The following is a 57,671-nucleotide window of genomic DNA, read 5'->3' as shown; positions in this document are numbered from 1 at the left end:
ACGGGATGGTCCGGGTCTTGATGCTCGGCCTCGTGCCGGTGGCCGTCGGGGCCACGGTGCTGGCCGACCCCTTGATCGCCCTCCTGCTCGGCCCCGACTACGCCGGGGCGGGGCTTTTGCTGGCCGTCGGCGCCTGGCGGATCCCGCTCTTGACCCTGGCGTTCCTCTACCAGTCGGCCCTGATCGCCCTGAACCGCGAGGCCGCCGGCGTCCGGATGCTGATCGGGGCGGCCGTCCTGATCGGCCCGTTGACGGCGGCCTTCCGCCTCCAGTTCGGCCTGGTCGGCGCGGCCGAGGCGGTCCTGATCGTCGCCTCCTTGCTGACCTGGGCCGGGTATCGCCGCCTGCGGGCCGAGGGGCGGGCGCCGGCCTGGCACCACCACCTCGGCCCCCCGCTGCTGGCCTCGATGCTGATGGCACCCGCCTGCCTGCTGCTGGCCCAATGGCACGTGGTTTTGGGGGTGTTCGGGGGGGCCGCCGTCTACCTCGGAACCCTGGCGATGCTCAACGCCCTCCCCCTGGCCGAGCTGCGCCGCCTGCTCCGCCGCTGAGCGGGCCGAACCGATTTCCTGCCCATGCGTTGTTATGCCGGTTCGTGTGGTGTAAGTTCGTTTTGATGAGAGTCGCTGGTGCCCTGTCACGGCCCCCGCTCCGGGGCCTTGATCTACCGCCTGGGCCGGGCTCGCGTTACCCTGAACCATCCTGAATGCGGTTGAAAATTTCCCTGCGGGCGACACGGCCGACGTGTCGCCCCCGCGAGCCAACAGGAGCGACTCTCGTGGCCCTGACACCTTCGACGATGCTTCCCCTGGGGACCCCCGCCCCGGACTTCGCCCTGACGGACACCGACGGCCAGACGGTCCGACTGGGCGACTTCAAGGACGCCCCCGCCCTGGTCGTGGCGTTCATCTGCAACCACTGCCCGTACGTCAAACATCTCCGAGAATCCCTGCGAGACGTGGCCGAGGAGCTCCAGGCGAAGGGGGCGGCCGTCGTCGGCATCAACTCCAACGACGCCACCTCCTACGCCGACGACTCCCCCGAGATGATGAAGGTCGAGAAGGAAACGGTCGGATACACGTTCCCTTACCTCTATGACGAGTCGCAGGGCGTGGCCAAGGCGTACAGGGCGGCCTGCACGCCGGATTTCTACGTCTTCGACCGCTCGCACACCCTCGTCTATCGCGGCCAGTTCGACGACAGCCGGCCCGGCAACGGCATCCCCCTGACCGGCAAGGACCTGAAGGCCGCGGTCGAGGCCGTCCTCTCCGGCCAAGCCGTCCCGGCCGAGCAGAAGCCGAGCATCGGCTGCAACATCAAGTGGAAGGCCGGCAACGGGCCCGATTACTTCAACGAATGAGCGAGGATCGGCTGGCCCCTCGGCACGGCCGGCCGGATCGCCGGCCGTGCAACCCCGAGGGGCCGAGCCACCCCCTTCTCCTCGTTGGCGAGCCGAGGCCAAAGGGATGAACACGCATGACCTGGTCTGTGGTGATGTTCCTGGCCGTCTTCATCCCCGTGTGGCTTGCGGTGATGGGGAGCTACCTCTTCTTCTACGGGCACGTCGCTCCCGCCGCGCTGGGGCGCTGGGCCGGTGAGGAGGGGTATCGGATCCTCCGGAGACGCAACGCGAACCCGATCGAATGGTTCTCGCTGGCCCGAGGCTCGGGTGACGTGATCTACCGGGTCTGGCTTCAAGACAAGCCCAAGGCCGAGCTGGAGTGCCTGGTCCGGGTGGGGACGGGCTTCTGGTTCAGCCTCTCGGTCCGAGGGTGCCCGGTGCAGGTCGTGCGGTGGGAGGCGGGGAAGGAGCCGCTCCCGCCCCCGCCCCCTTCGGACGCGATGTGGGACAGGGAACTCGATTGAACACTCGTTAAGATAAAATGATCTGAAGATTCGAGGAGTCTTGCAACCATGTCGCATCGAGTGATCGCCGCGCTGGTTCTCGGGATGGTCGGCTGGACGGGATCGGTGGCCGAGGCCGCCGCCGACCGGCCGCCGAACGTGGTCGTGTTCCTGATCGACGACCTGGGCTGGACCGACCTCTCCCGTGCCGGCAGCGACCTGTACGAGACGCCGAACGTCGACCGCCTGGCCCGCGAGGGGATGACCTTCACCGACGCCTACGCCGCCTGCACCGTCTGCTCGCCGACGCGGGCGGCCGTCCTGACGGGCAAGTACCCGGCCCGCTTGCGCCTGACCGACTGGATTCATGGCCACAAACGGCCGTTCGCGAAGCTGGCGATCCCGGAGTGGACGGAGTCCCTGCCGCATGATGAGACGACGATGGCCGAGGCGCTGAAGCCGCTCGGGTATGCCTCGGTGAGCATCGGCAAATGGCACCTCGGCGACGAGCCGGGGCAGTGGCCGACGCATCACGGGTTCGACCACAACGTCGCCGGTTACGGACGGGGTCAGCCTCCGTCGTACTTCTCGCCGTACAACATCCCGACCCTGGAGGATGGACCCGAGGGGGAAGATCTGACCGATCGGCTGGCCGAGGAGGCGGTGCGGTTCATCGAGGAACACAAGGACCGGCCGTTCCTGCTCTACATGCCTCACTACGCGGTCCATACGCCGTTGCAGGCGAAGGGGAAGCTGGTTGAGGCGTACCGCGAGAAGCTTACGCCGGATCTGAGGCATACCAATCCGATTTACGCGGCGATGGTCCGGACGATGGACGAGGCGATCGGCCGGGTGGTGGGGGTCATCGACGAATTGGGCCTGGCCGAGGAGACGCTCATCGTCTTCACGTCCGACAACGGCGGCCTGACCCTGCGCGACATCACCAGCAACGCCCCGCTGCGGGCCGGCAAGGGATCGGCCTATGAGGGGGGCGTCCGCGTGCCCTTGATCGTCCGGTGGCCGGGGACGGTGCCGGCCGAGACCTCCTGCGACGAGCCGGTCATCAGCAACGATCTGTTCGCCACGGCGCTCGACGTGGCCGGGGCCGACGGCGAGGCCGACCTGCCCGATGCCCGGTCGCTGCTCCCTTTGCTCCGAGACCCCGGGGCGACCCTCGGCCGCGATGCCCTGTTCTGGCACTATCCGCACTATCACCCCGGGGGCGCGACCCCGTACTCGGCCATCCGGGCCGGCGGCTGGAAGCTGATCGAGTTCTTCGAAGACGATCGGGTCGAGCTGTACCACCTGGCGGAAGACATCGGCGAATCCACCGACCTTGCCGCGACGATGCCCGAGAAGGCGGCCGAGCTGCGCGACCGGCTGGACGCCTGGCGGGTCGAGGTCGAGGCGCAGTTGCCCCGCCCGAATCCGGATTACGACCCCGACCGGGCCGCCCGGACGAGGTGACGGGCGGTCGGCCGGAGGCGGGGCGGGGGCTGGTGCTCCGCCCGCCCGGATCCGCGGCCCCCGCCCGCGGTCGCCGGCCGGTCACGCCGCCGGGCGTACCGGGTTACGACACCGGTTGCTCGCTGGGGGAGTGGCCGTTGCCGCCGCCGAGGGACGGCTCGGTGCTGATCGAGAATCGGCTGAGGGCCGGGTCGTCGGTCCGGTGGTAGACGGTCCGGTGCGGGAACGGGATCTCGATGCCGAGTTCGTCGAAGCGGTTCTTGATGCGTCGGAGCAGTTCACGCTTGACGGCCCACTGCTGCAGGGGGCGCGTCTTGAGGAAGAACTTGATCATGACGGCCGAGTCGGCGAAGCCGTCGACGCCGAGCATGGTCGGGTCTTCGAGGATCAAGGGGCGGAAGCGGGGGTCCTTGCGCAGCTCCTTGCCCAGGTCCATGACGACCTCCATCACCCGGTCGACGTCTTCCTTGTAGGCGACGCCGATGTCGAACAGGGCCCGCGACCAGCCGTGCGTCATGTTGATGACCGAGGTGATCTGGCCGTTGGGGATGAAGTGGAGGTTCCCCTCGATGTCCCGCAGGGCGGTCATCCGCAGGGTGATGCGCTCGACCTGGCCGGAGTGGTCGTTGATCCGGACCACGTCATTGAGCTTGTACTGATTCTCGAGCAGGATCATGAAGCCGTAGAAGAAGTCGGAGACGAGGTTCTGGGCCCCGAAGCTGATCGCCAGGCCGAGCACCGCGGCACCGCCGAGCAGGGGGCCGATCGGCACGCCGGCGTAGTCGAGCGTCATCAGGATGGCGCCGATCAGGATGGCGGCCGACGAGGCGTTCTCGAAGACGCTCACCAGGGTCTTGGCCCGGTCTTCCCGCTCGGCGATCGACCCCCGGGTGCTCCGCTGGGCCATCAGGGCGGCGATCCGGTTGCCGAAGCGGTTGATGAGCCAGATCAAGACGACCGCGACGCCGATGATGATGACCAGGCCCGGCCCGCGCTCGACGAGCCACCGGGTGAGGTTCTGGACCGAGAAGGGGTTGGTCGTCTTGCGGAGGGCGGCCTGGGCCAGCTCGAGCGCCAGGCGGGCCTCGGCCGCTTCCCGGATGACGGCCTCGCGGGCCTCGCCGATCAGGGCGCGTTCCTCGTGGACTTCCTGGAGCCGGGCGGTGCGGTCGCGGACCTCGGCGGTGGCCTCCCGGACGGCCCTGTCGGCCTCCGTGATGCGGTCGCGGAGCGCCTGGAGTTCCTGGCGAGGGGCGCCGTCGAGGGATTTCTCGCGGAACTCGTCGGCCAGGACGTTCCGGGTCTCTCGGGCGTTGTCGGACTTCTGCTGGGCGGTGGCGAGTTGCTCCCGGATGGAGGCGATCTTGCGCTCGATCAGTTGAAGGCGTTCGTCGAGCGACTGGGATCGGCGTTCGGCCTCGGCGGCGACGTCGGCCCGGGCCTCGACCTCCTGCTGGGCCTTCGCCACCTCCTCCCGCTCGGGGGGGGCGGGGGCCGGCTCGGGCTCGGCGCCGGCCGGCGGGGCGGGGAGGCCGGGGAGGGTCGGCGTGAGGGCCGGCTCGGCCGTCTCGGCGCCGGCCGGCTTGGGCTCGGCGGCGGGGGCCGTGGGTGTGTCGGCCGGGGGGGCGTCGGCCGGGGGGGCCGTCATCGGGGCGGGTTCGGCCGCCGCGGGCTCGTCGGGGGCGGGCTCGGGTTCGTCGCCGAGGAGTTCTCGGAGGCGTGCTTCGTCGGAGGCGATCGCCTTTGAAAGGATCTCGACCTGTTCCCTAGCCGCCTTGTGTTCGCGGACCTCCAGCTCGAAGCGGTCCTTGGCCAGTTGGCGGCGGCGGCCCAGGTCGTCACGCTCGGCCTGGAGCCGGGCCGCCTCCTCCTCGTCGCCGGCCTCGAGGGCGGCCTGCAGGGCCTTCTCGGTCTCGGCGAACTGCTGGTCGAGCTGGTTGAATTCCTGTTCGGCGCGGTGGTAGTCGGAATCGGGGCCGTCGTCGAGCATGGCCTCTTGCTTGGCCAGTTCCTCGCGATTGCTGCGGAGGATGCGCTCCAGCCGCGCGATGATCTCGGCGTCGTCGGCCTGGAATCCGGTCGGCACGGGGGGGGGGACCGCGGCCGGATCGGCCGAGGGGGGGGGGCCGTTCGAGGGGGCGGCCGAGGCCGGGGCATCGGCCGCCGGGGGCTCGTCGACGCCCGCGGGATCCTCGACCACGGTCTGGGATGCGACGGGGAGAGGCGACTGGGCCGCGCCGAGGGGGTCGATCACGGCGTCGATCCCCTCGGCCTGGGTGATGATCAGGCCGGCCATCACGACCACACCGCCGAAGGCCCGGGCCGATCGCGTCGAAGGTCGCGGAGAGTGAGAGGTGTTCGGCATGGGGTCGGTCCTTCGGTGTGCGGGGGAGCTTCGGGAGGGCGAGTGCCCGGCCGGCCTGGGGGATCGGCCGAGGCGAGCGACCGATGGGGGCATCCGGGTTCGGACGTGCTTGCAAACGGGCCTGGCCGGTCCGGATCGCGTCCGAGCGAACGGGACCAAGCCGGACCGGACCAACCGTGCCGAGCCGAGTCGAACGCGGGGCCTCGCCGGGTGAACCGATCCCCAGCGGACTTCCCGGGTCGTGCCCCGGTGGCCGGCGGCGTCCGGCCGGACGGACCGGGCCGGGCCGGGCGATCAGGCCGAGACGTGGGCGACGGCCTCGTCCTCGGAGTCGAAGATGGGGGCGACCTGGGCGATGCCGATGATCCGGGCCCCGATCATGACGTCGGGATCGAGGTTGCAGAGGGCCATCTTGCCCTGGTGCTGCTGGAGCAACCGGCCGAGGTTCAGCAGGGTGGCGAAGGCGGTGCTGCTGAGGTATCGGGTGTCTTGCAGGTCGACGACGATCCGGGTCCGCTGGTGCTGCTCGACCAGCGCCCGGAGCTGGGAACCGAGCTCGACGGCGACCTCGGGATGGCGGATCTCGCGGGCCTTGAGGCGGGCGACCGTGGCCTGGTTCACATCCTCGGCGACGAACTGGGGCTCGAAGGCGTCGGACATGAGCGGGCGGTTCCTGGGCTTCGGGGGGTGGAGGTCCCCGGGTCGTTCGGATTCGGACGGCCGACGCGTCTACTGTAGCCCGCGGCCCGGCAGAACGCAACGGGCGGGGAACCTTGCCGGGGGGCCTTTCATCTGGTAGTCCTGCATCGGGCGATCGATCGGCGGCGGGCATCCCCCGGGCGGCGCCCCGGGGATGCCCGCCGCGGCATCCGGACCGATCGTTTGAGACAGCACGAGAACATCTCTCCAACCTCGAACCGACCCGAGAGCTTCGCCATGACGCATCGAGCGAGCCGGCCCCGATTGCTCGGCCTGGGAGTCCTGATCGCGCTGGCCGTCGGCGGGTCGACCGCCACGGCCGGGGGCATGCCCCGGCCCGGAGGCGATCGGCCGAACATCCTCTGGATCACCTGCGAGGACATCAGCCCGAACCTCGGCTGCTACGGCGACCCCTACGCGGTGACGCCGAACATCGACCGGCTGGCCTCGGAGGGAATCCGGTATCGGCACGCGTTCGCGCCGATCGGCGTGTGTGCCCCGGCGCGGTCGACGATCATCACCGGCATGTTCCCCCCGTCGATCGGCACCCAGCACATGCGGTGCGAGGGGCAACTGCCCGAGGGGGTGCGGTGCTTCTCCGAGTACCTCCGCCGGGCCGGGTATTACTGCACCAACAACGTCAAGACGGATTATAACTTCACCTATCCGCCCGACACCTGGGACGATTCGAGCAACCGGGCCACGTTCCGGGACCGGGGCGAGGGGCAACCGTTTTTCGCGATCTTCAACTTCACGAGCTGCCACGAGAGCCAGATCCGGCTGCCCGAGGCCCAGTACCAGGAGCGCGTGGCCGACTTCTCGCCCGAGGAGCTGCACGACCCGGCCGAGGCCCCCGTCCCCCCCTACCACCCCGACACGCCGGCCGTCCGGCGCGACTGGGCACGCTATGCCGACATGATCACCTTCATGGACAAGCAGGTCGGGGAGGTGCTCCGGCAACTCGAGGACGACGGCCTGGCCGACGACACGATCGTCTTCTTCTACTCCGACCACGGCGCCGGGATGCCCCGGGACAAGCGGTGGCTGTACGACTCGAGCACCCGGGTGCCGTTCATCGTCCGGTTCCCGGAGAAGTACGCCCACCTGGCCCCGGCCGGGGCGGGGGAGGCGACCGACCGGCTGGTCAGCTTCGTCGACCTCGCGCCGACGGTCTTGAGCCTGGCGGGGGTCGAGGTCCCCGATCACATGCAGGGCCTCGCCTTCCTGGGCGAACAGCAGGAAGAGCCGAGAACCTATGTGCATGGCTTCCGCGACCGGATGGACGAGCGTTACGACCTGCTGCGGATGGTCCGGGACGAGAAATATAAGTATATCCGCAACTATTTGTCGCAGATGCCCTATTTCCATCACCAGTTCATCGGGTACATGTACCTGATGCCGACGATGCAGGACTGGCAGACCCTGGCCGATGCCGGGAACCTGGCCGGGCCGGCCGCGAACTGGATGACCCTGTCGAAGCCGGTCGAGGAGCTGTACGACGTCGAGGTCGACCCGTTCGAGGTGAACAACCTGGCGCTCGACCCGGAGTACCGGGAGACGCTCGACCGCCTGCGGGGCGAGCTGCGACGCTGGCAAGCGGAGATCATCGACCTCGGCCTGCTGCACGAGGCCGACATGCGCACCCGGTTCGGCGCCGGCTCGCCCTATGACGGGGCGAGGCGCGATCGGGGGGGCTACCCGATCGACCGCGTGCTCGACGCGGCCGAGCTGGCCGGGAGGGGCGACCCCTCGGACGTGGCGACCCTGGCGGCCCTGCTCGACGACGCCGACCCGGGGGTCCGCTGGTGGGGCGCGACCGGCCTGGCGATCCGGGGGGCGTCGAGCCTGCCGGTGTCGCTCCGCCTGGTGGCGGCGCTGGACGACCCGAGCCCCTGGGTCCGGGTGGCCGCCGCCGATGCGCTCTGCCGCCTCGACCGGACGGATGAGGCCGTGCCGGCCCTGATCCAGGCGCTCGGCGACGCGAACGACTGGGTCCGCCTGGCGGCGATCAACGTGCTCGATCGGCTTGATGACCGGGCGACCGGGGCCGGGCCGTCGCTCCGGGCGGCGCTGGAGGATGCGAATCCTTACGTCGTGCGCGTGGCCGAACACGCGGTCGAGGCGTTCGAGGGGGGCGAGTAGACGCCCCGGAGATCGAAGGGCGTCACGCCGGCCCGCCGAGTTCCTCGGGGTCGACGTACGAGCGGTCGGTCAGCCCGTCGGGCAGGCAGGTCATGGCCCGTCGGGCGGCCGGGTCGTCGTGGACGTATCGGTACCCTTTGCCGTATCCGGCCGAGGCCATCAGGGGGGTGACGGCGTTGCGGAGGTGGAGCGGCACGGGGACATTCGCCGTCTCGGCGGCGTCCCTCGCCGCGGCCTGGTAGGCGCGCTTGATCAGGTTCGACTTGGGGGCTCGGGCGAGGTAGAGCGTGGCCTGCGAGAGGGGGTAGAGCGCCTCGGGCAGGCCGATGAGGCGGGTGATCTCGGCCGCGGCATGGGCCTGGACCATCGCGTTCGGGTCGGCCAGGCCCACGTCCTCGCTCGCGAGGATGCACAGCCGGCGGGCGATGAAGACCGGGTCGGCCCCCCCTTCGATCAACCGGGCGAGCCAGTAGAGGGCGGCGTTCGCATCGGAATTGCGCAGGCTCTTGATGAGGGCCGAGGCCAGGTTGTAGTGGTCTTCTCCCCCCTTGTCATAAGCGAACCGGGAGCGGCCGAGGGCCTCGACGACGGTGGGCTCGTCCACGCGGCGCTTGCCGTCGTTGCCGGGGGCGATCGAGAGCACGGCGGCCTCGAGCGCCGAGAGGGCGACGCGGACGTCGCCGCCGGAGAAGCGGGCGAGGCGGCCCAGCTCGGGCTCGGGCACGTCGGGGTGGAGCGCCGCGAGGCCGCGCTCGGGGTCGTCGAGCGCCCGGCGCAGGAGGGCGACGATCTGCGACTCGTCGAGCGGCTGGAGGATGACGGTCTTGCACCGGGAGAGCAAGGCGGCGTTGACCTCGAACGACGGGTTCTCGGTCGTCGCGCCCAGGAGCGTGACCGTGCCGTCCTCGACGGCGGGCAGGAGGGCGTCTTGCTGCCCCTTGTTGAAGCGGTGGATCTCGTCGATGAACAAGAGCGTGTGCAGGAAATGGCGGCGGGCGTCGCGGGCCTTCGCGATCGCCTCCCGCACCTCCTTCACCCCCGAGAGCACGGCCGAGAGGGGGATGAATCGCGAGCGATCGCGCCGGGCGAGCAGGCGGGCCAGCGTGGTCTTGCCCGTGCCGGGGGGGCCCCAGAGGATCATCGACGGGATGCGCCCGGACCCCTCGACGAGCCGTCGGAGCATCTTGCCGGGGCCGATCAGGTGCTCCTGCCCCGCGAACTCGTCGAGCGACCGGGGGCGCATGCGGTCGGCGAGCGGGGCGTTGGGGTCGACGGCGTCGGACTGAGGGTCGTCGTCCTCGTCGGGCTCGTCGAAGAGGCTCTGGGTCTGCTCGCGGGGCATGGGCGGGGGCCTCGTGGCGAGGGGGAAGAGGCAACGAATGATCAGGGGGTGGCCGCGGGTTCGGCCTCGGCCGCGGGTTCGGCCTCGGCCTCGGCGGGATCGGCGGCGGGGGCGTCGTCTTCGGGTTTTTCAAAGATGATGATGTGCTGCCAGGGGAGGAAGTCGAGCACTTCCTTGAAGCGGAAGCCGTTCGGCTCGACCTCGGCGCGGGCCTGGGCGATCGTCATCTTGTGCTCGGGCTTGATGGGGACGTTCGGGTCCTCGGCGCGGAACTCGACGAGCACCAATCGGCCGCCGGGCTTCAAGGCCGCTCGGAGGCCGCGGAGCGTGGCCTCGGGCTCGGAGACCTCGTGGTAGACATCGACCATCAGGATCAGGTCGACCTCGCCGGGGGGGAGGCCGGGGTCGTCCTGGGTGACGAGCACGGGCTTGACGTTGTCGAGCTTCGCCTGCTTCGCGCGCTGGTTGAGCATCCGGAGCATCTGCGGCTGCACGTCGGTGGCGTAGACGACCCCCTCGGGGCCGACGCGCCGGGCCATCTTCAGGGCGTGATAGCCGACCCCCGCGCCGACGTCGGCCACGGTCATGCCCGGCTCGATCTCGAGGGAGTCGAGCATCTCGTCGGGACGCTCCTCCTGCACCCGGGTGGGCCGCATCAGCCAGTTGGCGCCGAGGTAGCTCATCACCTCGGCAATCACCCGGCCGCGGTAGGTGCCGTCATGGTGGTGGTCGTCGTGGTCGTGGTCGTGCTGCGGGTCCTGCGGTCGGGGTGTGTTGGCGGGCGTCCGGGCCTGCTGCGCGGGGGCGGGACCGGCGAGGAACAGGAGCATCAGAACCAGGCTGAGGCGGATCGGCGATGCGAGGCGGGGCATGATGGTATCCTCTCGGCTCGGGATCGTCGAGGGCCGGCGACCCGGTCCCCCGCCGATCATGGTAGGCGACGACCGCCCCGGGGGCCAGTCGAAGCGAAGAAAGGGAGCGGGACGCATGGCGGCTCGTGGGAAGATCTGGACGGTTGGTTATGGCGCGTGGGCGGCCCCGGTGCGGGCCGACCGGCTGGTCAAGGCGCTGGCCGATCAAGGAATGACGCGGCTGGTGGATGTGAGGCTCGCCCCCTGCTCGGCCGACCTCGACCCGGCCCGGACCTACGGCCCGCGCCCCTGGCACCTGCAGGCGTCCGGCGAAGCGGGGATCGTGGCCCTGCTCGGTCGATCGGGGATTGCGTATGAGTGGATTGTCGAGCTGGGCAATCCGCAACGGCAAGACCCGAGCATGGCCGTCTTACATGCTCATCTGGCCGACCCCTCGGGAGACTGGCCCGTGCATCGCGGCCTGGCCCGCCTGGCCGATCGCGTCCGGGAGCCGAGGGAGGCCGTCTGCCTGCTCTGCGCCTGCGCCGAGGCGAATCGGTGCCATCGGACCGTGATGGCGCAGGCGCTCAATGATCGGTTCTTCGAAGGCGAGCTGGAGATTATTCAGATCGGGAGGCAGTAGGCAGAAAGAGAGGGGGAGGAGAAAGTCAGAGAAGGGGCGTCAGCGGAAGAAGGCGAGGACGATTTCCATGGCGATCAAAAGGATGATGATCAGCTCCAGGAACTCGGCGCGGCGGTGGCCGGCCTGGGAGAGGAGCAGGTCGTAGACGTTCCCCACGGTCTCGAGCTTGCGGCGGATCGAGTTCTGCCACTCCGGGAGGTGGAAGCGGGCGGAGGCGAGGTCGTAGACGCGGACGAGGTACTGATCGCCGATCAGCTTCAGGGCGTTGTCGGCGCGCTCGAACAGGCTGGTGGCCTCGATCTCCAGCTCGCGGACCTGGCGGACGGCGTCGTTGTGCGTCGGCGACCAGACCATCGGCAGGCGGAGGCGGACCCGGGGGCGATCGGGGTGGATCGTGGCGTAGGCGCGCTCGATCCGGTCGTCGAGGCGGTCGTCGATGTGCCGATATTCGAGCAACTGGACATTGGCGAATTCGAGGACCTGGATCGTGTCGTCGCAGTCGCGGTCGGCGACCACGGCGGCGGCCCAGTCGATGACGATCGCGTCGCTCGGCGCATAGGAGAGGGAACGCCGGGTGGCCTCCTGGATCTCCTGCGGCGACATCGGCCCGGTCTCGAGCCGGACCAGCCCGGCGAGCCATTCGCGGCGGGCGTCGAGCCAGCCGGGGGTCGCCTCGCCGAGCTGGAAGATGACGTATTCCTCGCTCAGGTCGCTCACCTCGAACTCGGTGACGACCGGGCGGATGCGGTCGAGCCAGGGGGCGAGCACCAGGCGGGCCGAGGCGGTCAGCTCGGTCGGCTCGGCCAGCTCGCCGGCCAGGGCGAGCAGCTCGTCGGGGGTCATGCTGACCGGGAACCGGAAGACGAGCGAGATGGCGCCGAAGTCGAACAGCGAGAGGTCGGCCCGGGGCGGCTCGATCGATCGGGCCGGGGCCGGCAGGGCCACCCCCGAGGCGTCGAGCGCCAGCCGGAGCGGGGCGGGCCGGTATCGGATCGACTCGGGGGTCCGACGCCTCCGGGTCAGGCCGCCGGCCTCTCCGGAGAGCAACGGCCGGGCCCGCTCCAGGTCGATCTCGTAGCCGAGGTCGAAGGCGAAGGCCAGGTGGATGATCGCGTCGATCGGTGTTTCAGGGTCCATGAGTAGTGCGCTTCTAAATCAAAAGAATAAACGAGGGAAAGAAGAAGCCGCCCGATCAGGATTGCGCCAGGGTTTTCGGCTCGAGCGATCGCCACCAGGACGAGGCGGCGGCCGCGTCCCACTGCCCGACGCAGGAACAGGAGGCCAGGGCCTGCTCGAGGGCCTCGGCCGAGGCGAACCGGCGGAGCGGGTCCTTGGCCAGGCAGCGGAGCACCACCCGCTCCAGGTCCTCCGGGATGCTCTCGCGAACCCGAGACGGGGGCACGACCGGCTCGCTCGCCACGGCGGCCATCACCCGCAAGGGGGTGTCTCCCAGGTGGGGCGGCCGGCCGGTCAGGAGGTAGTAGGCGACGGCGCCGAGGGCGTACAGGTCGCTCCGGAGGTCGAGCCTCGGGTCGCCGGTCGCCTGCTCGGGAGACATGTAGAGCGGCGTGCCGGTGACGACGTCGAGGCGGTCGATGCCCGCGTCGCCCGGCTCGCCGCCGACGGTCTTGACCAGGCCGAAGTCGAGCACCTTGGTCACGTCGCAGCGCCCCCCTCGGATGGCCGCGAACAGGTTCGCCGGCTTCAGGTCGCGGTGGATCATGCCGGCCGAGTGGGCCTCGGCCAGCGAGTCGCACGCCTGGCGGAGCAGGTAGGCGACCCGCCCCGGGTCGAGCGGCCCGTGGCGTTCGACCAAAGCATCGAGGGGCAGGCCCCTGAGATATTCCATCACATAATAGAAGGTGCCGTCCTCGGTCCGGCCGTAGTCGTAGACCTCGATCGTGTTCCAGTGGGTCAGGCGGGCCATGGCGCGGACTTCCCGCTCGAACCGTCGCAGGACGACCGGGTCGCCCGCGCGGTCGGGCCGGATGAGCTTGATGGCGCAGGGACGTTTTAATAGCTTGTGCTCGGCCAGGTGGACCTCCCCCATGCCCCCGCCGCCGATCCGGCCTCGCAGGACATACTGGCCGAGTCGCCTCGCCTCGAACGCCTCGACCCGCAGGGCGTTGATCAGCCGGGTGCCGTAGACGGCGATCAAGGCCGAGAGGAAGAGGACGAGGACGTTGGTCGAGATCTGCTCGAAGGTCGCAAGTTGTTCGACCAGGGACCGCTGGCCGGCGGTCCGGATCATGACCGACATCTGCGCCAGGCCCGTGATCAAGAAGATCAGGCCGACGGCGACGGCGGCCCGACGCCAGGTGTTGGGGATGAACAGGCCGTAAAGAATAATCAAAATCATCACGTAGATGAGCGTCATCTCGACGCTGGCGATCAGCCGGCCGGCGGCCTGGACCAACGCGGCGATGGTCTCCGGGTCGGCCGGGGCCCGGCTGGCCAGCGCGTTGCGGATGACCGTGTCGCCCCGCTCGATCCATTTGGTGGTCGAGGCGAAGTGCAAGGTGCCGAAGAAGGCCAAGGCCGAGCTGAACAGGGCGAACTCGAACTGCCGGAGCCGCCGCATCGACCAGTCGCTCCGCTCCGAGAGCAGGGCGATCAGCCCGCCTTGCGTGACCAGGGCGACGGCGTGGAAGATCCGGACGAACAGGCTGATCCCGGCGGCCTCGGGGTCGAGGAACTGGTTGCGGACGAAGAAGGCGCCGAAGCCGGAGAGCAGGATGATGGCCACGGCCCTGAGCCGCACCCGGAGCAACAGCCGAGTCTCGTCCGACAGGTCGAGCGACCCCTCCACCACCTCGACCGGCCGGCCGTCTGGCGGGGTCGCGCGACCCGACCCGGACTGCGAACCGGATTCCGGGCCGTTGACCGTCGCTTCGCCCCGCTCGATGGCCTCGGCCGTGGCCAGGTCGATGGTCTCGGCCAGGCGGTCGGTCGGGTCCAGGGACTGTCGGGATCGGGGCGATTCCATCGGTGCGGCCCAGTCAGGGGGAGGGTCGATTGAGCGGAGTGAAGGTGTCTTGGAGGGTGGGGGGGACGGGCCGGACCCGGACGCTCCTCGCCCTGACGATCATCCGGACCGAGAGCCCCGGTTGCAACGCCATCGCCTCGGCCGACGCGGCCGGGATCCGGGCCGTCCATCGGACCGCTCCCGAGGCGACGACGACCTCGGTCTCGGCCCCGGTCGGCCGGCAGCGTTCCACCGTGCCGGGGATCAGGTTCCGCGCACTGAGCCCGGCGACCGGGCCGAGGAGCAGGATGATGTCGTCGGCCGGGACCGAGACGACCGCCTCGGCCCCGATCGGGCGATCGAGCCTCGGGACGACCAGCTCCGGCCCGCCGTCGATCGCCAGGCGGGTCGATTGCCCGTCGTGGCCGACGACCACCCCGCGCAGGGTGGTCGCGTGGAGGTCATCCGACGGTTCGTCGTCCCCCTCGCGGCCCGATCGACGGCCCAGCAACGTGCCCGGCGAGCCTTCGGCGGCGATCCGGCCCCCGTCGAGCAACACCAGGCGATCGCCGAGGCGCCTGGCCTCGGCCGGGCTGTGGGTGACGTAGAGCACCGGCACCCCCTCGCGGGCCTGGATGCGGCGGAGGCGGTCGGCCAGGGCGTCTCGGGCGTCCAGGTCGAGGGCGCTGAACGGCTCGTCGCAGAGGAGCAGCTCGGGCCTGGGCGCCAGGGCCCGGGCCAGCGCGACCCGCTGCCGCTCGCCCCCCGAGAGGGTGCCCGGCCGCCGATCGAGCAGGGCGTCGACCCCGCAGAGGCTCGCCACCTCGGCCACCCGGTCTCGGGCCTCGCGGCGAGGCCGCCCGGCCAGGCCGAAGCGGAGGTTGCCGGCGACGCTCAGGTGGGGGAAGAGCCGGTCGTGCTGGAAGATCATGCCGATCCGCCGCGCCCGCAAGGGCATGCAGACGCCCTCGGCGCGATCGAACAGGAGCCGCCCGCCGAGGCTCACCCGGCCCTCGTCCGGCCGATCCAGCCCGGCGATGAGCCGCAGCAACGACGTCTTCCCCGCCCCCGACCTCCCGAAGAGCACCACGATTTCGCGGCCGACGGTCACATCGACTTCGAGGAACAGGCCGGGATGCACCCGATGGCGGACGGACACCTCCAGGATCGGGGGGCGATCGCCCGCGTCGGGCGGCGATCCGGCCGACGGACGGGGCCCCCGGTCGTCCCGCCCCGACGGTGCGGGGGGGCCGGCCCGGGGGGGCCCTTGGTTGGAGAGGGGGAGCGATTGGCTCATGGGTCCGACTTCGACGGCGGGCGCCCCGGCGGGGACGATCCGGGCATGACCCGATTGACCACGATCAGGAGGACGACGGCCACCGAGGCGATCAGGGCCGAGAGCCAGGCCGCGTTGGCCGGCTGGCCGGCCTCGACCGCGTCGTAGATGGCCATGGCGGCGGTCCGCGTCCGCCCGGGGATGTCGCCGGCGACCATCAGGGAGGCACCAAAATCTCCCAGGGCGCGGGCGAAGGCGAGCAAGGCCCCGGCCAGCACGCCCCGCCAGGCGAGCGGGAGCGTCACCCGGAGCAGGACGCTCGACTCGCGGCGGCCGAGCAGGCGGGCCGCGTCTTCCAGGCCCGGGTCGACGGCCTCGATCGCCCCCCGGGCCGGCAGCAGGAACAAGGGAAACGCCGCCACGGTCGCCGCGATCACCAGGCCCGTCCAGTGGAAGACCGGCACCCCGCCGAAGAGGCGCTCCAGGACCTTCCCGACCGGCCCCTGTCGGCCGAGCATGAGCAAGAGCACGTAGCCGAGGACCGTCGGCGGCAGGACCAGGGGGAGGGTCATGATCCCCGTGAGCAACCCCTTGCCCGGGAACCGTCCCCGGGCCAGCAGGATGGCCGTCGGCAGGCCGACGACGACGATCGCCAGGGTCGCCAGCGACGCCACCCGGATCGACAGCAGCAACGGCCCGATCGTCTCGATGCTCACCACCACGCGATTGATCGCCCGCCCGAATCGGAATCGAATCGTTGCTCCCGGGTGACGCCCGACGCGATACTACCCTAACCGCCGGCTCGGGAACGGGAAACCCCCGCCCGAAGTGCCGGACGCCCCGCCTCGCGCTGGACCTCGACCGTCCTCAGACGCGATGATGGCCTTCATGGGGCCGGTTCGATCTCCTCGGGGCCTTGGATCGTCGATCGCGATCCGCGACGCTGCTCCTCGCTTCGAGGACCTTCGCGAAGAAATCGAAGATCCCAGGTTCGGGATGCCCCCGTTGCACCACTCCTTCAGCCCGGAGACCCTCCGTCCATGTCCCGCGAAGCGACCCTCAAGCGCGTGCTGGATTGCGGCATCGTGGCCGTCGTCCGATCCGAATCGGGCGAGCAACTGGCCGACGTGGTCCGGGCGTTGGCCGATGGCGGCGTGACGGCCGCCGAGATCACCTTCACCGTCCCCGACGCCACCGAGGTGATCCGGGTCGTCCGCAAGGCGCTCGGCGACCGGATCGTCCTGGGGGCCGGCACGGTCCTCGACCCCGAGACCGCCCGGGCCGCGCTGCTGGCCGGGGCCGAGTTCCTCGTCTCGCCGACGGTCAACACCGAGGTCATCCGCCTCTGCCGGCGCTATGACAAGGCCATCATGCCCGGCGCCTTCACCCCGACCGAGGTCCTGACCGCCTGGGAGGCCGGGGCCGACATCGTGAAGGTCTTCCCCGCCGACGTCGGCGGCCCTGGTTACCTGAAGGCCCTGCGCGGCCCCCTGCCCCAGGTCCGCGTGATGCCCACCGGCGGCGTCGACCTGACCACCGCCCAGGCCTTCCTGAAGGCCGGCGCCTGCTGCCTCGGCGTCGGCTCCTCGATGGTCGAGCCCGAGGCGATCCGGACCGGCAACCTCGACCGCCTGCGCTCCCTCGCCGAGCAGTACGTCGCCATCGTCCGCAAGTTCCGCGGGCAGTGACCGGGCGCAGAGGGGCGGAGTCGCGGAGAAGAATGAGATCGAAGGGCGTTCGACCGCCTCGTTCTCTGCGGCTCCGGTGCTCTGCGCCCGGTCCCCTCCCCCTGTGCCCGGATCGATCCGATGCTTCCATGACCGTGAGGCTTCTGATAGGCTGATCCATTGATCCTCCGGCGAACCTTCGTGTTCGCAAAGCTGCCGACGCCGAAGGAGGATCGCCCCGTGTTGCCTTGCCGGTCGTCACCCGTTGCGTGCGAATCGAAAGAAGATCGGTCCCGTATCTTCCGCTCCTGCCACGGTGCTGTTCATCATGACTCGGCTCATCGACGCCCGCGTCCTGCTCCTGCTCGGCCTGCTCGTGACCGCCCTGCCCGGGGAACTGCCCGGGCAGGAAACGGCAGAAAGCGAGCCGATGAGCCGACCGACCGCGGCCCAGCTCGAATTCTTCGAGAAGGAGGTCCGGCCGATCCTGGCCAACCGCTGCTACTCGTGCCACTCGGCCGGGGCCGAACGGATTCGGGGCGACCTCGTGCTCGACTCGCGCGCGGGCCTGCTCAAGGGGGGCGGATTCGGGCCGGCCGTCGTGCCCGGCCGGCCCGACGAGAGCCCCTTGATCGAGGCCGTCCGCTACGACGACCCCCTGTTCCGCATGCCGCCCGATGAGCGGCTCTCGGACCGAGAGATCGAGGTGCTGGAAACCTGGGTCGCGGCGGGCGCTCCCGGACCCCCGGATGATCCCGAGGCGGCCAGACCGGGCGGGGCGGCCGAATCCCTGTCTGTCGAGGCGGCCGACTGGTGGTCCTTTCAACCGGTCCAAAACCCCGATCCGCCCGAGGTCCGGGACGAGCACTGGCCGCGCAGCCCGATCGACCGCTTCGTCCTGGCCCAACTCGAAGCCAACGGCATGCGGCCCGCCCCCGAAACCGACCGCCGCACGTTCATCCGACGCCTGAGCTTCGACCTGACGGGCCTGCCGCCGACCCCCGAGGAGGTCGAGGCGTTCCTCCGGGACGAAGGCCCCGACGCCTTCGAACGCCTCGTCGATCGGCTGCTGGCGTCCCCCCAGTACGGCGAGCGCTGGGGCCGTCGGTGGCTCGACCTGGTGCGCTACGCCGACACCTCGGGCTGCAACGGCGACTTCCCGATGCCCGAGGCCTACCGCTATCGCAACTACGTCATCGATCGGTTCAACCGCGACACGCCCTACGACGAGTTCCTCGAAGAGCAGATCGCCGGCGACCTGATGCCGTCCGACTCCGAGGCCCAGCGCCGCGAGCGGGTCATCGCCACCGGCTACCTGGCGATCAGCCGGCGGTTCTCCTCGGTCGCCGAGGAATTCCACCTGACGCTCGACGACACGATCGACAACCTCGGCAAGGCCGTGCTCGGCCTGACGATCAGTTGCGCCCGATGCCACGACCACAAGTTCGACCCCATCCCCCAGGCCGACTACTACGCGCTCTACGGCATCTTCGAGAGCTCGCGATTCGCCTTCCCCGGCACCGAGATCTACCGCCATCCGAAGGACCTCGTCCCCCTGGTCGACGAGGACCGCCTGACGACCGAGCTGCAGCCCTACCTCGATCGCATGGCCGACTTGGACGAGCAGATGTACGCCACCTACCCGCTGGTCGAGATGCTCGACACGGGCAAGGAGCGCGACGCGCAGCGGGCGATCTTCAAGCGACTGCTCGGCGAGCGGGACGAGCTGTTGAAGTCCCTGCCCGAGTTCGGCTGGGCCTACGCCGTCTCCGAAGGGGAGCCGACCGACACCCGGATCCACCTGAAAGGGGATCACGAACGGCTCGGCGCGGTCGCGCCGAGGGGGTTTTTGACGATCCTGGGGGGGCAGCAGGTCCCGGCGGAGGAGCCCGGCAGCGGTCGGCACGCCCTGGCCGGTTGGATCACCGATCCCGAAAACCCGCTGACCGCCCGGGTCCTGGTCAACCGCGTCTGGCAGCACCATTTCGGCGAGGGGATCGTCCGGACGGCCAACGACTTCGGCACCCGGGGCGACCCGCCGACCCACCCCGAATTGCTCGACTGGCTGGCGAGCCGATTCCTCGACCAGGGGTGGTCGATCAAGGCCCTGCACCGCGAGATCGTCCTGTCGGCCTCGTACCGGATGGCCAGCATCGCCGACCCGAGATCGGCCGAGCGCGACCCCGAGAACCGCCTGCTCTGGACCTTCAACCGTCGCCGGCTCGACGCCGAGGAGATCCGGGACGCCGTCCTCCGGATTAGCGGCGCCCTCGACCCCTCCCCGGGAGGCCCCCACCCGTTCCCCCCCGTCTGGGAATGGCGATACTCGCAGCACAAGCCCTTCGTCGACGACTACCCGAGCCCCCGGCGCAGCGTCTACCTGATGCAGCAACGCATCCGGCTCCAGCCATTGCTGGCCATCTTCGACGCGGCCGACACCAACACCTCGACCGACCGGCGCAAGACCAGCACGACGCCGCAGCAGGCCCTGTTCTCGATGAACGACGCGTTCATGCACGAGCAGGCCGCTCGCCTGGCCGATCGCCTCTCGGCCGAAGTCCCCGACCCGGCCTCCCGGATCGACCGGGCCTTCCGCCTGGCCCTCGGCCGGCCCCCTCGCGAGGCCGAAGTCCTGGAGGCGCAGGCGTATCTCGACGCCATCGACCTCGCCTTGCGCGACGCCGGGATCGCCGACGACCGCCGCCCCTCGGCCGCCTGGTCGAGCTACCTGCGGGTCCTCCTGAGCAGCAATGCGTTTCTTTTCATCGATTGATTCTTGCGAGGCGGTCCGATGCACGCGCTCCCCAACCGTCGCCAGGTCGTCGGCTCGCTGGTCGGCGGGTCGCTCCTGCTGCCCGGGATCGTCTCGGAGCTGTTGGCGGCCGACGCCCCGGCCCCTCGCCCTGATGACCCGCTGGCGCCCCGGCCGCCGCACTTCCCCGCCAGGGCCAAGCGGGTCATCTTCCTGTTCATGACCGGGGGCGTCTCGCACCTCGAATCGTTCGACCCGAAGCCCCAGTTGGCCCGAGACGCGGGCCGGACCCACAACGGCCGGACCCTGCTCGGGCCGCAGTTCCGCTTCGCCAGGGCCGGCCGGTCGGGCATGGCGGTCAGCGAATTGTTCCCGGAGATCGCCTCCTGCGCCGACGACCTCTGCGTGATCCGGTCGCTGCACGGCAGCCACTTCGAGCACTTCCAGGCCACGCTCGGCGTGCACACCGGCTCGTTGACGGTCAAGCGGCCGAGCATCGGCTCGTGGGTCAGCTACGGCCTCGGGACCGAGAACCAGAACCTGCCGTCGTTCGTCGTCCTGGCGCCCCACCTGCCCTATGCCGGCACGCAGGTCTGGTCGTCCGACTTCCTGCCGGCCTGCCACCAGGGGATCCGCCTCCTGCCCGGCGACGAACCGATCCGCGACCTGAAGCGAAGGTCTCCCAGCGAGGCGGTGCAGGAGATGGAGCTGGACCTGCTCTCCCGGTTCAACCGACGCCACGGCGAGGCCCGGCCCTCCGACCCGCTGTTGGCCGGCCGGATGCGGTCGTTCGAGACGGCCTTCGGCATGCAGCGCGAGATGCCCGAGGTGCTCGACCTCTCCGGCGAGTCCGACGCCACCCTGGCCCTCTACGGCCTCGAGCGCGGCCAGACCGACGGCTTCGGCTGGCAGTGCCTCGTCGCCCGGCGCATGGCCGAGCGCGGGGTCCGGTTCGTCGAGCTGATCGACTCCGGCTCGTCCAACAACTGGGACTCCCACGGCGCGATGAAGGACCACATCCCCCGCGCCCGCAGCGTCGACCGGCCCATCGCCGGCCTGCTCAAGGACCTCAAGTCCCGCGGCCTGCTCGACGACACCCTGGTCGTCTGGACCACCGAGTTCGGCCGCACCCCCCACACCGACGGCCCGACCGGCCGGAGCCATCACCCCTACGTCTTCTCCTCCTGGCTCGCCGGCGGGGGCGTCAAGGGGGGGACCGTCCACGGATCGAGCGACGACTACGGCTACTTCCCCGCCGAGGACCCCGTCCACCTCCACGACTTCCACGCCACCATCCTCCACCTCCTCGGCTTCGACCACGAGCGCCTCACCTACCGCTACTCCGGCCGCGACTTCCGCCTCACCGACGTCTCCGGCCGGGTCGTCCGGGAGATCCTCGCATAAAGGGAATCCTCCCCGGGCCCCGGCTGCTCGGGGCCGCCATCGCGGAGGTCTTCCTCCCGGTGCGGAAGAGACACCTGGGGCCCGGTTGATCCCGGCCGGCCGGGATCTCGGGGCTTGACCCCAGACCGAAGTGGCAATAGGATGCCATGTGGCAATGAATTGCCACTCGTTCCGAGGTGCTCGCCGCCCGCGGCGGGATTGGGGAGGGGAGTCATGCCCAGGAAACCGCGGCCGGACGCCCTCGGGGCGCGCGAGCGTCAGATCATGGACGCCGTCTACAAGCTCGGCGAGGCGTCGGTCGCCCAGGTCCTCGCCGACCTGCCCGACCCGCCCTCGTACTCGGCGGTCCGCACGATGATCCGGGCGTTGGAGGCCAAGGGGCTGCTCCAGCACCGCCGGGACGGCACCAAATATGTGTATCGCGCCAGGCGATCCCGAGAGTCGGCGGCGCGCTCGGCGATCACGCACCTCATGCAGACCTTCTTCGGCGGCTCGGCCGCCGGCGCCGTGGCGGCCATCCTGGACGTCTCAGCCACGCGACTGACCGACGAGGACCTGGGGCGGATCGAGGGGATCATCGACCGCGCCCGGCGGGAGGGGAAGTGACATGGCTCGCCGATTCCTCGAGGCCATCTCCGACGCCGTCCCGGCCCTCGTTTTGGCGGATGCCGCCGCCAAGGCGACGCTGCTGCTGGCCCTGGCGGCGATCGCGGCCCTCGCGCTCGGCCGGGCCTCGGCCGCGGTGCGGCACCGGGTGTGGGGGCTGTCGCTGCTCGGCCTGGCGGTGCTCGTTCCGCTCTCCTGGGTGGTCCCCGGCGGGAGGTTCCCGATCGTCCCACCCGCTGTGGCGGAGTTCCTCACGGACCGCACACCCGAGGTCGGGAACATCGGGCGGGACGACCGCGATGCCTCGCCCCGCGTCGCCGCGCCGGGCGGGGCCCTCCCGGACCCTGTCGACGCCAATTTTTCCGGGACCACACCCGATCCGGGCGACGCTCCCGCCGATCCGACGCGACCCGCCCCGCCGGACGATCCCCGCGACAGGCCGGACCCCGCCCGGCGGGCGATCGCCGGCCTCGGCCTCATCTGGTCGATGGGGTTCCTGGCGTCCGTCCTGTACGCCGTCATGGGGATCATCGGCAACGCGAGGCGGAGGCGAGGCTCTCCCGAGGTCGTCGATCGAGACTGGATCGCCTTGCTGGGCGGGCTCGCCCGGGAACTCGGGATCCGGCGGCGGGTGGAACTCCGGTCGAGTTCGTCGTGGCCGATCCCGGTCACCTGGGGGGTTGTGCGGCCGGTGATCCTGCTGCCGCGATCGGGCCTCGGCTGGCCGGAAGCGGCCCGACGTGCCGTGCTCCTGCACGAGCTGGCCCACATTGCGCGATCGGATGCGGCGTTCCTGACGGTCGGCCGCCTGGCGACCGCCGCCTTCTGGTTCCACCCGATGGCCTGGTACGCCCTGCACCGCCTGCGCGTCGAGTGCGAGCAGGCGAGCGACGACCTCGTCGTCCGCGCCGGCGTGCGGCCGACCGACTATTCCCGGCAACTCGTCGGGCTCGCCCGATCACTCCGGGGGGCGGGCCCCGCGCTGGCGGTCCCGATGGCCCGGACGACCTCCCTGGAGCATCGCATCATGGCCCTCTTCGACGAGCGGCGGAGCCACCGCCCCCTGGACCCCCGATCCGCAAGTGCGCTTCTGTGCGGCGCGATCGTCGTCATGGCGGGCCTCGCGGCCTGCCGCCTGGGGCCGTCGGCGTCCGGGCAGCAGGCCGATCCCGACCCCCGCCCACCGGCGCCGATCGAGACCGCCCCCTCCCCCACGCCCGACCTCGTCCCCGAGCCGACGCCCGACGAGGACGAGCCCGGCCCCGAGACCCACCCGATCACCGTCTCCGGCCGCGCCCTCGACCCCGACGGCCGGCCCATCGCCGGCGCCGAGATCTTCATGGCCTCGCGGCTGGCCGCCTACCGGCGCATCGCCGAGACGACCACCGACGCCGACGGCCGGTACGAGTTCCTCGACGTGCCGCTGCCCATCGAGCGAGCCGACCCGAACCGCCTCGGCGGCCGCGACACCGGCGCCTTCCAGGTCTTCGGCCAGGCCGAGGGGCTCGGCTTCGCCTGGCGGCCGGTGAAGTGGTTTTTTCCGAAACCATCGAAGATCGCCTACGTACCGGACATGATCGACCCGCCCAGCCGCTTCGAGGCGGGCGAACCGATCGTCCTCGACCTGAACTTCCCCCCCGCGGCCGCCTTCTCCGGCCGGGTCGTCGACGACCGCGGCGATCCCGTCCCCGACGCCCGACTGGAGATCCGCGGTTGCGAGAACCTGGTGCCGATCAACAACGTCGTCCGCGGCTGGTCGTTCGACACGCTCAACGAGCGTGACAGCGCCCCCGCCTCGATGAAGATCCGCACCACCGACGCCGACGGCCGGTTCGCCTTCACCGGCTTGCCCGAGGGCTTCCTGTTCCGGATCGACCTCCGGGCCGAGGGCTTCCCCAGCCGCTGGATTTACGCCGCGACGACCGCCGACCCCGTGCCGGACGAGGACGGCGCTCCCGTGCTCATCGGGGAGGTCGAACTCGTGCTGGAGACGCCGCTCGACGTCCCGATCGTCGCCGTCTACGGCGACACCGGCGAGCCGGCCCCCCGGGTCATGGTGTCCGTCGCCGGTGGGTTCGTGAACACGTTCCAGACCAGCGACGAGGAGGGCCGCGTCACCTTGCGCGTCCCGCCGGGCGACTATCGGCTGTCACTGCTGCCGGAGCGGGGCACGGACTACCTCGTCACCGAGGGCCGGCTCGACGTCGGGGCGACCCCGCCGGCGGAGCCGATCGTCGAGCCCCTCCGCCCGGCCGCGATCCTCGAGGTCACCGTCGTCGACGCGGAGACCGGCGAGGGGTTGCCCGACGTCGACCTCTGGCATCAACCCGGCGAACGAAGCAGCCGTCAGGGGTATTACTTCCGCTCCTGGGAGGTGGCCACGCGGATCGCCCACGTGGATCGCCCCCGCACCGACGCGGGCGGGACGCTCCGCGCCCTGGTCGAGCCCGGCAAGCATCGGTTCGGCATCGCCCACGACTTCAGCCCGCGGTTCTACGTCCCCAACGAGCCCAGGGGCGAGGAGGTGGAATGCCGCGCCGGCGAGACCGTCCGCCTGGAATTCTCGATGCGAAAGGCCCGATGAGCCGATCGGGCCTCGGCATCGCCACGCTGCGCCATCCCGCCCGAACCGTCACGATCGGACAGCCTCGTCACGGCTGATGCCGTGCCGACCGGCGATCGCGGTCCGGGACCGACATGCGATGGGCGGGGCCGGCTATCGCCGAACGCGCTGAGGCTCTCCGCGCCGGCAACCTCGACCGCCCCCGCTCCCTCGCCAGGCAAGACCTCGCCGTCGTCCGCAAGTCCTGTGGGCAAGAACCACAAGGTCCCGGCCGGGCGGAGGGATCGAAGCTCCTTGCAAGCGCCGAGGGCCGGGGCTACGATCCGTCTCGATCCCGAGGTCAGGCAGCAAGGCGGCCCGCCGACGCCCTCGGCACGCCAGACGGTTCCCCGCCCCCGACGAGTACACCCGGAGGATTCATGTTCGCGATTCAGGCCGGATCAGGTCGCAAGCCGACCACCACGCGGCATTTGTCGAGTCAACGGCGACGCGCCGGGCGTCGGGCGTTCGGGCTGGCGCTGCTGGTGGCGCTGGTCGGTTTCGTCGGCAACGCAACGGCCCAGGAGGCCCCCGAGGCGACGCATCGGATCGAGGACGGGATGGCGAAAGACGTGCCGGCCTTCAGCGACCCGGACCTCTGGGTCCGGCACGACCTGTGGGTCGAGACGGAGTTCGACTCCGACGACGACGGGAAGCCGGACCGGATGCACGTCGGCGTCACCCGGCCGAAGCAGACCGAGACAGAGGGCCTGAAGGTGCCGGCCATCTACGTCTCCAGCCCCTACTTCGCCGGCACGGCGGGCTCGGCCCAGTCGCTCATGTGGGACGTCCGGCACGAGCTGGGGGCCGAGCCCCCGGCGCGTCCGGAGCCGCCCGAGATCCGCCGGCGCGAGAACCGGCCGATCATCTCCAACGACGAGGTCCGGACGTGGCTCCCGCGCGGGTTCGCGGTCGTGCACTCGTCGTCGCCGGGGACGGGGCTCTCGCAGGGGTGCGTGACGATCGGCGGCGACAACGAGTCGCTCGCGCCCAAGGCGGTCATCGACTGGCTCAACGGCCGGGCCAGGGGGTTCACCTCGCCCGACGGCGACGAGGAAGTCGTGGCCGATTGGTGCACGGGGAAGGTCGGCATGACCGGCACGTCCTACAACGGCACGCTCGCCCTGGCCGCGGCGACGACCGGCGTCGACGGCCTGGAGGCGATTGTCCCGATCGCGCCGAACACGTCGTACTACCACTACTACCGGTCCCACGGCCTGGTCCGATCGCCGGGCGGATACCTCGGCGAGGACATCGACGTCCTCTACGACTTCGTCCGCAGCGGCAACCCCGAGCGCCGCCCCCACTGCGACTGCGCCGTCCGAGACACCGAGATGGCCGGGCAGATGGACCGCCTGACCGGCGACTTCAACGACTTCTGGGCCGGCCGCGACTACCTCCACGACCTCGGCCCGCTGAAGGCCGCGACCCTGATGTCGCACGGCTTCAACGACTGGAACGTGATGCCCGAGCACAGCATCCGGATCTACCAGGCGATCAAGGCCAAAGGGATCCCGGCGCAGCTCTTCGTCCATCAAGGGGGGCACGGCGGCGGCCCTCCGCCGGAGCAGGTCAACCGCTGGTTCACCCGGTACCTGCTCGACGTCGAGAACGGCGTGGAGGGAGAGCCCCGGGCCTGGATCGTCCGCGAGCAGGACGACCGCTCGACGCCGACCGCCTATCCCGACTATCCCCACCCGGACGCCGAGCCGGTCGCCTTGCACCCGACCCCCGGCGCGCCGAAGGCCGGGGGGCTCGCGCTCGACGCCCCCGAGGCCGCCCGGGGGACGGAGACCCTCGTCGACAACGTCTCGTTCGACGGCGCCACGCTCGCGAAGGCCGAATGGACCGACCACCGGCTGCTCTACGCCTCGCCGACGCTGAGCAGGGAGGTCCACCTCTCGGGCACCCCTCGGCTGACGATCCGATTGGCCGCGAGCAAGCCGGCGGCGAACCTCTCCGTCTGGCTCGTCTCCCTGCCCTGGGAGTCCGGCCCCCGCTCGTCGATCACCGACAACATCATCACCCGGGGCTGGGCCGACCCGCAGAACTCCCGATCCTTGACCGAGAGCCGGCCCTTGACGCCGGGCGAGTTCGTCGAGCTGAGCTTCGACCTCCAGCCCGACGACCAGGTCATCCCCGCCGGGCAGCGAATCGCCCTGATGATCTTCTCCAGCGACCGCGACTTCACGCTCTGGCCCGAGCCGGGGACGGAGCTGACGGTCGACCTCGACGCGACCTCGCTGGAACTGCCGGTGGTCGGCGGCGGCGATCGGCTGGCCGAGGCCTTCCTCGATTCGGAGGAAGAAGGCCCGAGGCCGACCACCCCCGATTGATCGGCCCGGGCGCGTCGCGGACGGGCGAAGGGACCGGTCGGGCCGATCGCGGGCCGCCCCGATCGGGAACCCTCGCGACGGATCACGACGACCCGCCCGCCGGCCTCGGGCCGCGACCGAAAGCCGGCGGATGGGCCCGGCTTCCGCCGAGCGGCCCGAGATCATCTCAAGCCGTCTAACCGGCCGCGACGATAAACCCGTTGAAACCGGACCTCGGGACGACCGACCGGCTTCCCTGCGCGGCGAACTCGTGCGCCCCGGGGAGCCCCCGAGGGGACCGAATCAAGAGCGATCCGAAGCAGACACCGCAACACAAGAGCCGGCCAGGGAAGGCCGGGCTCCGCGGCTCGGCTCGGCCAGGGAGGGCGAAAGGTGGCAGCATCGGCCGCGAATCGAGCGTGCCGGAGGGTCGTGAGGCTGGGGATCGCCCTTGCCGCGATCTTGCTCGCGCCCGATGCTGCGCCGTTCGCCAGGGCCGCGCCGATGGCCCAGAACGCCGAGCCGCGGATCACCTACTCCGACAATCCGTCGTTCCGCATCCCGTTCAACATCCAGGACCCCGCGATGCTGGAGCAGATCGCGGAGGTCCACCTGTACGTCTCGTCCGATCGCGGCCTGTCGTGGGAATACGCCGGCAACACCGCCCCCGACCAGCTCGCCTTCCCCTACCGGGCGTCGCGGGACGGCGAGTACTGGTTCGCCGTCCGGACGAGGGACCGCCAGAACCGGCTCTACCCGCCCGACATGGAGCAGGTCCGGCCGAAGCTCCGGGTGGTCGTCGACACGACGGCCCCCTCGGTCGTCGTGCGGTCCCTGCCGCGCCGGGCGGGGGTGGTCGGGATCGTCTGGGAGGTGCAGGACGAGCACCTCGACCTCTCGACGTTCATGCTCGAATACCAGGTCCAGGGGGCCCCGGCGAACGCCTGGCGGCAGGTGAGGACCTCGCCGAGGATCGTCGGCGAGGCCCGCTGGGAGGTCGGCACGGGCCTGCCCGTCACCGTCCGCGTGACCGTGGCCGACCACTCCGGCAACCGGGGGTCGGCCGAGCAGCTCCTGCCCGACGGCCTGGCCGAGGCCCCCGGCGCGGGCTCCGCCCCCTCGGCCGGGGCCGCCCCGCCGCCGATCCTGGCCCGGCGCGCCTCGGACCCCTCGCCCGGCCGCTCGGGGGTCTCCGACGACCCGTTCGCCGGGATCGACGACCGGCCCCCGCCCTCCGCCGCCCCCCGGACCGTCACCTCGGCCCCGGCCCGGCCGCAGGCGGCATCCCCGCCGGCGCGACCGTCCCCGGGGCCGGGTCCTGCCCCCGCCGCCCCGTCCCAGCCCCCGGCCGATCCGGGCGGGACGCGGATCATCGCGAGCCCCCGCTTCCCGCTCAGTTACGGCGTGGAAGACGCCTCGGTCGAGTCGCTGGAAGTGGTCGAGATGTGGGTCACTCGGGACGGCGGCCAGACCTGGGAGTCGCTCGGCACCGACCCCGACCGCCGCTCCCCCTTCCACGTCGACCTCGGCGGCGACGGCCGCCACGGGCTCCGGATCGTCGTCCAGTCGCAGAACGGCCTGGGAGACCCGAGGCCCACCGCGGGGACCCCCCCGGAGTTCGAAGTGATCGTCGATACCACCCCGCCCCGCGTCTCGCTCGACTCCGCCGGCATCGGCAGCGGGGACGAGGCCGGGTCGCTCGTCGTCGAGTGGCGGACCGAGGAGCCGCACCCGGCCGAGACCCCGGTCGTCATCTCGATCCGCCCCGACGCCCCCGACGCCATCTGGCAGCAGATCACCCCCGCCCTGCCCGACTCCGGCCGGTTCGCCTGGCCCTTGCCCCCGAACGTCCCCGCCCGCTTCCACGTCCGGCTCGACGTCTTCGACGCCGTCGGCAACCAGAACGCCGTCGAGACGACCGACCCGATCGTCCTCGACATCCCCCGACCCCGAGGGCGCATCCTCGGCCTCGACCCCAGCGCCCGGGTCCGGTCCTCCCCCCTCCGCTGAGCAACCCCCTGGGGCCTCGCCGTTTTCGGCGATACGATGGACTGCGTCGAACCACTCCGGAAACCTTCCGGATTGCTGACTCCCGCCCCGCCGATTCGCACCTTGCTTGAGCCGAGGCATGCCATGAACCTCCGGAACCTCCCCCTCCGCCGATGGTTTCCTCGCCGCCCCGGACGTGCCGTTGCCCTGGCGGCCCTGCTCGGCCTCCTGGCCCCCGGTCGGGCCATGGCGCAGGGGTTCGAGCCGGGCGATCGCGTCGTGCTGGCCTCGGTCGACGACGTCCTGAAGATCGTGTCCCGGATCGTCGCGTCGGGGGCGGTCCATCGCGTCTACACCGTGGGCAAGGTCAACGGCCCGTGGCTCTGGCTCGAGGCCGAGGACCTCGCCGGCTGGATCAAGGGGGACCGCGTCCTGCCCTTCGACCAGGCGCTGGAACGCGCCTCTGAGCGGATCGCCTCCGGCGATGTGTCGGCCAACGATTACCTCACCCGGGGCCTCCTCTGGGCCGATCGCGGCCGGCCCGACCTGGCCGAGGCCGACTTCGACGAGGCCATCCGGCTCGAGCCCGAATGGCGGACCCCCTGGCTCAATCGGGGCAACCTCCGCCGGGCCGCAGGACGGCCGGACGAGGCCCTCGACGACCTGGACCGGGCCGCGCAGCTCGCCCCGCTCGACCCCTTGCCCTATTACAACCGAGGGCTCACCTGGCTCGACCTGCAGGACCCGAGGCGGGCCTACGACCAGTTCGGCCTCGCCCTCCGGGTCGACCCGAACCACGCCGCCGCCCGGTTCAATCGCGCCGCGTTGGGCGTCGCCCTCGGGCTCGAAGGGGGGGCGGCCGACGCCGAGGCCTATCTCGTGCTCGTCGGCTGGTACGAGGCCCTCTCCCCCTACGCCGCCCTGCTCGCGAGCCTCGAGCACCGCCGCGAGGGGCGATCGGCCCAGGCCGACGGCCTGCTCGCCGCCGCGGCCGAGGACCGCGACCTCTCCGCCTGGCCCGGCCCGATCCTCGACCACCTGCTCGGCAACCTGCCGCTCGACGAGCTGCTCGCCCTGGCCAGGACCCCCGACCAGCAGGCCGAGGCCCGGGCCTACGCCGGCGTCACCCTCCTGATCGACGGCCAGGCCGACGAGGCCCGCCCCTTGCTCCAGTGGGTCGTCGAGTCGGCCGACCCGGCCCGCATCCCCCACCTGCTCGCCCGATCGACGCTCGACCCCCCGGCCGTCGCCGAGCCGGGCCCCGGAGCGGCATCGGCTCCCGCCTCGGAACCAGAATCCGGAGCCGCCGTTTCCCCTTGAACCGCCTGTCTCACCTTGGGTTACGTCTCGACGCCTTCGGGGGCCATCCGAGAAAAATCGCGAAATTTGGCCGTCCCGTTGTACGGGGTTGGCGATTCGTCGCGTATTGAGGATACTGACGGCCCGAACTGGCCCGATGACTGGGCACACGCCCCCGTCCGGATCGACCGGGGCCTTGATTGGACTCCCTGCGACCCGAGGAGCGGAGATGGTCAGCCAGGACACCATTATCAACAAGCTGCGAGAACTGGCCCGCAACCTCTGGTGGACGTGGCAGCCGCACGTCGTCGAGCTGTTCCGGGAACTCGACCCGGTGCTCTGGAGGGAGACCGACCACAACCCCGTCGTCTTCCTCGACCGGATCCCCCCCGAGCAGCTCGTCCAGCGCGCCTCGGAGATGGCCCTGATCTCCCGGATCGACTACGCCTTCCGCCGCCTCAACGAGTACCTCGAAAATCGCGACAGCTGGGGGGCGATCCACGCCTCGACCCTCCGCGCCCGGCCGGTCGCCTACTTCTCGATGGAATTCGGCCTGCACGAGAGCCTGCCGATCTACTCCGGCGGCCTCGGCGTCCTGGCCGGCGACCACCTCAAGAGCGCCAGCGACCTGGGCATCCCGCTCGTCGCCGTCGGCATCCTCTACGCCGAGGGCTACTTCCGCCAGTCGCTCGACGGCGAAGGCTGGCAGCACGAGAGCTACCCCTACAACGACCCCGCCCGCCTGCCGATCGAGGAGGCCCTCACCCCCGGCGGCGACCCCGTCCGCGTGGCCGTCGAGAGCCGGTCCGGCACCCTGCACGCCAAGGTCTGGCGCGTCGAGGTCGGCCGCACGACCCTGCTCCTGCTCGACAGCAACGTGCCCGAGAACGACGAGGAAGACCGCTCGCTCACCGGCCGGCTCTACGGCGGCGACGCCCGGATCCGGATCCGCCAGGAGCTGCTGCTCGGCGTCGGCGGCGTCCGCGCCCTGTTCGCCTCCGGCATCGACCCCTCCGTCATCCACCTCAACGAGGGGCACAGCGCCTTCGCCGGCCTCGAGCTGACCCGGACCGTCATGGAGGCCGAGGGCCGCCCCTTCGGCGAGGCCGTCCGAGACGTCGCCGGCATGACCGTCTTCACCACCCACACCCCCGTCGCCGCCGGCCACGACCGCTTCGGCGCCGACCTGGTCGAGGACGCCCTCGGCCCGCTCCGCGAGCAGCTCCACCTGCCCCCCGACGACTTCCTCGGCCTCGGCCGCGTCCACCCGGGCGACCACAACGAGCCCTTCTGCATGACCGTGCTCGCCCTGAAGCTCTCGCGGCACGCCAACGGCGTGTCCGCGCTGCACGGCAAGGTCTCGCGCCAGATGTGGCACCCGCTCTACCCGAACCGCAACGAGGAAGAGGTCCCGATCGGCCACATCACCAACGGCGTCCACACCCTGAGCTGGCTCGCCCCGCAGATGAAGGCCATCTACGACCGGCACCTCGGCGCCAACTGGGAATCGCGGATGCGCTACCCCGAGGTCTGGGACACCGCCTCGGAGATCGACGACGGCGAGTTCTGGGAGACCCACCAGGTCCTCAAGGCCCGCCTGCTCGAATTCGTCCGCCAGCGGCTCGCCCGCCAGGCCCAGGCCCGGGGGGCCGCCGGCGACGACCTGGAACGCTACCACCGGATGTTCGACCTCGACACCCTGACCATCGGCTTCGCCCGCCGCTTCGCCACCTACAAGCGGGCCACCCTGGTCATGAAGGACGCCGAGCGCCTGGCCGAGATCGTCAACGCCTCGGACCGCCCCGTGCAACTGATCTTCGCCGGCAAGGCCCACCCCGAGGACCGCTACGGCAAGGAATTCATCCAGCAGATCGTCAAGATCAGCCACTCCCCCCAGTTCCGCGGCCGGCTCGCGTTCATCGAGGACTACGACATGAACGTCGCCCGGTTCCTCGTCCAGGGGGTCGACGTCTGGCTGAACAACCCGAGGCGCCCCCAGGAGGCCAGCGGCACGTCCGGCCAGAAGGTCGCCATGAACGGCGGCCTGAACTGCTCGATCCTCGACGGCTGGTGGGCCGAGGGGTACGACGGCCGCAACGGCTTCGCCATCGGCTCGGGCCGGACCCACGCCGTCCCCTCGGTCCAGGACGACCGCGACTACCTCGACCTGATGAGCACCCTCACCCACCAGGTCATCCCCCTCTACTACGACCGCGGCGCCGACGGCCTCCCCCGCCGCTGGATCGCCCGCGTCAAGGACAACCTCCGCACCCTCGGCTGGCGCTTCAACTCCGACCGCCAGGTCATGGACTACGCCCTGCACGCCTACCTCCCCGCCGGCGGCGGCCAGCCCTGCGCCATGCCGAGCTTCTGAGGGACTCTGTGGGATCGTCGATGCAAGTCCCTGGATGCCCCGCCGCGTGCCCCGGGTTCCGCGCCGCGGACCCCGGGATCCTCAGGCCCGGCCGACGTCCCTCCCGGGGATCGCTCCCATGCCTGAATGCCTGATCTCCCAGAACTGGGTGCCCCGGGTTCCGCGCCGCGGACCCCGGGATCCTCAGGCCCGGCGTCTCCCCGAGCGGTTTCGGCGGGGTGCCCCGGGTTCCGCACCGCGGACCCCGGGATCCTCAGGCCACGCGCCTCACCCGGGATCGGCCGACGCTTTTCATGTTGATCGGAAAAGCGGATGATCGTTGGAGCGAGGGTGCCCCGGGTTCCGCGCCAGCGGACCCCGGGATCCTCAGGCCCGGCGTCTTCCCGAGCGGTTTCGAGGGACAAAGCCGATCCGCCCACTCATCACTTTTCGCATCACTCGTAAACCCGAGGCAGTGTTCGGTCCATCTCCAGCCGCACCGGCCGGACCCCGGCATACCACCCGGCGCTCGACCACTCCCAGCGTTCCGGCCGATCAACCAGCCCGCGCCGAACGGGATTCAGATGCACATAGTCGATCATGTGCTGTAGCGTTGTCGGCTCGATGATGTTCCTGTCGTACCCTCCCCCTGCCTGCCAGAAGTGGAATGTTCTCGACCCGTCCGGGCGGCGTCTCGCCAGCCGCTCCAGCCATTCCGGGGCATTCGCCCCGAGAAAAGCGATCGCCTTCCGGGCCACCGGCCTCTTGATCTGCCAGAGCATCCGGGAAACCTCGTACTCCGGTTCATTCGGACGGACGATCAAATGGACATGCTCGGGCATAATCACGTAGGCCCACACGTCGAACCGGAGGGCTTGCCTCGCCACCTCGATCGACTCGATCAGCCAGCCCCTCGTCCGGTCTTTCGACAGCAGCGGGAGCCGTCGGAAACACGAGAAGGTCAGCCCGTGCGCATCTCCCGGATGGTTGATCCGCCGGCGCCGAGGCCCCGAGCTTCTGCCAGGCATCGGACCCCTCTCATTCAATCAAGAACCTCTGCGATTGGCCGGGCCAACCGCCCCTCCGTTCGCTCGCTCTCCCTGGCTTCCACGCTCGGATGGCCCGGGTTCCGCGCAGCGGACCCCGGGTGAAACGCCGGGCCCGAGGATCCCGGGGTCCGCTGGGGCGGAACCCGGGGCACCCTTGCTCGGACGATCATCCCCTCTTCCGATCATCATGAAAAGTGTCTACGGATCCCGGGTGGCCCGGGTTCCGCGCCAGCGGACCCCGGGTGAGGCGCCGGGCCCGAGGATCCCGGGGTCCGCTGGGGCGGAACCCGGGGCACCCTTGCTCGGACGATCATCCCCTTTGCCTCCCCTCATGAGAAGCGTCGTCCGATCCCGGGGCACCCTTTGTCTCGGGGAGAGTCTTGGTGTTCCGAACCCGACGAGGCCGAAGGGAACGCCCGGCGGGGCCGTCGGCGACCGTGAGCCCCCGCCCCGGAAGGCGGGGGCGGGGCTTGCTTCGATCAGAAACCGAGCGCGAATAACACCCCCAAGGCGAGGCCGAGTATCCCGAAGAGGATGGTCAGGAGCCCGGTGACCAGGCCGCAGATCGACCACCCGTCGCGCAGGCGGGCGAAGGCGGCCAGGACCACCGCGGTGCCCCCCGCGCACAACCCCACGAAGCCGAACCCGAAGAAACCGGCGAACAGGATCAACCTGGAGCCGAAAAGCTCTGCGACCGGTAAGCTCAGGACCGTACCGAGGGCCGTGACCACTAATGCCACGATGCCGACAATCCCGCTCGCCTGGCCCGATCGTCGCGCCTGAATGGGCCTGGGAGGCACCCTCATCCCGGTCGGTCCCGAAACGACCGGGCCGGCCTCGCCGTCCTCGGGCAGGTAGGCCTCGGGAGGGTCGAGGCGGCCGAGCACGGCGAGCACCTCGTCCCGGCCGATCCCGTCGGGGGCCTGGCCGGCGAGCTGGTCGAAGATCTGGGCCTCCACCTCCCGGGCGATCGCCAGCCGGTCGGCGCGGGGGACCCGGCCCACGAGCATCCGGTCGATCGTGTCCAGCCGGGCGTCGATCAGGCCCTGCAGCGAGGCGTCGAGCGTCAGCGGTCCCGCGTCGTCAAGGGTCATCATTCCAAGGGCTCCTTCCCCCCCGGTTCCAGGAGGAGGTTGAGGGACTCGGTCAGCGATCGCCAGGAGTCCGCCATCCGTCCGAGCCGGCCTCGGCCGTCGTCCGTCAGGCGGTAGTAGCGCCTCGGGGGGCCGGCGGGGGACGGCTCGACCCGGACCGCGAGCAGCCCCTCACGGGCGAGCCTCGTCAGGGCCGGATAGACCGTGCTCTCGGTCAGCGCCAGGCCCGGCAGGCTCCCGAGCTGCTCGACCACGCGATACCCGTAGGTCTCCCCCCGGGCCGCCGCCGCCAGCACGGCCAGCTCCACCAACCCCCGCCGGACCTGCGTCTCCCACCGATCCATCCCCATCCCCTCCCTGTTCGCTACTACGCACCACAGAGTACCGGCCCGGCCCGCCCTGTCAAGGCCCGTGGGAAACCCGAAACCCGCGATCCGAGCTTGTCCCCTCCTCCGACGCCTTCCTCCAGGGCGTCCGCGGGGGCGAAGCCGAGTGATCCCGAATTGCCCGGATCGATGGCCATCGGGGCCATCGTTCGGGGGCCGCGGGTTCGTCTTCGAACCCGTGCCGGGGCCGAGGCTGGCGGCACGGGTCTCCTCCAGGTACACCGTGATGGAACCTCTGACCGTTCCACGCAACGAGAATCACCGATGCAATCCCGTCCACCAGGCCCTGACCGGGCCAACCCGTTCGAGGCGCCCGAGACCTCGATCCGGGCCGATCGCTCGCAATCGCGATCGCGAGTACGATGGCCCGGGCCGCTCGGCTGCTTCGCCCTGATCTGGGTGGGCATGGCCGTGGGAGTGCTATTCACGATCGACGGCAACCTCGGCAAGGAGGACGCCGCCATCTATGGCTTCCCCTTCGAGTACCGGAGCGTGCCCCGCGTGATGGCCCCGCCGGGAAGCCCTCCCGGGTGGTTCTCCCCCGTGGCCCTGGCCGCCGACCTGGCGATCATCGCGGCGATGCTCGCCGCGTCGGTCGCCGTCGCGCAACGCCTGTCCGAACCCCTCGGCCTGCCCCCCCGCCTCTCGATCGGGTCGCTCTGCGGGGTGGTCGCCGCCGCGGCCTTCATCCTGGCGAGCCTCCGCTTCGCCCTCATCCTGGCCTGGCTGATCCTGACCGCCGGCCTCGTCTTCGGCGCACTCAGCCCCGTCGTCTGGCTGGTCCTCGTCGTCCGAGACGCCGGCCGACGCACCGACGCGGACTCAGGTCCACGGGAGACGCCGCGCTGAACGCCCCCCCGCCCCCCTTTCTCGCCGACGGCCCCCTCCCCCCTCATCGTTTTCCCAATTCAAAGTGACTGCCGATCGGCGATTTCCCGATGATCTTGTCGAGGCAGTTTTCCGCCCGACCTGGCTTCCCTTTCGTCAAACATTCTTGCATTCATGTTTGCAAGAAGTCGTTCGTCTCTCGGCCGCCGACGATTCGAGTCCGAAGCGCCTGGATCTCCGACCTGATTCCCGAAACGAAACGGCTTTATTGACGTAACTTCTTCCCATGAATCAACCTTCGCGATTTGGCCCAGGCGCACCGGACCGCGCACGCCCCGCGCACCGGCCGGCTCACCCGGTCCGCGCCTTCCTGTGCCCTTCGTCCGATCGGTGGCTCCTCCTCAGACGGCGACTCCTCGCGCCCCCTTGGTGCGCACGATTCCCGAAACGAACGTCCCATTCGGCTCGAAGTCAAGCATGGCGAAGGGGTTCCGCGATTGCCTCTCGGCGCACCGGTCCCTCTAAGGGCCGGCGCACCGTTCCCAGCATCTCGGCTCCTCCTGGCTCGCCTGCCGGTACGCGGACCGCCGACCTTCGGCCGTCGAGATTGCGGATCGACCCGCCGCGGTCGATTCCCGAAACGAACGGCCGAATCGGACGTAAGTCGTGCTCCGAAGACCACCTCCGCAATTGCCTTCAGGCGCACCGAAGGGCGCACGAGGCCGCGCACCGAACCGCGCACCCGGCCCGGATCAAGGGGGATCGGCCCCTGGACGCTCGTGCTGACGACGCCCGGCGAGCGGTGGCCGGAGATGCCGAACCGGGACCGGTCGGCCTTCCGAGCGGTCCTGAAGCCTCCGTCCCGCCGATCCCGAGCGCCCTCGTCCGGGAAATTCTCGGCCCAGGGTGTCGCTCCCGGGCTCGATTTCCCGTTATACTGAGTCCTGACGACATTCGGGGAATCGTGCGCGCAGGGAAGCGACCCGGAGGTCTTCGCCGTCCGACCCTCGCTTCGATCGCGACAGGTCTCGTTTCCATGATCGGCCAGCGGCTCGGCTCGTTCCAGATCGAGAGCAAGATTGGTGCCGGGGCGATGGGGGAGGTCTTCAAGGCCACCCGTCACCTCAAGGACGGCCGCACGCGCACCGCGGCGGTGAAGGTCATCTCGGCCGAGTATCTCGCCCGGGACAACGCCCTGAAGCGGTTCCAGCGCGAGTCGGAGCTGCTGGCCCAGCTGCGGCACCCGAACATCGTCCGCTACTACGCCCACGGCAAGGCCCAGGGCATCTACTACTACGCGATGGAGTTCGTCGAGGGGGAGCCGCTCGACTCGGTCATCGAGCGGCGCGGGTTCCTGCCCTGGGACGAGGTGGTCGAGCTGGGCATCCAGCTCTGCCAGGCGCTGCAGTTCGCCCACGAGCATCAGGTCGTCCACCGCGACCTGAAGCCGTCGAACCTGATGCTGACGAAGGACGGGCAGATCAAGCTGACCGACTTCGGGATCGCCAAGGACCTCGACGCCACGACCGACCTGACCAAGACCGGCCGGACGCTCGGCACCGTGGCCTACATGGCCCCCGAGCAGATCCACGGCAAGATGCCGATCAGCCACTGGACCGACCTCTACGCCCTCGGCTGCCTGCTCTATCAGATGCTCACCGGCCAGACGCCGTTCGCCGGCAACTCGCCCGTCATCCTGATGCAGGCCCACCTGAACACCCCTCCCCCCCGGCCGAGCGAGAAGAACCCGGAGATCCCCCGGGCCCTCGACGACCTGGTCGTCCGCCTGATGTCCAAGACCCCGAGCGACCGGGCCTGGGACGCCGCGCAGGTGGCCTACCAGCTCGAAGAACTCCGTGAGCGGCACCGCCGGGGCGATCGGGTCGAGATGGTCTTCGATCGCGCCCGGGCCAGGGTGGCCAATGAGGGCGGCACCGTCCTGCTCTCGAACAACGGCGACAGCTCGGCCCCCACCGGGAACGATCCTCGCCCTCGGAGTGTCTCGAAGCCCAAGGCCAGGGCCAAGGCAAAAGCCAGGGCCCGGGCCGCCGCCGAGGAGGTGGATCCGGACACGAGGCGCCGACGGCTGCTCGAGACCGGCGGCCTCGCCCTGGCCCTCGTCGCCCTGATCGGCCTGGTCACGTACTTGATGTGGCCGCCGAGCATGGAGACGCTCTACGCCCGGGCCGAGACCTTGATGCAGTCCGACAGCCGCCCCGACTGGAAACGGGCCTTCAGCGAGGCGGTCGAGCCGATCGAGCGGCGCTTCCCCGACCACCCCTACGGCGATCAATTCGCCGATTGGCGCGACCGGATCGCCCTGGACGAGGCCGAGGGCCGCGCCGTGCAGCTCGCCAGCCCGACCCCCCTGGGCCGCCCCCGCGCCGACCGCCCGGTCGAGGCCCTTTATAAGACCGTGTTGTCGGACATCGTCCCGTTCGAACGCCTGGAGCAGCACGCCCTGATCGCGGCCCGCTGGCAGCGGTTCACCCAGGAACTGGCGCGCCGCAACGACCCGGAAGAACGGGGTTGGTTCCTGCTCGGCCAGCGGCGCTGGCAGGAGCAGATCGACGCGCTCCGCGAGCAGAAACAAATCGCCCTGAACTTGTATCAGCAGGCACTCATCAACGAACGCAACGGCCTGCTCGATCCGGCCCGCGCCCAGCTTCATCAATTGATCACGTCTTACGCGACGCCGGCCCAGGGGGACCGCGAATTCCTCCAGCTCATCGCCAACGCCCAGGTGGCACTCGACCAACTGGGCGAGGCCGAGGATGAGGACGGGCCGGCCGCCGCCGACGCTTCGGACCCCGCCGACGATCCCCCCCCGCCCCCGGGCGATCCGGAATCTCGATCCGAGCCGGGGACGGAGGCATCTGATTTGCCCATCTCGCCCGACGCACCGGACACGACGCGCGAGGGTCGCGACCCCGATCGCGATCGGGGGGACGAACCCCCCGACGCTCCCCGTGCCCGGCCTTGAAGCGATCAATTTCCGAGAAAGTCTCGAAACTTCGCCCCAGACTCGATTGACGCCCCGGGGGGCGTTCGATACGATTCAACTCGCATATCGCGAGGTCGAAGGAGCGTCCACTCCGCTCTTACGCGGACGTTCCGCCCCTGGCCGTCTCATGGCCACTTAACGGCAACAGAGGAAGACATGCCCCAATCCCGCGTTCGTTTCATCGGCAGCCGCGAGCTGCACCGAGACCTGCCGAAGGTCCTCGAAACCCTCGAAGACAATGACAGTCGCTACGTCCTGACCATCCACAGCAAGCCCAAGGCGGTGATCATCGGGGCCGAGGCGTTCCTCGAACTGCTCCGCTGCCAGACCCCTTCGGATCGCTTGCTCGCGCTCCAACTGGGCGCCCTGGTCCAGGGCCTCGGCAAGGGAGACTCGGACGACGAGACGCCCGGAAGCGAGACGGTGGCCGCCGAGCAGGAGGCCGAACTGGTTTCGGTCTGATCGCTCCTGTTGCAATTCCGGTCGACCCGTGGCGTGGCTCCGGCCACGCCCGGCCCGACCGCGACGCGGCGCGGCGCGACCAGCCTCGCCCGACCCGACACCGCCGATCGACCAACGCAGCTCGCCAGGGGCCATGCATGACCTGGCCGGCGTCCGCCCCACTCTGCCTGGCTGACACGCCCAGAACCCCCGATTCGCCGCCTTGGGGCTGACCTCGGCCCGCGGAGCGGCCTGCCTTCCCCGCCCGCCCCGCCGGATCGCCCGCCCTCCCAGGCCCGCGCGATCCTCCCCCATCGCGATGATCCGCACCCCTCGCCGCGAGCTTCCCGAAGCTGGCCGGGCCGACGAGCCGATACCGAGTACGATGGGACTGGACGGGCGTGCCCGCGACACGTCCGTGCGCCTGGCCGGGCCTCGGATTTTTCGGTACACTCTTGTGTGTTCGTCGGTACAGTAGATTGGGGCCGACGTGCCGTCGATCGGCCCGCGTTGCCCCCCTGCCCGACCGAGCCGAGGGCCTGCCCGTCCGCCCGCCCGCCCGGCCCCCCGAAGTCCGAGACCGCGATCCGCCCGAGGAGAGCGAGATGCCCAGCGCCCCGCCCTTCGTCCACCTGCACTGCCACAGCCACTACAGCCTGCTCGACGGCGGCTCCCGACTGCCCGAGCTGACCCGTCGGGCCAAGGCCCTGGGCATGGAGTCGCTCGCGCTGACCGACCACGGCAACCTGTACGGGGCCGTCGAGTTCCTCCGCGAGTCGAAGGCCGCCGGCATCAAGCCGATCGTCGGCATGGAGGCGTACGTCGCCCCCCGCCACCGGACCGACCGCACCGCCGGCGGGGTCCAGAAGAAGAAGCACTACTTCCACCTGACCCTGCTCGCCCGCACCGGCGAGGGGTTCCGCAACCTGATCCGCCTCTCGTCGCTCGCCTTCCTGGAGGGGTATTACTACAAGCCCCGGATCGACCACGAGATCCTCGAACGTCACGCCGAGGGGCTCACCTGCCTGACCGGCTGCGTCTCCTCCGAGTATTCCGACCTGATCCTCAACGACCGCGTCGAGGAGGCCGAGAAGCTCGTCGCCTGGTATCAACGCATCTTCGGCCCCGAGCACGTCTTCGTCGAGATCCAGAACAACGGCTATCACGTCCAGGCCGAGCACCTGGACCGGTCGGTCGACTTCTCCCGCCGCCGGGGCTTCCCCTTGGTCGCGACGAGCGACGCCCACTACCTGACCCGCGAGGACGCCGAGTCGCACGACGTGTTGCTCTGCGTCAGCTCGGGCAAGACCTTCGACGACCCGACCCGCCTGAAGTTCGACTCGCAGGAGTACTTCGTCCGCTCCCCCGAGGAGATGAGCGCGGCCATGCCGGGGCTGGACGAGGCCCTGACCCTGACGCAGCGGATCGCCGAGTCGGTCGAGCCGAACTACGAGAGTTTCGGCCTGGGCAAGCGCTGCTTCCCCGCCTTCGACCCGCCGCAAGGGAAGACGCCCGACGAGTACCTCCGCGAGGTCTGCGAGGACGGGCTCCGCGAACGCTTCGGCGACACGATCCCGCCCGAGGCGCAGGAACGGCTCGATCACGAGCTGGGGATCATCGCCCGGATGGGCTTCTCGGCCTACTTCCTGATCGTCTGGGACTTCGTCCGCTACGCCCACGAGCAGGGGATCCCGACCACCGCCCGAGGATCGGCCTGCGGGGCGTTGGTGGCGTATGCCCTGAAGCTCAGCCACGTCGACCCGTTGACGTATGATCTGCTGTTCGAGCGGTTCCTCGACCCGAACCGATCGGAGGCGCCTGATATCGATATTGACCTCTGCCAGGAGCGGCGCTACGAGGTCATCGAGTACGTCCGCAAGAAGTACGGCGGCGACAACGTCGCCCAGATCGGCACCTTCGGCACGCTCAAGGCCAAGGCGGCGATGACCGACGTCGGCCGGGCGCTCGGGATCCCCCTGGCGAAGGTCGAGACGGTCAAGAAGCTGGTGCCGAACGTCCTGAACATCACGCTCGACGAGGCGCTGAAGAAGGAGCCGGCCCTGCGGGCCGAGGCCGATCGCGACCCCGACATCGGCCGGATGATCGAGTTCTCCCGCCGGCTCGAAGGCACGGTCCGCAACGTCGGCACGCACGCGGCGGGCGTGGTGATCGCCGACCGCCCCCTGCGCGACCTCTGCCCCTTGCAGAAGATCCCGAACAAGGACAAGAGCAAGGAGGTCGTCTCGACCCAGTGGGACATGGGGGACGTCGAGAAGGCGGGCCTCCTGAAGGTCGACTTCCTCGGCCTGCGGAACCTGACCAGCCTGGCCGCCGCCATCAAGATGATCAACGAGCGGCACCCGGACAACCCGGTCGACCTCGACGCCTTGCCGCTGGACGACCCCGAGACGTTCGCCCTGCTCCAGCGCGGCGAGACGAAGGGGGTCTTCCAGCTCGAATCGGCGGGCATCCGCGACCTCCTGATCAAGATGAAGCCCGACCGCTTCGCGGACATCATCGCCACGAACGCCCTGTACCGCCCCGGCCCGCTCAACGGCGGCATGGTCGACAGCTACGTCAATCGCAAGCACGGCCGGGAGGCGGCCGACTACCCGCACCCGGTCATGAAGGACGTCCTGGAAGAGACCTACGGGATCATGGTCTACCAGGAGCAGGTCATGCGGATCTTGAACCGCCTGGGCGGCATCGAGCTGAGCAAAGCCTACGCGACCATCAAGGCGATCTCGAAGAAGAAGACCGACGTGATCGCGGCCGGTCGCGAAGCCTTCATGAACGGGGCGGTCGAGCGGGGCCTGGAGAAGGCCAAGGCCAAGGAGATCTTCGACCTGATCGAGTTCTTCGGCGGCTACGGCTTCAACAAGAGCCACTCGACCGCCTATGCCCTGGTCGCCTATCAGACGGCTTATCTGAAGACCCACTACCCGACCGAGTACATGGCCGCCGTGCTCACGTCCGAGATGGACGGCTCGGAGCGGGAGAAGTTCTTCGTCGAGCATATCGACGACTGCCGTCGGATGGGCCTGGCCGTCCTGCCGCCGAACGTCAACGAGGGGGTCGTCGGCTTCCGCCCGGCCGATGAGGCCAAGACGATCCACTTCGGCCTCGGGTCGATCAAGGGGGTCGGCTTCAAGGCGGTCGAGACGATCATCGAGGCCCGACACACCGGCGGCCCGTTCACCAGCCTCGACGACTTCTGCGAGCGGGTGCCGTCGAAGGAGGTCGGCCAGGGCGTCACCGAAATCCTCATCAAGGCCGGGGCGTTCGATACGCTGGGGGCGCGCCGGAGCCAGTTGCTCGCCGTGCTCCCGAGGGCCGTCCAGGGGGGGCAGGCCCGGCAGGAAGACCGCAAGCGGGGCCAGAAGAGTCTGTTCGACGCGTTTGATGCCGCCGTGGCGGTGGCCGAGCCGGAGACGATCGTCACCAGCCTGCCCGACGTCCCCGAGCTGTCCGACGCCGAGCGCCTGGCCGAGGAGAAGAAGGTCTTGGGCTTTTATATGTCGAGCCATCCCCTGGCGCGGCACGAGGCCCTGATCGAGGCCTTCCGCACCCACACGGTCGCGCAACTGGGCGAGCTGCCGGACAAGGTCGAGGTGGTGCTCGGCGGCATTCTGGCCGGGGTGAAGGTCCGGAACGTCCAGAAGAGCCGGTCGGGCCTGACCCGGATGGCCAAGCTCTCGGTCGAGGACCTGACCGGCTCGACCCCGGCGATGCTCTGGCCCGAGGAGTTCGCCAAGCAGCAGGACCTGGTGCGGGACGACCTGATCTGCTTCGTCCGCGGCCAGCTCAGCCGACAGCGCGAGCCGGCCGAGCTGATCGTCAGCCGGATCATCCCCATCGAGCGGGCCGGGGCCGAGCTCTGCCGGGGCCTGGTCGTCCGCCTGAACAAGGGGGCGCACGGGGCGCAGGAGCTCGACCGGCTGGGCCGGGTGCTCGGGCAGTACCAGGGGAACCTGGAGGTCTACTTCGAGGTCTTCGGCCTGCCGAACGCGCACCGGGCGATCTTCCGCGCCGGGGCGGCGTGGCGGGTGAGGCACGACGACGCGTTGATCGCCGCCCTGGAGTCGACCGTCGGTGCCGGCAACGTCTTCCTGCTCGGCAACCGGGGGGCGGCGGCCCCGCCCTCGATGGGATGAGGTCCGGAAGGGGCTGCTGGTGACGGCGCCTTGTCCGAGCTTCGCGGAGAGAAGCAAGCGGAGGACGGGGCCGGGCCCCTGAGCGGGCCCGCGGACCCCCTCACCCGGCCTGACGGCCACCCTCTCCCCCGCAAGCGGGGGCGAGGGGTGGGTCTGCCGCCCTCTCCCCGAGGGCGGGGAGAGGGGTCCCTGTCGAGGACTCACTGCGTGTCGTTCGTGCCAGCAGCCCTCCTCAACAGCCCGGCCTGACGGCCTCCCTCTCCCCTTACTCGGCGAGGGAGAGAGGGTTATGAGGGGCTTACTTGCTCTTGATGAGCTTCTTGGCGTCGTGGAAGGTGCGGCGGACCCATCGGCTCATCTTCTCGGCGGGCATGAGGACCTTCCCCTTGAGGACCTCGTTGGGGCGGGCCTTGAAGATGGTCGAGTGGATGGTGCCGTCCCAGCCCTCGGGGGCCTGCTCGGTGTAGTAGTAGCCGGCGAACGACTTGCGGGTGTTCCCCGGGGGGCACTTGACCGCGGTGACGCCGTGGTAGCTGATCGGGCTGGTGGCGAAGATCACGCAGCGGTTGAAGATCGGCGAGAAGGAGTGGTGGCAGACCTTGACCTTCTTGTCCCAGAGCTCGACGTTGCCGCCCCACTCGGGCTGCCAGTCCTTGTTGAAGTAGACGAGGATGTTCAGGCGGCGGTGGAGCTTCCGGTCGCGGAGGTAGTTGAAGTCGACGTGGACGTCGAGGTGCCCCTGGGGGCCGGTCTGGTGCATGCCGCCGCCGATGAGCTTCGGGTCGTCGAGCAGGTCGGGGATGTCGAAGATGTGCGACAGGTCGTCGCGGAATTCGGGGGAGGCGAGCAGGCGGTTCAGCTCGGCGATCGGCTCGGGGAACTTCGAGGAGTCGGTGAGCTGGACCTTGCCCCGCTCGTTCAAGGCGGCGAACTCGCGGCCCATGGTCGAGGCCTGCTCGTAGGTCGGGAAGGCGGCGAGCACCCGATCGGCGAAGTCTTCCTCAAGGAAGCCATCGATGCAGAGGCTTGGGAAGGGGGTCGCGTTGCGGACGCGATCGCGGAGGGCGTCGCGGTCGAACGGCTTGATGCTCATGGATGTGAGGGCTCAGTGGTGCCGGAGGTCGGGGGATGGTTCGGGTCTGGAGAGGATGGGGGACGGGACCGATCTCCCGCATCTTCCATTTGATCAGGGATACGGCGCCGCCCCGCCGTTGGTGACGGCCGCCACCAAGCCTAATTCGCGGCGTCGGCGGTTGTCAAAGCGATTCAAAAGCCGGTTGCGCAGGAAGCAAACGCGGTTCCAAGGGGGATCGCCGGCCGGACAACTCCATCCGCCGGGGGACCGGGGGCTGATCCTCCCCGGGGCTTTCCGGTAAGATAGGCGATCCGCCCAAGCACCATTGCCTGGACCATTGATGAGGGGGTGCCTCGATGTCGGTGTCTGTGTTCGCGACGGGGTCCTTCCGGCCGATTGCGGCGGGACGGGTCGCCATGCTCGGGGTCGTGCTCGCCCTCTGCGGGGCCGAGCCGGCGGGGGCGAATGGTCCGAAGCCGATCCAACTGGCGGAATCCCCGGCGCTGTCCCCGGACGGCACGACCCTGGCGTTCTCCTGGGCGGGCGACCTCTGGACCGTGAGCACCGAGGGGGGGACCGCACGCCGGCTGACCGTCCACCCGGGGCGCGACTCGGAGCCGAGCTTCTCCCCCGACGGCGCGACGATCGCCTTCGTCTCCGATCGCGAGGACGGGAGGCAGGTGTACCGGATGCCCGCCGAGGGGGGCGTGCCGGTCCCGTTGACGGCCCACAGCGAGGGCTACCGGCTGGAAGGGTGGTCGCCCGAGGGGGGGCAATTGCTGGTCAACGCCTCGCGGGACCATTTCTGGAGGCATGCCGAGCGGTTCTTCCTGATCGACGCCGAGGGGCGATCGGCCGAGCGCCCGGTGTTTGACGCCTATGGCTCCGAGGGCTCGCTCTCGCCCGACGGATCGACCTTGCTGTTCGTCCGGGAAGGGGTGGCCTGGTGGCGCAAGGGGTATCGCGGTTCGCAGGACGCCCAGATCTGGAGCTATGATCGGGAGTCGGGCGCATTCGAGAAGGTGCTCGCCCCCGAGGGGGGGGCCCGGTGGCCGCTCTGGAGGCCCGACGGCGAGGGGTTCTACTACGTGGCCGAGCACAACGGGGCCTTGAACCTGAGGGAGCACGCGCTCGGATCGGGCGAGGATCGGGCGTTGACGAGCTTCGAGGACGACTCGGTCGTCTTCCCGACCCTCTCGGCCGACGGCTCGACCCTGGTCTTCCGGCACCTGTTCGACCTCTACCGGATCGACCCGACCGCCGATCGGCCGACGCCGACGAAGATCGAGATCGAGCACGAGGCCTCGGCGATGGTGCCCGAGGCGAGCCGGGTGAGCCTCGATCGGGCCTCGGACGTGGCCTTCTCCGACGACGGGCTGGAAATCGCCTTCATCGCCGGGGGGGACCTGTGGGTCATGGATACGGTGCTCAGGGAGCCGGTCCGGGTCACGAGCACGCCGGAGGAGGAACGGTCGCCGGTCTTCGCGCCCGATGGCGAGTCGATCCTGTTCGCGAGCGACGCGGAGGGCCAGAGCGACCTCTGGCGGGCGACCCGGGCCGACGAGGACCGCTTCTGGTGGCAGAACACCGCGTTCGAGCTGGAGCGGGTGACACAAGACGCCGCCGTCGAGTCGCGCGTGCAGTGGAGCCCCGAGGGGTCGAAGGTCGCCTTCGTGAAGGGCAACGGCGACCTCTGGATCATGGACGGCGACGGGGAGAATCCGAGGCGGATCCTGGAAGGCTGGGGCGCCCCCGAGTTCTGCTGGTCGCCCGACGGCCGCTGGATCGCCTTCGCCCGGGACGACGACGAGTTCAACGCCGACGTCTGGATCATGCCGATCGACGGCGATCGCGAGCCGTTCAACGTCTCGAAGCACCCGAGCAACGACGGCAACCCGGCCTGGTCGCCCGACGGCTCGATGCTGGCCTTCACCGGCAGGAGAGGGGTCGATGGCGAGGTCGACGTCCATTTCGTCTTCCTCCGCCGCGAGGATGACGAACTGGGCCGCCGCGACCGGACGATCGAGGAGGCGATCGAGAAGATCCGCAAGGCCCGCAAGGAGATCGAGAAGGGGAAGGACGACGGCCCCCGCGACGGCAAGGCCGGCCAGCCCGATGCCGACGAGGACGGGCCGGAGGAGGAGCGGGAGGACGCCGATCCGGAGGAGGACGAGGAGGACGAGGACTCGGGCGAATCGGACGAGGACGCCGAAACCCCGGAGGTCGTGATCGACTTCGACGACATCCACGAGCGCATCCGCCGCGTCTCGATCCCGAGCTCGTCGGAAGGGGGCTTGTTCTGGTCCCCGGATTCGAAGCGGCTGGCCTTCCGGGCGAACATCGACGGCCAGTCGGGGACGTACACGATCGAGCCGACCGGGAGCCTGGAGCCGAAGCGATTGTCGGGCGAGACGCTGGGCGATCCTCGATGGCTGGACCGGGGCAATCAAATCGTCGGGAATTCGGGGGGAGTGCCGACGAGCCTGGCGGGGTCGGGCAATTCGGCGGAGAAGTACACGTTTGCGGCCCTCCAGGAACTCGACCGATCGGCCAAATACGGCGCGGGCTTCGACATGGCCTGGCGGACGATGCGCGATCGCTGGTACGACGAGAACCTGAACAACCGCAACTGGGACGCGATCCGACGCAAGTATGCCGACCTGGCGGCGTCGAGCGTCGATCGATCGATGTTCGCCGAGGTCGTCCGCCTGATGCTCGGCGAGCTGAACGGCTCGCACCTGGGCTTCTCGCCGAGGGGCAGCGATACGATCGAGCCGGTCCGGGGGGACTGGAGCGTCTCGACCGCCCACCTGGGCGTCCGGTTCGACCCCGAGCACCAGGGGCCGGGGCTGAAGGTCCGCGACGTCTTGCCGGGGGGGCCGGCAGATCGGGCCCGATCGACGATCGAGCCGGGAGAGATCATCCTGGCGATCGACGGCGAGACGGTCGACCCGGACATGGATCTGACGCCGCTGCTCAACGGCCCGCTCGCCCGGGACATTGTCCTGACGGTCCGGGACGACGAGGGTCAGGAGCGGGCCGTCGTCATCCGGCCGATCTCCTTCGGCGCGGCCCGATCGCTCCTCTACGACGCCTGGGTGAAGGGCAATCGCCGGGCGGTGGAGGACGCGAGCGACGGGACGCTCGGCTACCTGCACATCCGGGCGATGAACGGGGCGAGCTTCTCGAAGTTCCAGGAAGAACTGTACTCGGCCGCCGCGGGCAAGGAGGGGCTCGTCATCGACGTCCGCGAGAACGGCGGCGGCTCGACGGCGGATCTGTTGCTGACGAGCCTCACGCAGCCGTCCCACGCGATCACGGTCCCCCGGGGGGGGAACCCCGGTTATCCGCAGGATCGCAAGGTGTTCGCCTCCTGGTCCCGGCCGATCGTGGTGCTCTGCAACCAGAACAGCTTCAGCAATGCCGAGATCTTCAGCCACGCGATCAAGACCCTCGGCCGGGGGCAGCTGGTCGGCGTGCCGACGGCCGGGGGGGTGGTCAGCACCGGGGCGACCTCGATCATGGACCTCGGCACCTTGCGATTGCCGTTCCGGGGCTGGTACGTCGCCGGGACCGGCGAGGACATGGAGCTCAACGGCGCGGTGCCCGACGTGATCGTCTGGCCCGAGCCGGGCGAATGGCCCCGAGGCGACGACCGCCAGCTTTCCGAGGCGATCGACCGACTCAAGCAAGATGTCTCGGAAGCGAAGAACCAGCCGCAGCCCGAGCTGCGCAAGGCGAGCGAACGCTGAGTTTCGCCCGGCGACGTTCCGTCTTCCCAATCGTTCCCGGTTTCTCCGATTCTTTGGTTCTGTTCCGTTCCGTTCCGTTCTGCCCAAGACCTTACGAGAAAGGTTTTCACGTCGATGACTCGAACTTACGGCCCTTCCCTGCCCCGCCTGCTGTCGCTTGGGCTGCTGGTCGCGGTGGCCTCTCCCGCCATCGGGCAGGACGACGCCTTGCCCAAGGCTGAGGAAATTCTGGCGAAATCGATCGAGGCGACCGGCGGCGAGGCGGCCTACAAGGCGCTCAGCACCCGCAAGGTCGCGGGGACGATCGAGTTCGTCGGTGCCGGTCTGAAGGGTGAGCTGACCCTTGAGCAAGAGGCACCGAACAAGATGAAGACGACTCTGGAACTGGAAAATGTCGGCACGTTCCTGCAGGGGACCGACGGCACAATCGCCTACGAGATCAACCCGGTCAGCGGGGAGCGGGTGCTCGAAGGCCCCGAGAAGGCTGCCTTCCTGCGGGAGGCGGCGTTCTATTCCGACGTCGATTGGCAGGACTACTACGCCGAGGCCGAGACCAAGGAGGTGATGGAGGTCGACGGGACGAAGTGCTACGTCGTGGCCATGACCCCGAAGGAAGGCCGGGTCGAAACGCGGTTCTATGCCGTGGACACGGGCCTGCTGGTCAAGTCGCGCCGGATCGTCGAGTCGCCGATGGGGGAGATCCCGGTCGAGTCGTTCGTGAGCGACTACCGCGAGGTCGATGGGCTGAAGATCCCGTTCGTCAGCACCGAGATGCTGCTCGGCCAGGAGGTCAAGACGACGATCCAGTCCGTCGAGCACGGCGTGTCGTTCCCCGAGGGCACGTTCGCCGTCCCCGAGGCGATCAAGAACCGAGCGGGGGGGCGGTGATCGCGATCGAGGATCGCCGGGGCGAGCAGGCTCGGACGCTCCTGTCACAAGCGGCCGGGGAACCCAGGCGGTTCCCCGGCCGTTCTTCGTTTGGGGGCGGGTCGCCGACGCGAGAAGGTCCCCGGCGGATCGGGCCGCGAATCGGCGGCAGGATGGTTCTTCCGGGGCGTGGGGCGGTCCCCGGCGCGGCATTTGCGTTCAAATTCTTTGCGTTCAAAAGTCGATCGGGCTTCCCGGGTGATCGAGCACGAAGCGAGCTTTCCGTCGGACCGGGACCGTCTTCTGGTCCAAGGCAGGAGTGTCGTCCCATGACCTTCCGAGAATCGTTGGAGGAGCATCTCCGAGCGCTCAAGATGCGAGACCTGCCCGCCCTGATGGCGACATTGCCGGAGGGTGAGCTGACGCTGATCCGCCCTGACGGCCGGCACCTTCGCTCGGCGGACGAGTTCGTCTCGCTGTATCGCGACTGGTTCGCGTCGCCGTCCTGGACGATCGAGACGCGCCTCGAAGAACTGACCGAGTGTGAGGCCCTGGGTTTGGCGGTCGTGCATGTGACGTACCGGGACGAGCCCCCCGACCGCGACCGCGTGGTCGAGCGGTCGTTTCACACCTTCGCCTTCGCCCGGCAGGGGAGCCGTTGGGTCTTGATCCACGACCAGGCGACCCCCATCCAGCCGATCCCGTGAGGGGCGCCGGCGAGCCTGGGGCGAGGCGACCTGCGGCGATCCTCGGTCGGCTGCTCTGGACGACTCGAGGGGTGAAGGGGCAAGATAGGGTCTTCGTTCCGCCTCGCGATTCCCCGAAGCCCGGCGACCGACGACTCGTCTGCGACCGCCCCGCGCCGAAGTCTCGGTGAGCCGGTTCCGGCACCCCAGGGCACCACCGAGATGCAATCGAGACTCACCTCCTTGACCGTGCTGGCGATCGCCGCTGCGGCCTTGATCCCGCCTCCCTCGCGCCTGAGTGCGGCTCAGGACGAGCCGAGGACCCCGCAGATCCCCGACCTGAAGGTCGAGACGTACACCTTGCCCAACGGCCTGGAGGTCATCCTCCACGAGGATCACACGACCCCGGTCGTCGCCGTGAACGTCTGGTACAAGGTCGGCTCGAAGAACGAGGCCGAAGGCCGGACCGGCTTCGCCCACCTGTTCGAGCACCTGATGTTCCAGGGGTCGGAGAACCACCAGGCCGAGTACTTCGCCCCGCTCGAGCCGCTCGGCGCCGAGATCAACGGCAGCACGAACACCGACCGCACGAACTACTTCGAGACGGTGCCGAGCAATGCGCTGGGTCTGGCCCTCTGGCTCGAGGCCGACCGCATGGGCTTCCTGCTGCCCGCCCTGACCCAGGACGCGCTCGACAACCAGCGCGACGTGGTCAAGAACGAGCGCCGGCAGCGGGTCGACAATGTCCCGTACGGCCAGGTCTCGGAGCGGATGCTCGCGGCCCTGTACCCCGAAGGGCACCCGTACCACCACAGCGTGATCGGCTCGATGGAGGACCTGTCGGCCGCCTCGCTCGAGGACGTGAAGAACTTCTTCCGGACCTACTACAACCCGAACAACGCCAGCCTGTGCATCGCCGGCGACTTCGACCCGAGCGAGGCGAAGCGGCTCGTCGAGCTCTACTTCGGCGCGATCCCGAAGGGGCCGGAGGTGGAGCGGACCCCGCACCAGGTCCCCGAGCTGGACGGGCCGGTCGACCTGGCCATCACCGACCGCGTCTCCCTGCCCCGCGTCTATCTGACCTGGCCGACCGTGCCCGAAGGCCACCCGGACGAGGAGGCGCTCGACGTGCTCTCGGCCGTGCTCGGCCAGCTCGACAAGGAAAGCCGCCTGGAAAAGGCATTGATTTATGATGAGTCGATTGCCAGCCAGGTCTTCGCCTATCAGAGCACCGGGGCCGTCTCGGGGACGTTCAACGTGATCGCCACCGGCAAGCCCGACGGCGACCTCGACGACCTGGCCGCCCGGATCGAGGCCGAAATCGAGCGCCTCCAGCAAGACGGGCCGACCGAAGACGAGGTGATCAAGGCCCAGAACACGACCGAGAGCAGCCTGGTCTTCGGGCTCCAGGCCGTCGGCACCCGGGCCGATTACTTCAACGCCAACAACGTCGCCTTCGGCGACCCATTGGCGTACCGGGAACAGTTGCAGAAGCTTTTTGACGTGCGGGCCGAGGACGTTCGCCGGGTGGCTCGGGAGTACCTGACCCCCAACCGCGTCCGGATGGACGTGACCCCCGGCGCCCCGACCGAGCGGGCCCCGGAGGTCGTCGTCAACGCCGCGCCGGTCGAGATCGTGCCGGACGACGAGCCGATCGTCGAGGAGCTCGACCGATCGATCATGCCGACCCTGGGCGACGCCTCCGAGTTCTCGCCGCCCCCCGTCGAGCGCCGGACGCTCGACAACGGCCTGGAACTGCTGGTCGTCAACCGCCCCGAGCTGCCGATCCTCACCCTGCAACTGGTCGTCAAGGGGGGGGCCACCCTCGCTCCCGAGGGGCAGGACGGCGTGGCCGAGCTGACGGCGAACCTGCTGACCGAGGGGACCGAGACGCGCGATGCCCAGGACCTGGCCGGCGCGCTGTCTCGCCTCGGGGCGTCGATCAGCGCCTCGGCGGGCATGGAGCAGATGACCGTCTCGCTCTCGACCCTGACGAAGCACACCGACGCGGCCCTGGAGCTGTTCGCCGACGTGGTGCTGAATCCGGCCTTCCGGGAAGGCGACCTGGAACGCCAGCGGGCCTTGCTCCTGTCCGGCCTGCTTCGTCGCCGGGACAGTGCCGAGGGGATCGCGTCGCTCGTCTTCCCGGGCCTGCTGTATGGGGTCGATCACCCGTACGGCCGCCAGGTGTCGGGCACCCCGGAGACGGTGCCGACGATCACCCGTGATGACATCGTTACCTTCCACTCCCGCCTGTTCCGGCCGAACAACGCGGCCCTGATCGTGGTGGGAGACACGACGGCCGATGCGATCGTCGAGCGGCTCGGCCGGGCGGCCATCGGCGACTGGGAGGCCGGCGACGCCCCTTCGCACTCGCTGCCCAGTCCGGAGCCGGCGCCGAAGGACACGCTCTACCTCGTCGACCGGCCCGAGTCGGCCCAGTCGGTCCTGGCCCTGGGCCAGATCGGCCTGTCGCGCGACACCCCCGACTACTTCCCGGTGACCTTGATGAACGCCGTGCTCGGCGGCCAGTTCTCCAGCCGGATCAACCTGAACCTGCGCGAGGAGAAGGGCTACACCTACGGCGCCCGGTCGTCGTTCTCGTTCCGGAGAGGCCCCGGTCCCTTCTCGGCCAGCACCTCGGTGCAGACGGCCGTGACGGCCCCCGCCCTGGTCGAGCTGTACAAGGAGCTGACCGAGATCCGAGGGGACCGCCCCGTGACCGAGCAGGAACTGGCCGACGCGAAGGGCCGGCTGATCCTCGGCTTCCCCGGCGACTTCGAGACGACCGGCGGCGTGGCCTCTCAGGTGGTGGACCTGGTCCTGTACAACCTGCCCGACGACTACTTCACGACCTATCAGGACAAGGTCGAGGCCGTCACCCCCGAGCAGGTCCAGCAGGCCGCCCGGGAGCACCTGCACCCCGACCGCATGACCCTGCTGGTCGTCGGCGACCGCGACGCCATCGCCTCCTCGCTGGAGGAACTCCCCTTCGTCCCCTCCCTCACGCAGCTCGACCCCGACGGCAACCCCGTCGATCCTGCCGCCACCGGGGCGGGCGAGGGGCGCTGATCCCTCGGATGCCCCCGGGAGCCGGGCCGGTCGATCCGGCTCCCGGGGGTTCATCGAGCAGGCCTTGTGCTTCGATCAATTGTTCATCATTACATTGCTCCCGTCGACCGTCAACCGGCTGTGGACGTCCGCCGCCGGGGGCCGATCCGATCGGGAATCGACCGTCTCGGGGGGCGGGGATGAGGGGGGCGCTCAGAGGATCAACATCGCATCGCCATAGCTATAAAAGCGATAGCGTTGGCGGACCGCCTCGGCATACGCCTTCCGGATCAATTCAACCCCCGCGAGGGCCGAGACGAGGACGAGCAGGCTGCTCCTCGGCAGGTGGAAATTCGTGATGAGGGCATCGACCCCCCGGATGGGGACGCCGGGATGGAGGTAGATGTTCGTCTGGCCGGTGTACGGCCGGAAGGCGCCGGCGTCGTCCACGCACGATTCCAGGACTCGGGTGGCGGTGGTGCCGACCGCGACGATCCGGCCGCCGGCCGACCGGGTCGCGTTGAGCTGCCTGGAGACGGCGGGAGGCAGCGAGACCCATTCGGCGTGGAGTTCGTGGTCCTCGATGCGATCGACCTTGATCGGGCGGAAGGTGCCGGGGCCGACGTGCAGGGTGACATCGGCGATGGAGACGCCGAGGGACCGGAGCCGATCGAAGATTGCCCCCGTGAAGTGCAGGCCCGCCGTCGGCGCCGCGACCGAGCCGGGGGCCGAGGCGTAGACGGTCTGGTAGCGGTCGCGGTCCTCCGGGTCGTCGGCCTCGCGGTGGATATAGGGCGGGAGCGGGATGTGGCCGTAGGAGTCGAGCAGATCGAACGTCGGTCGCAGGTCGAGCGCACGGGCGAGCCAGTGGCCGTCGTCGAGTCGTTCGATCAGTTGCAGACGCAAGCCGCCGTCGATCAGGATGTGCTCCCCCGGTTGGGGACGGCCGCGGGTCTGGGTCATCAGCTCCCAGACGTTCCGGCCGTGCTCGCGCAGGTAGAGCCCCTCCCAGCGCCCGCCGGTGGCCTCGCGACGGCCGAGCAACCGGGCGGGGACGACCTTCGAGTCGTTCCTCACGAGCAGGTCGCCGGCGCGGAGCAAGTCGGGGACGTCGGCAAAGACGCGGTGCTCGATGGTCCCCGAGGCCCGATGGACCACCATCAGGCGCGACCGATCGCGGCGGTCGGCCGGGTGCTGGGCGATCAGGTCGTCGGGCAGGTGGAAGTCGAAGTCGTCGGTGTGCATGGGTGGTCAGGAGGCTCCGGCTCCGGCCTCGATCTCCTCGAACGTCTGATTGCCGATGGGGTACGATCGCCAGTCCTCGAAATCGAAATGCCACCACTCGTTCGGGATGACGGCGAACCCCTGGTCTTCCATCGCCCGACGCAGCAAGAGCCGATGCCACCGCTGGCGGGCGGTGCCCCCGGGGTAATACGCCCCGCCCCGCTCGGAGAACTCGTCGTAGCCGGCGACCATCGGGACCGCCTTGCCCGTGGATCGGTCATAGAGGGTCAGGTCGACGGCGCACCCTCGGTTGTGCCGCGAGCCGCTGGCGGGATTGGCGACGAATCCGCGCGATGCCTCGGGCGTGGCGTCGTAGAACATCTTCGTGACGTACCAGGGGCGGTAGGCGTCGTGGACCAGGAGCCCGTAGCCGAGCGGCTCGAGCGACCGATGCACCCGCACCAACGCCTCGGCCGCCGGGCGCTGCAGGAGGGCCCGGGCCGAGGAATAGAACGGGGTGCCGAGGAAGTTGTTCTCGGTCGCGTAGCGGATGTCGAGCAGGATCGTCGGATCGAGCGTCGTCAGGTCGACAAGATCGGATTCGAGGAACGGGCCTTCCTCGGCCGGCGGGGAGGCGGCGAGCGCCCCTGGAAGGAGCTCGGCGACCGGTCGAATCGGATCGACGCGGAAGGTCGAGCCGTCCTCGCCGTCGATCGGCCGACGCTCGAAGACAACGCTTTCTCCGAGGATGGCTCGACGGGCCTTGCCGCTATCGTCGCGATCGAACCGGAGCGTCTCGTCGTGGTAGAGGCCCGTCGAGGGGAACGCAAAGGTGTCGCCGCCGATCGGTTCGAGCGGGTAGAGGAAGAACCACTCGATCAGGGCGTAGAGCATCCCTTCGCGTTCGAGGATGTAGAGGATATTGTGATCCCATCCATACTCGCCGATTAGTCCCGTCCAGTCCTCGGGAGCGGCCGGGGGGGGCTCGTCGCCGGGCATCCTGCGGAAGGCGGAGCCGCCGAAGATCAGGCGGTCGCCGTCCCGATCGATGGTTGCGCCGTGGGCGAGGATCGGGCCGTCGATCACGAGCCTGGCCCCGTCGGTTCCGGGCACCGACCGCAATTCGTGCAGGTAACCGCTCCGCGTGGGGACCATGAGCAGTCGGTCGTCCTGATCGAGCAATTCGAGGATACGATCGGCCTGATCCTCGTCCTGGTATCGGCCTCGGAGCGTCCGGGCGAGGCCGTCGGGGAGGGGATCCGATTTGGGGAATTCGGGGAGCGGCGTTCCGTCCTTCAAGGCGAGCAGCGTTTCCAGGGCGAGGTCGGCGATGGTGCCCACGTCGGCGACGTCGAGCGACGCCGACACCGCCACGCCGAGCTTCTTCTCGGGCAGGGCGGCCAGCTCGGTGGCGAAGCCGTAGACGGCCCCGCCGTGGCCGACCCGCCGGTGCCCGTTCCACTCGCTTACGGCGAAGCCCAGGCCGAAGCGGCCCTTCGCGTCGAACTGGGGTTCGAACATCCGGGCAAGCGTCTCGGCCTTGATGACCTCGCCCGCCTCGGTCCGCCCGCCCTGGAAGAGCGTGATCAGGAACCGGCCGAGGTCGGGCATCGAGGCGTGGAGGCTGCCCGCCGGCGCGTAGCCGAGGGCGAAGCCGGGGGCCTCGAAGCGGCGGCCGTCGTAACCCCACATGATCGCCCGTGCGAGCCGGGATTCGATCGCGGCGGTGCGCTCGAAGTCGCTGGACGACATCCCCATCGGTTGCAGGAGCCCGGATCGGATCACGTCGGCGAAGGGCTTCCCGGCGGCCCGTTCCACCGCCAGGCCGACGACGCCGAGCCCGGCGTTCGAGTACTTCGTTTTCGATCCGGGAGCAATGGGCAATCGCGTCCGATTGAGGCTGGCGACGGTGTCGTCGAGGCTCGGCTCGTCGGGGTCGAAATAGTGGCCGACGGGGGGCTCTCGGACGAGCCCGGCGCGGTGGCTCATCAGGTGCCGGAGGGTGATGGCGGCCTCGAACGGGTTCTCGGGGGCGAACTCGGGCAAGGCGTCGGCGACGGGCGAATCGAGGTCGAGCGACCCCCGCTCGACGAGTTGCATGGCCGCCAGGTCGGTGAAGAGCTTCGACACGGAGCCGACGCGGTAGATCGTCTCGGCCGTCGCGGGGGTCCCCCGCCCCGGGTCGGCCAGGCCGAAGCCACGCACCCAGACGATCTGGTCGCCGTCGACCAGGGCGATCGACAGCGCCGGAATCCCCTTCTGCTCGACCTCTCGGGCGATGAAGGCTTCGAGCGCCGTGGTCGCCTCGGCCGTCATCGGCGCGTGGGGGCCGATGACCTCCTGAGCCATGACGGGGGAGATCAGACTCGCGAGGGACAACGCGACGAGACGCAACATCTTCGGCGACTCCGAGGGCGAAGGTGCGGACGCAACACGGACCCGATTATGACGGAAGACGCGATGCGGCGGGAGTGCTTCGATGCCCCCGCGTGCCGATCGGCCCCTCGATTTCCGCGGGATCACTCAAGACGCCCGGCCGTCCGGCGAAGTACAATCGAGCATCCTCGGGCGAGCACCCCGCCCTGCTCGCACGACCTCATCTTTTCAAGGGTCCTGCCCCCATGATCCGATCGAACCGCCTGCTTCCCGCCTTGAGTGTCCTGGGATCTCTGCTGATCCCGATCGCGCTTCGGGCCCAGGAACCGGTCGCCGAGGCCCGATCCGCCGAGGCCGCCGCCGAGCCGAGGCCCGCCCGAGTGTTGACCGAGGAGCAGGCCCGCCTGAACCTCGAATCGTTCGACATCGTCTGGGAGACGATCCGCGACAAGCATTTCGACCCCGACCTCAACGGCGTCGACTGGCCCTCCGTCCGCGAGGAACTGCGCCCGAAGATGGCCGAGGCCGGGACCATGGACGAGGCACGGGCGACGCTTCAGGAAATGGTGAAGCGTTTGAATCAGTCGCATTTCGGGATCATCCCTCAGTCGGTCTACGAGGCGATCGACGGGGACGAGGACGACTCTGGCGGCGACGGCGCGACGGGCCTGCACATCCGGGCCGTCGAGGGGGAAGCCCTGGTCGTCCAGGTCGAACCCGGCTCGCCCGCCGAGGAGGCCGGGATCGAGGCGGGGTGGGTCGTCGAGCAGGTCGAGGGGAAGCCGATCGCCCCGGTCCTGGAGAAGGTGGCCGAGGTGTACGAGGACTCGACCCAGTATGACCTCTACGCCTCCCGGGCGGTCGAGCGTCGGCTCGGCGGGCCGACCGGCTCGGATCGCACGATCCGTTTCCGAGACGGGGAGGGCGAGCAGGTCGACCGGACGCTCACCCTGGCCCGGCCCCGGGGGACGGTCGCCCGGTTCGGCAATCTGCCGCCGATGTCGGTCTACTTCGAGAGTCGGGTGGTTGATGAGGCGATTCCTTATGTGCACTGGAGCGCCTTTTTTGATCCGGCGTCGCTCATCCCCAAAATCGGCGAGGC

38 protein-coding genes (2 of these 38 cut by a window edge) are annotated in these 57,671 nt (G+C 69.9%); 24 read left to right on the top strand and 14 right to left on the bottom strand.

What is annotated here, in order from left to right; genetic code table 11:
• The 4 genes from AB1L88_RS14675 to AB1L88_RS14660 all read left to right on the top strand — a co-directional run.
• Nucleotides 1-551, top strand: partial view of an oligosaccharide flippase family protein gene (locus AB1L88_RS14675; protein ID WP_367097423.1) — the 3' end only. It extends 1,006 nt beyond the left edge of the window; the window shows 551 of its 1,557 coding nt (coding positions 1,007-1,557); its start codon lies beyond the left edge, outside the window; the stop codon is at nt 549-551.
• 227 nt (nt 552-778) lie between these two features.
• Complete coding sequence (locus tag AB1L88_RS14670) at nt 779-1,360, top strand: thioredoxin family protein (RefSeq protein WP_367097422.1); 582 nt, start codon at nt 779-781, stop codon at nt 1,358-1,360.
• 116 nt (nt 1,361-1,476) lie between these two features.
• Nucleotides 1,477-1,866, top strand: a complete 390-nt coding sequence (locus tag AB1L88_RS14665; RefSeq protein WP_367097421.1) for a hypothetical protein — start codon at nt 1,477-1,479, stop codon at nt 1,864-1,866.
• A gap of 48 nt (nt 1,867-1,914) precedes the next feature.
• Entirely contained in the window at nt 1,915-3,312 is a 1,398-nt protein-coding gene (locus tag AB1L88_RS14660) for a sulfatase (protein ID WP_367097420.1), read from the top strand.
• 103 nt (nt 3,313-3,415) lie between these two features.
• On the opposite strand, the gene AB1L88_RS14655 is transcribed toward AB1L88_RS14660, so the two are convergent.
• Together AB1L88_RS14655 and AB1L88_RS14650 are read right to left on the bottom strand one after the other, a co-directional pair.
• Nucleotides 3,416-5,677: a mechanosensitive ion channel domain-containing protein gene (locus AB1L88_RS14655; RefSeq protein WP_367097419.1), complete on the bottom strand. Its 2,262-nt coding sequence runs from the start codon at nt 5,675-5,677 to the stop codon at nt 3,416-3,418.
• Between the two features lie 294 nt (nt 5,678-5,971).
• Nucleotides 5,972-6,337, bottom strand: a complete 366-nt coding sequence (locus AB1L88_RS14650) for an STAS domain-containing protein (protein WP_367097418.1) — start codon at nt 6,335-6,337, stop codon at nt 5,972-5,974.
• 276 nt (nt 6,338-6,613) lie between these two features.
• Between AB1L88_RS14650 and AB1L88_RS14645 the strand changes: the two genes are divergently transcribed.
• On the top strand, nt 6,614-8,518 hold the full coding sequence (locus AB1L88_RS14645; protein WP_367097417.1) for a sulfatase-like hydrolase/transferase: 1,905 nt from the start codon (nt 6,614-6,616) through the stop codon (nt 8,516-8,518).
• 22 nt (nt 8,519-8,540) lie between these two features.
• Here AB1L88_RS14645 and AB1L88_RS14640 read toward each other — a convergent pair whose 3' ends face one another.
• Together AB1L88_RS14640 and AB1L88_RS14635 are read right to left on the bottom strand one after the other, a co-directional pair.
• On the bottom strand, nt 8,541-9,860 hold the full coding sequence (locus AB1L88_RS14640; protein ID WP_367097416.1) for a replication-associated recombination protein A: 1,320 nt from the start codon (nt 9,858-9,860) through the stop codon (nt 8,541-8,543).
• A gap of 41 nt (nt 9,861-9,901) precedes the next feature.
• Nucleotides 9,902-10,732, bottom strand: coding sequence for a class I SAM-dependent methyltransferase (locus AB1L88_RS14635; protein WP_367097415.1), 831 nt, complete (start codon nt 10,730-10,732; stop codon nt 9,902-9,904).
• A 115-nt stretch (nt 10,733-10,847) separates the two neighbouring features.
• Between AB1L88_RS14635 and AB1L88_RS14630 the strand changes: the two genes are divergently transcribed.
• Nucleotides 10,848-11,354, top strand: coding sequence for a DUF488 domain-containing protein (locus tag AB1L88_RS14630; protein WP_367097414.1), 507 nt, complete (start codon nt 10,848-10,850; stop codon nt 11,352-11,354).
• A 39-nt stretch (nt 11,355-11,393) separates the two neighbouring features.
• Here the strand turns inward: AB1L88_RS14630 and AB1L88_RS14625 are convergent, their stop codons facing one another.
• The 4 genes from AB1L88_RS14625 to modB form a co-directional block, all read right to left on the bottom strand.
• The gene (locus tag AB1L88_RS14625; RefSeq protein WP_367097413.1) at nt 11,394-12,491 is read right to left on the bottom strand and encodes a hypothetical protein; all 1,098 of its coding nucleotides are present in this window, start codon (nt 12,489-12,491) and stop codon (nt 11,394-11,396) included.
• A gap of 55 nt (nt 12,492-12,546) precedes the next feature.
• A complete protein-coding gene (locus tag AB1L88_RS14620; protein ID WP_367097412.1) occupies nt 12,547-14,340 on the bottom strand; it encodes a serine/threonine-protein kinase in 1,794 nt (597 codons plus the stop codon).
• A gap of 13 nt (nt 14,341-14,353) precedes the next feature.
• Entirely contained in the window at nt 14,354-15,478 is a 1,125-nt protein-coding gene (gene modC / locus AB1L88_RS14615; RefSeq protein WP_367097411.1) for a molybdenum ABC transporter ATP-binding protein, read from the bottom strand.
• Between the two features lie 134 nt (nt 15,479-15,612).
• A complete protein-coding gene (gene modB / locus AB1L88_RS14610; protein WP_367097410.1) occupies nt 15,613-16,311 on the bottom strand; it encodes a molybdate ABC transporter permease subunit in 699 nt (232 codons plus the stop codon).
• 324 nt (nt 16,312-16,635) lie between these two features.
• Between modB and AB1L88_RS14605 the strand changes: the two genes are divergently transcribed.
• The 9 genes from AB1L88_RS14605 to glgP all read left to right on the top strand — a co-directional run bounded on the left by AB1L88_RS14605 (nt 16,636) and on the right by glgP (nt 32,603).
• On the top strand, nt 16,636-17,283 hold the full coding sequence (locus tag AB1L88_RS14605; RefSeq protein WP_367097409.1) for a bifunctional 4-hydroxy-2-oxoglutarate aldolase/2-dehydro-3-deoxy-phosphogluconate aldolase: 648 nt from the start codon (nt 16,636-16,638) through the stop codon (nt 17,281-17,283).
• A gap of 307 nt (nt 17,284-17,590) precedes the next feature.
• Nucleotides 17,591-20,035, top strand: a complete 2,445-nt coding sequence (locus AB1L88_RS14600; protein ID WP_367097408.1) for a PSD1 and planctomycete cytochrome C domain-containing protein — start codon at nt 17,591-17,593, stop codon at nt 20,033-20,035.
• Nucleotides 20,036-20,053: 18 nt separating this feature from the next.
• Entirely contained in the window at nt 20,054-21,418 is a 1,365-nt protein-coding gene (locus tag AB1L88_RS14595) for a DUF1501 domain-containing protein (RefSeq protein ID WP_367097407.1), read from the top strand.
• Nucleotides 21,419-21,631: 213 nt separating this feature from the next.
• Nucleotides 21,632-22,024 (top strand): BlaI/MecI/CopY family transcriptional regulator, encoded by a 393-nt coding sequence (locus tag AB1L88_RS14590; protein ID WP_367097406.1) that lies wholly within the window; start codon nt 21,632-21,634, stop codon nt 22,022-22,024.
• Nucleotide 22,025: 1 nt separating this feature from the next.
• A complete protein-coding gene (locus AB1L88_RS14585) occupies nt 22,026-24,608 on the top strand; it encodes a M56 family metallopeptidase (RefSeq protein WP_367097405.1) in 2,583 nt (860 codons plus the stop codon).
• A gap of 398 nt (nt 24,609-25,006) precedes the next feature.
• Complete coding sequence (locus AB1L88_RS14580; protein WP_367097404.1) at nt 25,007-26,962, top strand: Xaa-Pro dipeptidyl-peptidase; 1,956 nt, start codon at nt 25,007-25,009, stop codon at nt 26,960-26,962.
• A 372-nt stretch (nt 26,963-27,334) separates the two neighbouring features.
• Nucleotides 27,335-28,951, top strand: a complete 1,617-nt coding sequence (locus AB1L88_RS14575; protein WP_367097403.1) for a hypothetical protein — start codon at nt 27,335-27,337, stop codon at nt 28,949-28,951.
• Nucleotides 28,952-29,074: 123 nt separating this feature from the next.
• Nucleotides 29,075-30,250, top strand: a complete 1,176-nt coding sequence (locus AB1L88_RS14570; protein WP_367097402.1) for a tetratricopeptide repeat protein — start codon at nt 29,075-29,077, stop codon at nt 30,248-30,250.
• Between the two features lie 208 nt (nt 30,251-30,458).
• Nucleotides 30,459-32,603, top strand: coding sequence for an alpha-glucan family phosphorylase (gene glgP, locus AB1L88_RS14565; RefSeq protein ID WP_367097401.1), 2,145 nt, complete (start codon nt 30,459-30,461; stop codon nt 32,601-32,603).
• A gap of 434 nt (nt 32,604-33,037) precedes the next feature.
• Here glgP and AB1L88_RS14560 read toward each other — a convergent pair whose 3' ends face one another.
• The 3 genes from AB1L88_RS14560 to AB1L88_RS14550 form a co-directional block, all read right to left on the bottom strand.
• Entirely contained in the window at nt 33,038-33,610 is a 573-nt protein-coding gene (locus AB1L88_RS14560) for a transposase (RefSeq protein ID WP_367097400.1), read from the bottom strand.
• A 500-nt stretch (nt 33,611-34,110) separates the two neighbouring features.
• Nucleotides 34,111-34,728, bottom strand: coding sequence for a hypothetical protein (locus AB1L88_RS14555; protein ID WP_367097399.1), 618 nt, complete (start codon nt 34,726-34,728; stop codon nt 34,111-34,113).
• On the bottom strand, nt 34,725-35,069 hold the full coding sequence (locus AB1L88_RS14550) for a PadR family transcriptional regulator (protein WP_367097398.1): 345 nt from the start codon (nt 35,067-35,069) through the stop codon (nt 34,725-34,727). Before AB1L88_RS14550 ends, AB1L88_RS14555 begins: the two co-directional genes overlap by 4 nt.
• Before the next feature lie 306 nt (nt 35,070-35,375).
• Between AB1L88_RS14550 and AB1L88_RS14545 the strand changes: the two genes are divergently transcribed.
• The 4 genes from AB1L88_RS14545 (at nt 35,376) to dnaE (ending at nt 43,538) form a co-directional block, all read left to right on the top strand.
• Entirely contained in the window at nt 35,376-35,960 is a 585-nt protein-coding gene (locus AB1L88_RS14545) for a hypothetical protein (protein ID WP_367097397.1), read from the top strand.
• 1,015 nt (nt 35,961-36,975) lie between these two features.
• Entirely contained in the window at nt 36,976-38,922 is a 1,947-nt protein-coding gene (locus AB1L88_RS14540; RefSeq protein WP_367097396.1) for a serine/threonine-protein kinase, read from the top strand.
• A gap of 177 nt (nt 38,923-39,099) precedes the next feature.
• Nucleotides 39,100-39,405 carry a type II toxin-antitoxin system Phd/YefM family antitoxin gene (locus AB1L88_RS14535; RefSeq protein ID WP_367097395.1) on the top strand — a complete coding sequence of 102 codons (306 nt, stop codon included), beginning with the start codon at nt 39,100-39,102 and terminating at the stop codon, nt 39,403-39,405.
• A 584-nt stretch (nt 39,406-39,989) separates the two neighbouring features.
• Nucleotides 39,990-43,538 (top strand): DNA polymerase III subunit alpha, encoded by a 3,549-nt coding sequence (gene dnaE, locus AB1L88_RS14530; RefSeq protein ID WP_367097394.1) that lies wholly within the window; start codon nt 39,990-39,992, stop codon nt 43,536-43,538.
• A 298-nt stretch (nt 43,539-43,836) separates the two neighbouring features.
• On the opposite strand, the gene AB1L88_RS14525 is transcribed toward dnaE, so the two are convergent.
• Entirely contained in the window at nt 43,837-44,631 is a 795-nt protein-coding gene (locus AB1L88_RS14525) for a 2OG-Fe(II) oxygenase (protein WP_367097393.1), read from the bottom strand.
• Nucleotides 44,632-44,969: 338 nt separating this feature from the next.
• Between AB1L88_RS14525 and AB1L88_RS14520 the strand changes: the two genes are divergently transcribed.
• The 4 genes from AB1L88_RS14520 (at nt 44,970) to AB1L88_RS14505 (ending at nt 52,990) form a co-directional block, all read left to right on the top strand.
• Nucleotides 44,970-48,365 carry a S41 family peptidase gene (locus AB1L88_RS14520; RefSeq protein ID WP_367097392.1) on the top strand — a complete coding sequence of 1,132 codons (3,396 nt, stop codon included), beginning with the start codon at nt 44,970-44,972 and terminating at the stop codon, nt 48,363-48,365.
• A 114-nt stretch (nt 48,366-48,479) separates the two neighbouring features.
• Nucleotides 48,480-49,253 carry a hypothetical protein gene (locus tag AB1L88_RS14515; protein WP_367097391.1) on the top strand — a complete coding sequence of 258 codons (774 nt, stop codon included), beginning with the start codon at nt 48,480-48,482 and terminating at the stop codon, nt 49,251-49,253.
• Nucleotides 49,254-49,561: 308 nt separating this feature from the next.
• Nucleotides 49,562-49,939 carry a nuclear transport factor 2 family protein gene (locus tag AB1L88_RS14510; RefSeq protein WP_367097390.1) on the top strand — a complete coding sequence of 126 codons (378 nt, stop codon included), beginning with the start codon at nt 49,562-49,564 and terminating at the stop codon, nt 49,937-49,939.
• Nucleotides 49,940-50,140: 201 nt separating this feature from the next.
• Nucleotides 50,141-52,990 carry a pitrilysin family protein gene (locus AB1L88_RS14505; RefSeq protein ID WP_367097389.1) on the top strand — a complete coding sequence of 950 codons (2,850 nt, stop codon included), beginning with the start codon at nt 50,141-50,143 and terminating at the stop codon, nt 52,988-52,990.
• Nucleotides 52,991-53,182: 192 nt separating this feature from the next.
• Here AB1L88_RS14505 and queA read toward each other — a convergent pair whose 3' ends face one another.
• Nucleotides 53,183-54,214: a tRNA preQ1(34) S-adenosylmethionine ribosyltransferase-isomerase QueA gene (queA, locus tag AB1L88_RS14500; RefSeq protein ID WP_367097388.1), complete on the bottom strand. Its 1,032-nt coding sequence runs from the start codon at nt 54,212-54,214 to the stop codon at nt 53,183-53,185.
• Between the two features lie 6 nt (nt 54,215-54,220).
• Nucleotides 54,221-56,590 (bottom strand): serine hydrolase, encoded by a 2,370-nt coding sequence (locus AB1L88_RS14495; protein ID WP_367097387.1) that lies wholly within the window; start codon nt 56,588-56,590, stop codon nt 54,221-54,223.
• Between the two features lie 224 nt (nt 56,591-56,814).
• Between AB1L88_RS14495 and AB1L88_RS14490 the strand changes: the two genes are divergently transcribed.
• Nucleotides 56,815-57,671 carry the 5' portion of a S41 family peptidase gene (locus AB1L88_RS14490; RefSeq protein WP_367097386.1) on the top strand. Its footprint extends 511 nt past the window's final position, so the window shows 857 of its 1,368 coding nt (coding positions 1-857); it begins with the start codon at nt 56,815-56,817; its stop codon lies off the right edge, out of view.

It is taken from the genome of Tautonia sp. JC769, assembly GCF_040717455.1.
GTDB lineage: Bacteria > Planctomycetota > Planctomycetia > Isosphaerales > Isosphaeraceae > Tautonia.
This window is presented reverse-complemented; position numbering and strand designations above follow the sequence as displayed.

Bases quoted from the DNA above. Each gene is read 5' to 3' on its own strand.
- AB1L88_RS14605 (WP_367097409.1), top strand. From the start codon at position 16,636: ATGTCCCGCGAAGCGACCCTCAAGCGCGTGCTGGATTGCGGCATCGTG.
- AB1L88_RS14550 (WP_367097398.1), bottom strand. From the start codon at position 35,069: ATGGATCGGTGGGAGACGCAGGTCCGGCGGGGGTTGGTGGAGCTGGCC.
- AB1L88_RS14495 (WP_367097387.1), bottom strand. From the start codon at position 56,590: ATGTTGCGTCTCGTCGCGTTGTCCCTCGCGAGTCTGATCTCCCCCGTC.
- AB1L88_RS14625 (WP_367097413.1), bottom strand. From the start codon at position 12,491: ATGGACCCTGAAACACCGATCGACGCGATCATCCACCTGGCCTTCGCC.
- queA (WP_367097388.1), bottom strand. From the start codon at position 54,214: ATGCACACCGACGACTTCGACTTCCACCTGCCCGACGACCTGATCGCC.
- AB1L88_RS14555 (WP_367097399.1), bottom strand. From the start codon at position 34,728: ATGATGACCCTTGACGACGCGGGACCGCTGACGCTCGACGCCTCGCTG.
- AB1L88_RS14525 (WP_367097393.1), bottom strand. From the start codon at position 44,631: ATGAGCATCAAGCCGTTCGACCGCGACGCCCTCCGCGATCGCGTCCGC.
- AB1L88_RS14645 (WP_367097417.1), top strand. From the start codon at position 6,614: ATGACGCATCGAGCGAGCCGGCCCCGATTGCTCGGCCTGGGAGTCCTG.
- AB1L88_RS14570 (WP_367097402.1), top strand. From the start codon at position 29,075: ATGAACCTCCGGAACCTCCCCCTCCGCCGATGGTTTCCTCGCCGCCCC.
- AB1L88_RS14505 (WP_367097389.1), top strand. From the start codon at position 50,141: ATGCAATCGAGACTCACCTCCTTGACCGTGCTGGCGATCGCCGCTGCG.
- AB1L88_RS14665 (WP_367097421.1), top strand. From the start codon at position 1,477: ATGACCTGGTCTGTGGTGATGTTCCTGGCCGTCTTCATCCCCGTGTGG.
- AB1L88_RS14585 (WP_367097405.1), top strand. From the start codon at position 22,026: ATGGCTCGCCGATTCCTCGAGGCCATCTCCGACGCCGTCCCGGCCCTC.
- AB1L88_RS14545 (WP_367097397.1), top strand. From the start codon at position 35,376: ATGCAATCCCGTCCACCAGGCCCTGACCGGGCCAACCCGTTCGAGGCG.
- AB1L88_RS14620 (WP_367097412.1), bottom strand. From the start codon at position 14,340: ATGGAATCGCCCCGATCCCGACAGTCCCTGGACCCGACCGACCGCCTG.
- AB1L88_RS14660 (WP_367097420.1), top strand. From the start codon at position 1,915: ATGTCGCATCGAGTGATCGCCGCGCTGGTTCTCGGGATGGTCGGCTGG.
- AB1L88_RS14640 (WP_367097416.1), bottom strand. From the start codon at position 9,860: ATGCCCCGCGAGCAGACCCAGAGCCTCTTCGACGAGCCCGACGAGGAC.
- AB1L88_RS14595 (WP_367097407.1), top strand. From the start codon at position 20,054: ATGCACGCGCTCCCCAACCGTCGCCAGGTCGTCGGCTCGCTGGTCGGC.
- AB1L88_RS14580 (WP_367097404.1), top strand. From the start codon at position 25,007: ATGTTCGCGATTCAGGCCGGATCAGGTCGCAAGCCGACCACCACGCGG.
- AB1L88_RS14600 (WP_367097408.1), top strand. From the start codon at position 17,591: ATGACTCGGCTCATCGACGCCCGCGTCCTGCTCCTGCTCGGCCTGCTC.
- AB1L88_RS14655 (WP_367097419.1), bottom strand. From the start codon at position 5,677: ATGCCGAACACCTCTCACTCTCCGCGACCTTCGACGCGATCGGCCCGG.
- AB1L88_RS14630 (WP_367097414.1), top strand. From the start codon at position 10,848: ATGGCGGCTCGTGGGAAGATCTGGACGGTTGGTTATGGCGCGTGGGCG.
- AB1L88_RS14520 (WP_367097392.1), top strand. From the start codon at position 44,970: ATGTCGGTGTCTGTGTTCGCGACGGGGTCCTTCCGGCCGATTGCGGCG.
- AB1L88_RS14535 (WP_367097395.1), top strand. From the start codon at position 39,100: ATGCCCCAATCCCGCGTTCGTTTCATCGGCAGCCGCGAGCTGCACCGA.
- AB1L88_RS14510 (WP_367097390.1), top strand. From the start codon at position 49,562: ATGACCTTCCGAGAATCGTTGGAGGAGCATCTCCGAGCGCTCAAGATG.
- AB1L88_RS14635 (WP_367097415.1), bottom strand. From the start codon at position 10,732: ATGCCCCGCCTCGCATCGCCGATCCGCCTCAGCCTGGTTCTGATGCTC.
- AB1L88_RS14650 (WP_367097418.1), bottom strand. From the start codon at position 6,337: ATGTCCGACGCCTTCGAGCCCCAGTTCGTCGCCGAGGATGTGAACCAG.
- AB1L88_RS14560 (WP_367097400.1), bottom strand. From the start codon at position 33,610: ATGCCTGGCAGAAGCTCGGGGCCTCGGCGCCGGCGGATCAACCATCCG.
- AB1L88_RS14590 (WP_367097406.1), top strand. From the start codon at position 21,632: ATGCCCAGGAAACCGCGGCCGGACGCCCTCGGGGCGCGCGAGCGTCAG.
- dnaE (WP_367097394.1), top strand. From the start codon at position 39,990: ATGCCCAGCGCCCCGCCCTTCGTCCACCTGCACTGCCACAGCCACTAC.
- glgP (WP_367097401.1), top strand. From the start codon at position 30,459: ATGGTCAGCCAGGACACCATTATCAACAAGCTGCGAGAACTGGCCCGC.
- AB1L88_RS14540 (WP_367097396.1), top strand. From the start codon at position 36,976: ATGATCGGCCAGCGGCTCGGCTCGTTCCAGATCGAGAGCAAGATTGGT.
- AB1L88_RS14515 (WP_367097391.1), top strand. From the start codon at position 48,480: ATGACTCGAACTTACGGCCCTTCCCTGCCCCGCCTGCTGTCGCTTGGG.